The organism is Companilactobacillus sp. HBUAS56275 (assembly GCF_036913655.1).
GTDB lineage: Bacteria > Bacillota > Bacilli > Lactobacillales > Lactobacillaceae > Companilactobacillus > Companilactobacillus pullicola.
In genome coordinates, this window is record NZ_JAYKKK010000001.1 from 634,386 (window position 1) to 692,056 (window position 57,671).

Annotated in this window: 66 protein-coding genes, 2 tRNA genes and 1 other annotated feature (1 of these 69 only partly in view); of the genes, 9 read left to right on the forward strand and 59 right to left on the reverse strand. The window is 35.9% G+C overall.

Annotated features, from left to right (window positions below; all coding sequences use genetic code 11):
- Positions 1-741, forward strand: partial view of a hypothetical protein gene (locus tag U8526_RS02900; protein ID WP_334340473.1) — the 3' portion only. It extends 72 nt beyond the left edge of the window; only the last 741 of its 813 coding nucleotides appear in the window; its start codon lies beyond the left edge, outside the window; its stop codon occupies positions 739-741.
- Here U8526_RS02900 and U8526_RS02905 read toward each other — a convergent pair.
- From U8526_RS02905 to gmk, 11 genes are all read right to left on the reverse strand, one after another.
- Positions 738-1,883, reverse strand: a complete 1,146-nt coding sequence (locus tag U8526_RS02905; protein ID WP_334340474.1) for a trans-sulfuration enzyme family protein — start codon at positions 1,881-1,883, stop codon at positions 738-740. The genes U8526_RS02900 and U8526_RS02905 overlap by 4 nt on opposite strands.
- Positions 1,884-2,331: 448 nt before the next feature.
- A complete protein-coding gene (locus tag U8526_RS02910; protein ID WP_334340475.1) occupies positions 2,332-2,985 on the reverse strand; it encodes a thiamine diphosphokinase in 654 nt (217 codons plus the stop codon).
- Complete coding sequence (gene rpe / locus U8526_RS02915) at positions 2,982-3,653, reverse strand: ribulose-phosphate 3-epimerase (RefSeq protein ID WP_334340476.1); 672 nt, start codon at positions 3,651-3,653, stop codon at positions 2,982-2,984. The genes U8526_RS02910 and rpe overlap by 4 nt, the downstream gene beginning before the upstream one ends.
- A gap of 13 nt (positions 3,654-3,666) precedes the next feature.
- Positions 3,667-4,557, reverse strand: a complete 891-nt coding sequence (rsgA, locus tag U8526_RS02920; RefSeq protein WP_334340477.1) for a ribosome small subunit-dependent GTPase A — start codon at positions 4,555-4,557, stop codon at positions 3,667-3,669.
- A gap of 7 nt (positions 4,558-4,564) precedes the next feature.
- The gene (gene pknB, locus U8526_RS02925; RefSeq protein ID WP_334340478.1) at positions 4,565-6,532 is read right to left on the reverse strand and encodes a Stk1 family PASTA domain-containing Ser/Thr kinase; all 1,968 of its coding nucleotides are present in this window, start codon (positions 6,530-6,532) and stop codon (positions 4,565-4,567) included.
- A complete protein-coding gene (locus tag U8526_RS02930) occupies positions 6,533-7,279 on the reverse strand; it encodes a Stp1/IreP family PP2C-type Ser/Thr phosphatase (RefSeq protein ID WP_334340615.1) in 747 nt (248 codons plus the stop codon).
- A gap of 19 nt (positions 7,280-7,298) precedes the next feature.
- Complete coding sequence (gene rsmB, locus U8526_RS02935) at positions 7,299-8,621, reverse strand: 16S rRNA (cytosine(967)-C(5))-methyltransferase RsmB (protein WP_334340479.1); 1,323 nt, start codon at positions 8,619-8,621, stop codon at positions 7,299-7,301.
- Positions 8,611-9,561, reverse strand: coding sequence for a methionyl-tRNA formyltransferase (gene fmt / locus U8526_RS02940; protein ID WP_334340480.1), 951 nt, complete (start codon positions 9,559-9,561; stop codon positions 8,611-8,613). The genes rsmB and fmt overlap by 11 nt, the downstream gene beginning before the upstream one ends.
- 16 nt (positions 9,562-9,577) lie before the next feature.
- A complete protein-coding gene (gene priA, locus U8526_RS02945; RefSeq protein ID WP_334340481.1) occupies positions 9,578-11,986 on the reverse strand; it encodes a primosomal protein N' in 2,409 nt (802 codons plus the stop codon).
- A gap of 87 nt (positions 11,987-12,073) precedes the next feature.
- Positions 12,074-12,328 (reverse strand): DNA-directed RNA polymerase subunit omega, encoded by a 255-nt coding sequence (gene rpoZ, locus U8526_RS02950; RefSeq protein ID WP_334340482.1) that lies wholly within the window; start codon positions 12,326-12,328, stop codon positions 12,074-12,076.
- Between the two features lie 4 nt (positions 12,329-12,332).
- Entirely contained in the window at positions 12,333-12,944 is a 612-nt protein-coding gene (gene gmk, locus U8526_RS02955) for a guanylate kinase (RefSeq protein WP_025085469.1), read from the reverse strand.
- Between the two features lie 179 nt (positions 12,945-13,123).
- Here gmk and U8526_RS02960 point away from each other — a divergent pair, with 179 nt between their 5' ends.
- Positions 13,124-13,444, forward strand: a complete 321-nt coding sequence (locus U8526_RS02960; protein WP_334340483.1) for a hypothetical protein — start codon at positions 13,124-13,126, stop codon at positions 13,442-13,444.
- Here the strand turns inward: U8526_RS02960 and recN are convergent.
- From recN to U8526_RS03035, 15 genes are all read right to left on the reverse strand, one after another.
- Positions 13,436-15,133 (reverse strand): DNA repair protein RecN, encoded by a 1,698-nt coding sequence (gene recN, locus U8526_RS02965; RefSeq protein ID WP_334340484.1) that lies wholly within the window; start codon positions 15,131-15,133, stop codon positions 13,436-13,438. The genes U8526_RS02960 and recN overlap by 9 nt on opposite strands.
- An 8-nt stretch (positions 15,134-15,141) precedes the next feature.
- A complete protein-coding gene (locus U8526_RS02970) occupies positions 15,142-15,966 on the reverse strand; it encodes a TlyA family RNA methyltransferase (RefSeq protein ID WP_334340485.1) in 825 nt (274 codons plus the stop codon).
- Between the two features lie 10 nt (positions 15,967-15,976).
- A complete protein-coding gene (locus tag U8526_RS02975; RefSeq protein WP_334340486.1) occupies positions 15,977-16,825 on the reverse strand; it encodes a polyprenyl synthetase family protein in 849 nt (282 codons plus the stop codon).
- A gap of 2 nt (positions 16,826-16,827) precedes the next feature.
- Positions 16,828-17,067, reverse strand: coding sequence for an exodeoxyribonuclease VII small subunit (locus tag U8526_RS02980; protein ID WP_334340487.1), 240 nt, complete (start codon positions 17,065-17,067; stop codon positions 16,828-16,830).
- Entirely contained in the window at positions 17,060-18,409 is a 1,350-nt protein-coding gene (gene xseA, locus U8526_RS02985) for an exodeoxyribonuclease VII large subunit (RefSeq protein WP_334340489.1), read from the reverse strand. Before xseA ends, U8526_RS02980 begins: the two co-directional genes overlap by 8 nt.
- Positions 18,402-19,250, reverse strand: coding sequence for a bifunctional 5,10-methylenetetrahydrofolate dehydrogenase/5,10-methenyltetrahydrofolate cyclohydrolase (locus U8526_RS02990; RefSeq protein ID WP_442886184.1), 849 nt, complete (start codon positions 19,248-19,250; stop codon positions 18,402-18,404). The genes xseA and U8526_RS02990 overlap by 8 nt, the downstream gene beginning before the upstream one ends.
- A 39-nt stretch (positions 19,251-19,289) precedes the next feature.
- Positions 19,290-19,694 carry a transcription antitermination factor NusB gene (nusB, locus tag U8526_RS02995; protein ID WP_334340491.1) on the reverse strand — a complete coding sequence of 135 codons (405 nt, stop codon included), beginning with the start codon at positions 19,692-19,694 and terminating at the stop codon, positions 19,290-19,292.
- Positions 19,695-19,699: 5 nt separating this feature from the next.
- On the reverse strand, positions 19,700-20,119 hold the full coding sequence (locus U8526_RS03000) for an Asp23/Gls24 family envelope stress response protein (RefSeq protein WP_025085477.1): 420 nt from the start codon (positions 20,117-20,119) through the stop codon (positions 19,700-19,702).
- Between the two features lie 23 nt (positions 20,120-20,142).
- Positions 20,143-20,706: an elongation factor P gene (efp, locus tag U8526_RS03005; RefSeq protein ID WP_334340492.1), complete on the reverse strand. Its 564-nt coding sequence runs from the start codon at positions 20,704-20,706 to the stop codon at positions 20,143-20,145.
- A gap of 138 nt (positions 20,707-20,844) precedes the next feature.
- Positions 20,845-21,117 carry a 50S ribosomal protein L27 gene (gene rpmA, locus U8526_RS03010; protein WP_025085479.1) on the reverse strand — a complete coding sequence of 91 codons (273 nt, stop codon included), beginning with the start codon at positions 21,115-21,117 and terminating at the stop codon, positions 20,845-20,847.
- 12 nt (positions 21,118-21,129) lie between these two features.
- Positions 21,130-21,474 (reverse strand): ribosomal-processing cysteine protease Prp, encoded by a 345-nt coding sequence (locus U8526_RS03015; RefSeq protein WP_334340493.1) that lies wholly within the window; start codon positions 21,472-21,474, stop codon positions 21,130-21,132.
- 2 nt (positions 21,475-21,476) lie between these two features.
- Complete coding sequence (gene rplU, locus U8526_RS03020; protein WP_334340494.1) at positions 21,477-21,788, reverse strand: 50S ribosomal protein L21; 312 nt, start codon at positions 21,786-21,788, stop codon at positions 21,477-21,479.
- A 9-nt stretch (positions 21,789-21,797) separates the two neighbouring features.
- Positions 21,798-21,865 (reverse strand) — a sequence feature (ribosomal protein L21 leader region).
- A 44-nt stretch (positions 21,866-21,909) separates the two neighbouring features.
- Positions 21,910-23,478, reverse strand: coding sequence for a hypothetical protein (locus U8526_RS03025; protein ID WP_334340495.1), 1,569 nt, complete (start codon positions 23,476-23,478; stop codon positions 21,910-21,912).
- A gap of 93 nt (positions 23,479-23,571) precedes the next feature.
- Positions 23,572-23,823, reverse strand: a complete 252-nt coding sequence (locus U8526_RS03030) for a hypothetical protein (RefSeq protein ID WP_334340496.1) — start codon at positions 23,821-23,823, stop codon at positions 23,572-23,574.
- A 132-nt stretch (positions 23,824-23,955) separates the two neighbouring features.
- Positions 23,956-25,359: a carboxylesterase family protein gene (locus U8526_RS03035; protein WP_334340497.1), complete on the reverse strand. Its 1,404-nt coding sequence runs from the start codon at positions 25,357-25,359 to the stop codon at positions 23,956-23,958.
- Positions 25,360-25,544: 185 nt separating this feature from the next.
- Between U8526_RS03035 and U8526_RS03040 the strand changes: the two genes are divergently transcribed.
- The 4 genes from U8526_RS03040 to U8526_RS03055 all read left to right on the forward strand — a co-directional run bounded on the left by U8526_RS03040 (position 25,545) and on the right by U8526_RS03055 (position 26,566).
- A complete protein-coding gene (locus U8526_RS03040) occupies positions 25,545-25,745 on the forward strand; it encodes a hypothetical protein (RefSeq protein WP_334340498.1) in 201 nt (66 codons plus the stop codon).
- 141 nt (positions 25,746-25,886) lie between these two features.
- Positions 25,887-26,054, forward strand: coding sequence for a hypothetical protein (locus U8526_RS03045; RefSeq protein ID WP_334340499.1), 168 nt, complete (start codon positions 25,887-25,889; stop codon positions 26,052-26,054).
- Between the two features lie 134 nt (positions 26,055-26,188).
- Positions 26,189-26,262, forward strand: a tRNA-Arg gene (locus tag U8526_RS03050).
- Positions 26,263-26,492: 230 nt separating this feature from the next.
- A tRNA-Arg gene (locus U8526_RS03055) sits at positions 26,493-26,566 on the forward strand.
- Between the two features lie 166 nt (positions 26,567-26,732).
- On the opposite strand, the gene U8526_RS03060 is transcribed toward U8526_RS03055, so the two are convergent.
- From U8526_RS03060 to miaA, 4 genes are all read right to left on the reverse strand, one after another.
- Complete coding sequence (locus tag U8526_RS03060; protein ID WP_334340500.1) at positions 26,733-27,707, reverse strand: cation diffusion facilitator family transporter; 975 nt, start codon at positions 27,705-27,707, stop codon at positions 26,733-26,735.
- A 335-nt stretch (positions 27,708-28,042) separates the two neighbouring features.
- Positions 28,043-28,174, reverse strand: a complete 132-nt coding sequence (locus tag U8526_RS03065; RefSeq protein ID WP_256970471.1) for a hypothetical protein — start codon at positions 28,172-28,174, stop codon at positions 28,043-28,045.
- Positions 28,175-28,265: 91 nt separating this feature from the next.
- Positions 28,266-29,519: a methionine gamma-lyase family protein gene (locus U8526_RS03070; RefSeq protein ID WP_334340501.1), complete on the reverse strand. Its 1,254-nt coding sequence runs from the start codon at positions 29,517-29,519 to the stop codon at positions 28,266-28,268.
- The gene (miaA, locus tag U8526_RS03075; RefSeq protein WP_334340502.1) at positions 29,512-30,438 is read right to left on the reverse strand and encodes a tRNA (adenosine(37)-N6)-dimethylallyltransferase MiaA; all 927 of its coding nucleotides are present in this window, start codon (positions 30,436-30,438) and stop codon (positions 29,512-29,514) included. The genes U8526_RS03070 and miaA overlap by 8 nt, the downstream gene beginning before the upstream one ends.
- Positions 30,439-30,524: 86 nt before the next feature.
- Here miaA and U8526_RS03080 point away from each other — a divergent pair, with 86 nt between their 5' ends.
- On the forward strand, positions 30,525-30,719 hold the full coding sequence (locus tag U8526_RS03080) for a DUF3042 family protein (protein WP_334340503.1): 195 nt from the start codon (positions 30,525-30,527) through the stop codon (positions 30,717-30,719).
- A 57-nt stretch (positions 30,720-30,776) separates the two neighbouring features.
- On the opposite strand, the gene U8526_RS03085 is transcribed toward U8526_RS03080, so the two are convergent.
- The 13 genes from U8526_RS03085 to U8526_RS03145 form a co-directional block, all read right to left on the reverse strand.
- Positions 30,777-31,184, reverse strand: coding sequence for a rhodanese-like domain-containing protein (locus U8526_RS03085; protein WP_334340504.1), 408 nt, complete (start codon positions 31,182-31,184; stop codon positions 30,777-30,779).
- A 12-nt stretch (positions 31,185-31,196) separates the two neighbouring features.
- The gene (locus tag U8526_RS03090; protein WP_334340505.1) at positions 31,197-32,159 is read right to left on the reverse strand and encodes an ROK family glucokinase; all 963 of its coding nucleotides are present in this window, start codon (positions 32,157-32,159) and stop codon (positions 31,197-31,199) included.
- Entirely contained in the window at positions 32,156-32,386 is a 231-nt protein-coding gene (locus tag U8526_RS03095; RefSeq protein ID WP_334340506.1) for a YqgQ family protein, read from the reverse strand. The genes U8526_RS03090 and U8526_RS03095 overlap by 4 nt, the downstream gene beginning before the upstream one ends.
- On the reverse strand, positions 32,379-33,050 hold the full coding sequence (locus U8526_RS03100) for a rhomboid family intramembrane serine protease (RefSeq protein ID WP_334340507.1): 672 nt from the start codon (positions 33,048-33,050) through the stop codon (positions 32,379-32,381). The genes U8526_RS03095 and U8526_RS03100 overlap by 8 nt, the downstream gene beginning before the upstream one ends.
- Positions 33,043-33,615, reverse strand: coding sequence for a 5-formyltetrahydrofolate cyclo-ligase (locus U8526_RS03105; RefSeq protein ID WP_334340508.1), 573 nt, complete (start codon positions 33,613-33,615; stop codon positions 33,043-33,045). The genes U8526_RS03100 and U8526_RS03105 overlap by 8 nt, the downstream gene beginning before the upstream one ends.
- A 53-nt stretch (positions 33,616-33,668) precedes the next feature.
- Positions 33,669-33,818 (reverse strand): 50S ribosomal protein L33, encoded by a 150-nt coding sequence (rpmG, locus tag U8526_RS03110; RefSeq protein WP_010019383.1) that lies wholly within the window; start codon positions 33,816-33,818, stop codon positions 33,669-33,671.
- A 91-nt stretch (positions 33,819-33,909) separates the two neighbouring features.
- On the reverse strand, positions 33,910-36,018 hold the full coding sequence (locus U8526_RS03115; RefSeq protein WP_334340509.1) for a peptidoglycan D,D-transpeptidase FtsI family protein: 2,109 nt from the start codon (positions 36,016-36,018) through the stop codon (positions 33,910-33,912).
- 24 nt (positions 36,019-36,042) lie between these two features.
- On the reverse strand, positions 36,043-36,339 hold the full coding sequence (locus tag U8526_RS03120; RefSeq protein ID WP_334340510.1) for a HesB/YadR/YfhF family protein: 297 nt from the start codon (positions 36,337-36,339) through the stop codon (positions 36,043-36,045).
- A 50-nt stretch (positions 36,340-36,389) separates the two neighbouring features.
- Positions 36,390-36,866, reverse strand: coding sequence for a transcription elongation factor GreA (gene greA / locus U8526_RS03125; protein ID WP_334340511.1), 477 nt, complete (start codon positions 36,864-36,866; stop codon positions 36,390-36,392).
- 104 nt (positions 36,867-36,970) lie between these two features.
- The gene (gene mltG, locus U8526_RS03130) at positions 36,971-38,119 is read right to left on the reverse strand and encodes an endolytic transglycosylase MltG (protein WP_334340512.1); all 1,149 of its coding nucleotides are present in this window, start codon (positions 38,117-38,119) and stop codon (positions 36,971-36,973) included.
- 55 nt (positions 38,120-38,174) lie between these two features.
- Positions 38,175-40,580, reverse strand: coding sequence for a phenylalanine--tRNA ligase subunit beta (gene pheT / locus U8526_RS03135; protein WP_334340513.1), 2,406 nt, complete (start codon positions 40,578-40,580; stop codon positions 38,175-38,177).
- A 4-nt stretch (positions 40,581-40,584) separates the two neighbouring features.
- The gene (pheS, locus tag U8526_RS03140) at positions 40,585-41,631 is read right to left on the reverse strand and encodes a phenylalanine--tRNA ligase subunit alpha (protein WP_054641988.1); all 1,047 of its coding nucleotides are present in this window, start codon (positions 41,629-41,631) and stop codon (positions 40,585-40,587) included.
- Positions 41,632-41,947: 316 nt separating this feature from the next.
- Entirely contained in the window at positions 41,948-42,709 is a 762-nt protein-coding gene (locus U8526_RS03145; protein WP_334340514.1) for a TrmH family RNA methyltransferase, read from the reverse strand.
- A gap of 66 nt (positions 42,710-42,775) precedes the next feature.
- On the opposite strand from U8526_RS03145, the gene U8526_RS03150 reads away from it, so the two are divergent.
- Together U8526_RS03150 and yidC are read left to right on the forward strand one after the other, a co-directional pair.
- The gene (locus U8526_RS03150; RefSeq protein ID WP_334340515.1) at positions 42,776-43,051 is read left to right on the forward strand and encodes an acylphosphatase; all 276 of its coding nucleotides are present in this window, start codon (positions 42,776-42,778) and stop codon (positions 43,049-43,051) included.
- A 58-nt stretch (positions 43,052-43,109) separates the two neighbouring features.
- Positions 43,110-44,096, forward strand: coding sequence for a membrane protein insertase YidC (yidC, locus tag U8526_RS03155; RefSeq protein ID WP_334340516.1), 987 nt, complete (start codon positions 43,110-43,112; stop codon positions 44,094-44,096).
- Positions 44,097-44,140: 44 nt separating this feature from the next.
- On the opposite strand, the gene U8526_RS03160 is transcribed toward yidC, so the two are convergent.
- The 16 genes from U8526_RS03160 to rpmI all read right to left on the reverse strand — a co-directional run bounded on the left by U8526_RS03160 (position 44,141) and on the right by rpmI (position 57,670).
- Positions 44,141-45,067, reverse strand: coding sequence for a hypothetical protein (locus U8526_RS03160; RefSeq protein ID WP_334340517.1), 927 nt, complete (start codon positions 45,065-45,067; stop codon positions 44,141-44,143).
- Positions 45,068-45,420: 353 nt separating this feature from the next.
- Positions 45,421-46,500 (reverse strand): sensor histidine kinase, encoded by a 1,080-nt coding sequence (locus U8526_RS03165; protein WP_334340518.1) that lies wholly within the window; start codon positions 46,498-46,500, stop codon positions 45,421-45,423.
- On the reverse strand, positions 46,497-47,183 hold the full coding sequence (locus U8526_RS03170) for a response regulator transcription factor (RefSeq protein ID WP_054641994.1): 687 nt from the start codon (positions 47,181-47,183) through the stop codon (positions 46,497-46,499). The genes U8526_RS03165 and U8526_RS03170 overlap by 4 nt, the downstream gene beginning before the upstream one ends.
- Positions 47,184-47,376: 193 nt before the next feature.
- A complete protein-coding gene (locus U8526_RS03175; RefSeq protein WP_334340519.1) occupies positions 47,377-48,675 on the reverse strand; it encodes a PTS sugar transporter subunit IIC in 1,299 nt (432 codons plus the stop codon).
- Positions 48,676-48,840: 165 nt separating this feature from the next.
- Complete coding sequence (gene gndA / locus U8526_RS03180; protein WP_334340520.1) at positions 48,841-50,265, reverse strand: NADP-dependent phosphogluconate dehydrogenase; 1,425 nt, start codon at positions 50,263-50,265, stop codon at positions 48,841-48,843.
- A 775-nt stretch (positions 50,266-51,040) separates the two neighbouring features.
- A complete protein-coding gene (locus U8526_RS03185; RefSeq protein ID WP_334340521.1) occupies positions 51,041-51,592 on the reverse strand; it encodes a YceD family protein in 552 nt (183 codons plus the stop codon).
- Positions 51,592-52,692: a nucleotidyltransferase gene (locus U8526_RS03190; protein ID WP_334340522.1), complete on the reverse strand. Its 1,101-nt coding sequence runs from the start codon at positions 52,690-52,692 to the stop codon at positions 51,592-51,594. Before U8526_RS03190 ends, U8526_RS03185 begins: the two co-directional genes overlap by 1 nt.
- Positions 52,693-52,700: 8 nt before the next feature.
- Positions 52,701-53,432: a class I SAM-dependent methyltransferase gene (locus U8526_RS03195; RefSeq protein ID WP_334340523.1), complete on the reverse strand. Its 732-nt coding sequence runs from the start codon at positions 53,430-53,432 to the stop codon at positions 52,701-52,703.
- Positions 53,432-53,788: a ribosome silencing factor gene (gene rsfS / locus U8526_RS03200; protein ID WP_334340525.1), complete on the reverse strand. Its 357-nt coding sequence runs from the start codon at positions 53,786-53,788 to the stop codon at positions 53,432-53,434. Before rsfS ends, U8526_RS03195 begins: the two co-directional genes overlap by 1 nt.
- Before the next feature lies 1 nt (position 53,789).
- On the reverse strand, positions 53,790-54,392 hold the full coding sequence (gene yqeK / locus U8526_RS03205) for a bis(5'-nucleosyl)-tetraphosphatase (symmetrical) YqeK (protein WP_334340526.1): 603 nt from the start codon (positions 54,390-54,392) through the stop codon (positions 53,790-53,792).
- A complete protein-coding gene (locus U8526_RS03210; protein ID WP_334340527.1) occupies positions 54,385-55,023 on the reverse strand; it encodes a nicotinate-nucleotide adenylyltransferase in 639 nt (212 codons plus the stop codon). The genes yqeK and U8526_RS03210 overlap by 8 nt, the downstream gene beginning before the upstream one ends.
- 14 nt (positions 55,024-55,037) lie before the next feature.
- Positions 55,038-55,352 (reverse strand): YhbY family RNA-binding protein, encoded by a 315-nt coding sequence (locus U8526_RS03215; protein ID WP_334340528.1) that lies wholly within the window; start codon positions 55,350-55,352, stop codon positions 55,038-55,040.
- Positions 55,353-55,362: 10 nt separating this feature from the next.
- On the reverse strand, positions 55,363-56,478 hold the full coding sequence (gene yqeH / locus U8526_RS03220; RefSeq protein ID WP_334340529.1) for a ribosome biogenesis GTPase YqeH: 1,116 nt from the start codon (positions 56,476-56,478) through the stop codon (positions 55,363-55,365).
- A complete protein-coding gene (locus U8526_RS03225; protein WP_334340530.1) occupies positions 56,465-56,992 on the reverse strand; it encodes a YqeG family HAD IIIA-type phosphatase in 528 nt (175 codons plus the stop codon). Before U8526_RS03225 ends, yqeH begins: the two co-directional genes overlap by 14 nt.
- A gap of 73 nt (positions 56,993-57,065) precedes the next feature.
- Complete coding sequence (gene rplT, locus U8526_RS03230) at positions 57,066-57,422, reverse strand: 50S ribosomal protein L20 (protein ID WP_025084494.1); 357 nt, start codon at positions 57,420-57,422, stop codon at positions 57,066-57,068.
- A gap of 50 nt (positions 57,423-57,472) precedes the next feature.
- Positions 57,473-57,670, reverse strand: a complete 198-nt coding sequence (gene rpmI / locus U8526_RS03235) for a 50S ribosomal protein L35 (RefSeq protein WP_025084493.1) — start codon at positions 57,668-57,670, stop codon at positions 57,473-57,475.
- Position 57,671: the final 1 nt, after the last annotated feature.

Consider the following 57,671-nt stretch of genomic DNA (forward strand, 5'->3'; position numbering starts at 1 on the left):
GGCGATATTATTGAACTATTGCCTGGAACCTATTTTTCAAAAGACGATCCCTTTATTTGTACTATCAGACGAAACATCACCTTTATTGGCAAGACCAATAATAAATCTGATGTTGAATTATACTGTAGTTTCACCGTCGGTGCAAAGAATATACTCATCTTCAAAAATTTGACTATCAGTTATCCTGCTAATGACGAAAACACCCTCTCTGCTTACGATGGTGCCGAAGTTTATGGCGACAATGTCATCATTAACCGTCAAACTAGCGATGACTGGGATACGATCTATGGACAAAATTCGTTCTTTTCTTTTAAAAATTCCGAGATCTTAACAGGTAAAAAAACTAAAGCTATTGGTTTGTCTCTCGAAAACTGCCAATTATTTATGGATAAAACTAAGATTCAATTGCTTTTTCAAAAGAATTCTCAAGTTTACTTAAAAGATTCCATTATTTTACACAAATTAGAATTAAGAAAAAATTCTCACTTAAATTTTAGAAATCTAACTATCGATTCTACTAAAATCAATTCCAAAAATGATTTAGCTGTTAAAAGCAAATCAGAAATAAGTGGGCAAAAAATAACCTTTATAAAAAATGACCCCCAAATTAGAATTTTGGGAAGTCATTTTGATATCAAGGATTTCCATCCTCAAACCGATAAAATTAATTTCAAATTTGATGAAGATTCTAAAATTGTTGTCGACGGTAAACTACTATCTAAGCAAAAACCATCAAATTAGTGTAATTGATCTAAACTCTGCGCTAAATCAACAATTAAGTCTTTTGAATCCTCAATACCTACTGATAAACGAACTAATTGATGTGTAATACCCGCTTTAAGCTGTTCCTCAGGTGATAATTCAGCGTGTGTCATCTTATATGGCAATTCAATTAAACTCTCGACAGCGCCCAAACTAACAGCTAATTGGATCAATTTGGTCCCTTCAACGAATTTAGTTGAGTCTAAGCCATCTTTTAACTCAAAGGAAACAATTCCTCCGAAACCATCAGCCTCTTCTTGAGCAATCTCATGATCTTTGCTGCCAGCAATTCCCGGATAATAAATTCTGCTGATTTCAGGACGGTTTTGAAGAAATTCAACTATTTTTCCAGCATTACTCAAGTGACGATCCATTCTAACAGCTAATGTTTGAATTCCACGACGAACTAAATTGGAATCCATAGGTGAAAGTGTCGAACCAATACTATTTTGATTGAAATAAATTTTATCGGCAATTTCAGCATCTTTAGCGACTGCCATACCAGCAATTACATCCGAATGACCACTCAAATATTTAGTAGCTGAATGAATTACGATATCGGCTCCTAAATCCAATGGTCTTTGAAGATAAGGTGACAAGAATGTATTGTCAACAATCGTCAACAGATGATGTTTCTTGGCAACAGCTGCAGTTTTCTTAACACTAGTAACATGCAATAAGGGATTGGTAAAACTTTCAAAATAAATTGCTTTAGTGTTTGGTTTAATAGCTGCTTCAATCTCACTTGGGTTTTGTGTATCAACAGCTGTAAATTCAATTTCCCAACGTTTGAAAAATTGGTTAATAATTCTAAAAGTTCCACCATAGATTTCTTTTCCAATGATCAAGTGATCTCCGGGTTTAAAAATTGCTAAGACAGCATGGATAGCGGCTGAACCTGAAGAAAAAGCAAAACCACGGTAGCCATTCTCTAATTCGGCCACTTGATCCTCTAAACAGCAACGCGTTGGATTGCCAGAACGACCATAATCATATTTAACTTTTGCGTCAACTGATGGATAAATATAAGTCGACGAGTTATAGATTGGCATGTTCACAGCCCCCGTCACGTTGTCCTCTTGCGTTTTTCCGTGAACTAATTTGGTGTTGAATCCTGTCATAATTTCCCTCCAATATTGCTTAAACTGATAAAAACAAGCCTTATCGTATCACTTCAAAGGGAATCTTTTAACTAAAAGTACTTCAATTATTGAAATATTTATACAAAATAAAAAACGTTCATATCAACCATTGTTTGGTTGGTGTGAACGTTTTTTGTACTGTTCTGTTGTTTCATAACCATGGTTCTTTGCTGAATAGCGGAAACGAGTTCCACAAGCCAGATTCCTGTGCTTTGCCTGATTTCACGAACTGTCTGCTTCGCAGTCAATTCGTGAAATTCTGCAAATGCTCAGAATCTAAGCGGCTTGTTCCACTCTCTAGATCTAAACGAGCTACGCAGGGACAACCCATTGCGGTTTGCTACAGCATCGAAATCACACGCCAAGTACGCGTGTAATTCCGATACTTAGGCAAATCCTCGTGGGCTGACCGCCCCTGCTTCGCTCTCTAATCCTTGCTTTGAATAACTGCGACTATTCCACTTTCAAATCCAAAATCAATGGTTTCACCTAAAAATTCATTGCTTGCCCAACTGACTGGATGTCCAGCATTAAAATCTTTTAACTTATACTTGGCGTCATAGATGTTTAAATGCGTTACAGGGCCTAAATTAACGAACGCTATATACTTCATACCATTCTCATGATAAATCTTGTAGCGGCCTGGTTTGCAGAATCTAATCGTATTGGTAGCTGACTTATAGTACAACTTATCGTAAAAATCTAAGAATCTCGGATCGAACGGCAAGAATAAGTTAACTAAAAAGTGATCTATTCTACCACCGGTTGCTCCGTAAACATAATATTCCTGAGCATTATACTTTTCTCTAGCTGCTAAAAGACATAACTCTGAATCGGTATCATCCTTTTCAGGAGGAAATTTTTTAAAATCATGAATATTCTCTTTTAGTAGGCGTTGCTCCTTTTTACTGATGGAATCAAAGTCGCCTATAGCAATATCGGGAATAATACCCTGTTCTAACAAATATAAACTGCCACGGTCAGCTCCAACCCAGGGTCCAGAAATGGCCTTAATACTCTTAGTCAATTCATCCGGATACTCTGACTTGGGACCACCTAAAAGGATATTTACTCGTTTCATTTTTTAGCATCCACTGCCAATGACTTCAAACCGTCGATACGTTCTTTAATATTGTCATGACCGTAAAGATATGATCCAGCCACAAAAATATCAGCACCTGCATGGGCACATTTAGCGATGGTCTCATTATTGATACCGCCGTCAACTTCAATTTCAAAGTTATCATCGGCTGCCGTTTGGCGCAATTGATCCAAACGTTGAATTTTCTTAGTCATACCAGGGATAAAGCTTTGTCCACCAAAACCAGGGTTAACTGTCATAACCAAAATTTGATCAATAACTGGGAAAAGTTCTTTAACAGTTTCCAAAGGAGTTCCAGGATTAACTACAACTCCAGCTTTAATACCTAAACTCTTAATCAAATCAATTGAGCGGTATATATGTTTTGTGCTTTCGGCGTGGACCAAAATTGTATCGGCTCCAGCTTCTGCAATTGGCTTAATATAAGCATCAGGATTATCGATCATCATATGAACGTCCAATGGTTTATCAGTAACACGACGCATCCCCTCAACGATGCTAGGGCTAAAGGACATATTAGGGACAAAGTGACCGTCCATAATATCAATGTGGAATAAATCTGCCCCATCTTGTTCAGCTAATTTCACATCTCGTTCTAGATTCATAATGTCTGCAGACAAAATTGAAGGTGCAATTTTTACTGTCATTTAAATCAACTCCTCAATATCTTTTTTTGTATGAATTAATTTCATTTAGAAAATACAGATAATTGTCATAACGACTCTGCATTATATTACCCTCAGCTAATTCCGCTTTAACCTTACATCCCGGCTCGTTAACATGACGACAACCTCTGAATTGGCACTCAGGACTGAAAGCAACGAACTCTGGGAACAAAGTTGGCAATTCTTCTGGAGTAATATTCATCAAATCAATTGATGAGAACCCTGGTGTATCAGCTACTAAACCACTAGAAATATCGAACAATGATACTTGTCTTGTCGTATGCTTACCACGATTCAAAGTCTGAGAAATAGCTGCGGTAGCTAGTCCCAACTCTGTATCAATATGATTTAATAACGTTGACTTACCAGCACCTGATTGTCCGGTAAAGACTGTCACTTTATCAGCAAAGGTTGCTTCCAATTTAGCTACTTGCTGGTCATTATAACTATCACGATCATCAAAAACTAAATATCCAGCACTGTGGTAACCTTCCAAAGTAACTTTGAGTTCTTGATACTGTTCATCACTTAACAAATCAGCTTTAGTCAAATAAACAACTGGCTCAATTTCGTTATGTTCAATATTGATTAGAATTTTATCTAATAAGTTGCTTGAAAAATTAGGTTCCGCCGCTGAAGTAACTACGATAGCCTGATCAATATTAGCTATCGGTGGACGAACCAGACTATTTTCACGAGGTAATATCTCTAAGATATAGCCTAAATCACCAGTCGCATCAAAAGTAACCTTATCACCGACTAATGGTTTAATTTTACGCTTTCTAAAATTTCCTCGCGCACGAGTTCGGATTATTTCCTTACTCTCATCGTCAAAAACATCATAAAAACCACTGATTGATTTTATGATTCTTCCTGTTTTTTCCATAAATCACCTATTTAACTGAACCACCTAGAACGGTCTTATTATCTCGTTCAACTACATATGATCCAGTTTGTCCATCTTTCAAATTAAAGCTCAATGTTACTGGAGTATCCTGTGTAATCGTCATCGTCTTATAAGCTGTACCAATACTGTGCGTAGCATCAGAAATATAAATCGTTACACTATTGTTGCCATTGGTATCGTAAGGAATAGTTATATCCTTAGTGACAGTATTCGTTGACGACGAATTGCTACTATTATCACTGTCACTGCTCTCATTGTCATCCTTATCAGAACTCGTTGACTTGTCTGGGTCCTTGCCTTTGGAGATAACAACTGACAACGTACCACCTTGTTCAATTGTACTATTAGCATCTGGACTTTGACTAATCAAAAGGCCGCTATCGATGTCATCAGAATATTGGTAAGAGACATTCAGGCTCAAGCCTGTCTCGTTAGCGTAATCCTGAATACTCTTTAGATTGTAGCCCTCAAGGTCACGTACTTTTACCATCTTTGGCTTAACTGTCTTAATTTTGGCTAAGGTCAGAGTCAAAGATTTATTCTTCGTGACAACTTTTTTCCCTTTGGGAATGCTTTGTTTCAAAATCGTTCCAGCCGCATATTCATTTGTCGCCTTATATTCAACTTTGACTTTGAAACCACGTTTTTTCAGATTATCCGATACTTCTTCATATTGCTTGCCAACTAACTCTGGCATCTTATAATACGTGGCTCCTAAGCTAACAACTAAGTTGACTCGAGCTCCATTCTTTAATTTTAAGCTCTTAGCTGGAATAGACTTAATTACATGACCCGCTTCAACGTCATCGTCGTTTTCTCTCGACAAATCGCCAACCTGTAAATTAGAACTCTTCAACATTACAGTTGCTTGTTTGACAGTCAAATTATATAAATCGGGTACTGTTGTTTCTTGATTGCTCTTAATAATCATTGCAACGATGAAAAGAATCACAATTAACGGCACAATCGAGGCTAATAAGATAATTTTTCTCTTTTTGCTCATCTTTTTTGCCGGTCGTTTAGGAGCTGTAGATTCTTCATCATCATTATTTAAAGGCTCCATCACTCTTGTTTCTTCTAAATTATTGATTGGGGTCGGTATAAACTTTGGTTCTTCAGCACGTTCGGGCATCAGACAAGTATTGAGATCTTCACACATTTCCTTAACTGATTGATAGCGTTGATCTGGATCCTTGGCTGTAGCTTTTAAAACGGCGTTCTCCAGTGGTTGCGGAATATCAGGGTCAATCTTACGCAAGTCAGGCATATCTTCCTTAGAATGCTTCAGAGCGACCGTCACCGCTGTATCTCCTGTAAAGGGAACATGTTTAGTCAACAACTCAAACAAGATTATCCCTAAAGCATAAATATCGGACAAAACAGTGGCCGAACGACCTTTGATTTGTTCTGGTGACATGTAATGCACTGAACCCAATAGTGAATTTGTTCTTGTAATTGAACGCTCACTCAAAGCTAAAGCAATTCCAAAATCAGACACTTTAACTTGAATCGGATCTTTGGATTCATCGACTAAAATATTCTCTGGTTTTAAATCACGATGAATTATTCCATGTTCATGTGCATCAGACACTGCCATACAAATCTGTTTCATTATATCGACAACTTCATGATATGGAATTGGAAAATGCGTTCTGATATATTTCTTTAGATTCGGGCCATCGACATACTCAATAACGATATATTGAACACCCTGATCATTTCCGACATCTAAGACATTTACGATATTAGGATTGGAGAGTCCACTAGTTGCTTTAGCTTCGCGAGCAAATCTTCTCTTTACAGACTCATCATCTTGAAGATCATATCTTAAAGCTTTCACGGCAACCTTTCGATTTAAAAGCGTGTCGTTAACTAAGTAAACGTTAGCCATTCCACCTTCGCCAAGCGTACCTAGAATCTCATAACGACCATCTACTAGGTAACCCTTCTCCATTTAATGCTTACCTCCGTCTTCATTTGTAGAAAAGAGTAAGGCAGTAATATTATCTCTTCCCCCGGCGGTATTAGCTTTATCGATCAAAAGGTGGCATTTAGCATCTAAACTGAGATCTTGTGCCAAAATATCTTTAATTTCATTTTCAGGAACCATGTTAGTCAATCCATCTGTACACAACAAAATAATCGAATCAGGTACCAGATCAAAATCCTTTACACGTGGTTGCACAGTTTGAGAGACACCCAAAGTTTGAGTAATAATATTTTTTTGTGGATGATTCTCAGCTTCTTCAGGACTGATCTGTCCTGTTTCCAAGAGCTCGTGTACTAAGGAGTGATCCACACTCAATTGCTTTAATTCATCATTCGTATAAATATAGCAACGTGAATCGCCAACATTAACAACCATCATTTTCTTATCAATGAAAAAGACGCCAACCATAGTAGTTCCCATACCATTCAAATCATCAAACTGATTAGAAACAGAAACGATACGATCATTTTCCTTGCTCAATTCTCGAATGATCCATTCACGAAGTTCGGCAATATTGTTGACTTCGGACTCTTCAAAATTATGTCCCAAATGTGAGACTGCCATATCCGAAGCAACATCCCCGCCACGGTGACCGCCCATACCATCAGCTACGATACCAAAAACAATATTCTTTTTATTCTTAAAAACATTGACGTAATCTTGATTATTTTCTCTGAGTTTACCAACATCAGTTAATAACGCATACTTCATTAGTCTCAACCTTACCTCTTTAATTTTTTCTAACAAACGCTGCTATAAAGAATCCATCTGTGAAGTAATCACTTGGGAAGATTTTTAGCATTCCATGTGTCATCGATCCATCAAGAGCTGGATCATGTTTAACTGGAATCAAATCAAAGTTCAAATGTTTATCGAGGAATTTCTTTACGACTAATTCATTTTCTTCATCATCAAAAGTGCAAGTACTGAAAACTAATTTTCCATTAACTTCTAGTAGATCAACCATGCTATCAAGAATTTCTAATTGAACACGTTGCAAATTCTTTAGATCTTCTTCTTTACGGAAGTATCTCAATTCCGGTTTTCTACGAATCAAGCCCAATCCTGAACATGGTGCATCGACTAAAATACGATCAAACTTAGTATTTAAGACATCCTTGGCCTTACGAGCATCAACTGCCCCAGTACTAATTAGGTCACCATAACCCATTCTTTCGCCATTTTCACGAACCAACTTAGTCTTATGTTTGTGAATGTCTAAGGCAAAGACTTCGCCATCCTTCAAGTAACTAGCAATATGAGTCGTCTTACCACCAGGAGCTGAACAAGCATCCAAAACTTTACTATCAGGTTGAACATCTAGAGCTGGCGCAACTAACATTGAACTTTCATCTTGAATAGTATACAAACCATCACGGAATTCTTGTGTATTGACTAAATTACCACTCTTACAAATTAAACCAACTGAAGAAATCTTGCTGGGATGAACATCAAAACCTTGTTTGTCCAAAGCCTCTTGCAAGTCTTTAACAGTTGTCTTATTCGTATTCACACGAATCGAAACATGTGATGGCTGATTGATTGAACTGAGGATTTCCTTAGTCTTATCAAGTCCTTGTTGGTCGATAAAGAGATCAACTAACCAACGTGGGATACTGTTACGCAAACTAAGATCATAGACAGAATTACCCTTAGGCAATTCCTTATAACCGTGACGTTGATAATTTCTTAAAACAGCATTAACTAAGTTACCAGCTCCACGGCCAGCTTTTTGTTTAGCAATCTCTGTTGACTCATTTAAAACAGCATGATCCGGAATCTTATCTAAGAAGTGTAATTGATATACGGCACTCATCAATAATAAGTCCAACCACAATTCAACTTTTTTATCTTGAAGATATGGTTTTAATTGATATTCCAAAACATATTTGTTTTGAATCACACCATAGACAATATTTGTCATCAAGCGACTATCGGCATCCGACAAGTCAGAGTTCTTCAATAAATTGCTGATTTCGATATTTGAGTAGGCCTTATTTTGGAAAACCTTTGTTAAGGCGATCATTGCTAATTCACGTGGATTATTTTTCATCTATTACTTGTTGTCCTTTTTCTAGATCTTTGCCTAAACCATTCATATAGTTGGCAATATCCATAATTTTTTTACCGGCAGGTTGAATTTTTTTGATAGAAACTCCTTGTCCGTCGCCCGCTACAATAACCAAACGTTTCTTGCCTAAATCGTAAACGCTGCCTACGGGTAGATCAGAATTGATTTCCTCAACTTCTGTCTTATAAAGCTTTGTTCTTTGACCATTGAGCATCATCCAAGCACCTGGATCTGGACTTAAAGCTCTAATTTGGTTAAAGACTGTTTCTGCTGGTTGAGTGAAATCAATATGTTCTTGTTCTTTAGAAATATTTGGTGAAAAGACTACTTGATCAGGATCTTGTTGGATGGGATGAATATCGCCACTCAAAATCTTAGGAATAGTATCAAGTAACAATTCACGACCAACAATAGCCAATTTTTCAAACAAACTACCATTATCATCGTCTCGTTCAATTGGTAACTTCTCTTGACTGATGATATCACCAGCGTCCATACCTTTGACCATGTACATGATCGTAATTCCTGTCTCTTTGTCGCCATTAAGCAATGACCACTGGATAGGGGCTCCTCCACGGTACTTAGGTAATAAGGATCCATGAACATTAATGGCCGCTACTTTAGCTGAGTTCAAGAAAGAAGTTGGTAAGAATTGTCCATAGGCTGCCGTAATGATCAAATCAGCTTGTAAGGCTTTCAATTCCTCAACTTCAGGACTTCCTGGTAGTTTAACTGGTTGATAGAGTTTAATATTTTCCTCTTCAGCAATTAACTTAACTGGACTTTTTTGTAATTTCTGTTTGCGACCAACTGGCTTATCTGGTTGTGTCACTGCTGCGATTATATCGTAACCTTCTTTTAAAAGCCCTCTTAAAACGGTTGCGGAAAATTCTGGTGTTCCTAAAAATATAACTTTTGTCATTCAATCACCTTTAATCTTAATCTATATGTTGTGGTTCATTATCAATTGCAATTGTAAAACCCTTTTTTGCGTCAGCCTGAGTCTCATTTAAAATCTCTAATAACTTTTGATGCAATTTTGGTTCATGTTTATATTTTACAATAATTTGATAATAATATTTGTTTTGTTTACGTGAAATCATCGTTGGACTAGGTCCTAATAGGATAGCATCCTTTGATAGCGACGTTTCTAGCTGTTTTTTGAGCCAATAACTTTGTTTTAAAGTTTGTCCTTCATCTTTGTTAGCAACACTGATCAGAGTCGTAAAGTAGTACGGCGTGTAATTGGCTTGGTGTCTGATATACATCTCTTGTTTAAAGAAGGTCTCGTAATCCTGTTTAGCAGCATCTTTGATTGCGTAATGATCAGGATTATAAGTCTGAATCACAACATGCCCCGTCTTATCAGCACGACCAGCACGACCACTGACCTGTGTTAACAATTGAAAAGTTCGCTCACTAGCTCGAAAATCAGCCAAACTCAATGTTGTATCGGCATTGATCACTCCAACCAAAGTGACGTCTGGAAAATCCAATCCTTTGGCAATCATCTGTGTTCCCAGCAATATATCAGCCTGATGTTGTCCAAATTTTTGTAAAATCTTGGCATGCGATCCCTTACGGCGAGTTGTATCAACATCCATTCTCAAAACTCGTGCTTCGGGGAAAAGTGTATTCAATTGTTGTTCAATATTTTGAGTTCCGGTACCGTAAAAACCGATTTTCTTACTCTTACAATTGGGACAAACTCTAGGCACTGGTTCTTCGTGTCCACAATAGTGACATTTCATTTTGCCTAAATCCTTATGATATGTCAGTGAAACATCGCAGTTAGGACATTTCAACACAAATCCACACTCACGACACATCATGAATGAAGAATAACCTCTGCGGTTCAAGAGCACAATAGCCTGTTCATGTTTTTGGAGCGTTGTCTGTAAACTTTCTTGCAGTGCAGGTGAAAAATCACCCTTGGCAGCTGAATTTTCGGCATCCCGCATATCAACAATTTTTACATGCGGTAAATTCTGATTATTGATTCGTTTCTTCATTCGAATCAGTTTGTAGACACCCTTTTCAGCTCGTGCACGTGACTCTAGAGAAGGTGTCGCACTTCCTAAAACAACTGGACAATGATTCATTTTTGCTCGCCACAACGCCACATCACGTGCATTGTAACGGGGATTATCATCTTGTTTATAACTGGCCTCATGTTCCTCATCAATGATAATCAGACCAATTTTATCTAAAGGTGCAAAAACGGCACTTCTAGCACCGACGACTACTTTAACATCATGATTTTCAATTCTCGTCCATTCATCATAACGTTCACCACTTGACAAACCACTGTGTAAAACAGCTACTTGATTGCCAAAACGACCAACTACTCGATTAACCATTTGTGGTGTCAAAGAAATTTCTGGCACTAACATCAAAGCTGTTTTATCTTGTTGCAAAGCTTTCTCAATCGTCTGTAAATAAACTTCAGTTTTACCACTGCCAGTAACCCCCTCAACTAAAAAGGTTTGTGGCGTTTCGCTCTGGATAGCTGCTTCAATTTCAGATACAGCAACCTGTTGTTCTTCGGTCAACTTAAGCTTTGTAGTTTTTTCAGGATCAATTCCAACTGGTTTTCGTAATTTAGTAACTTCTATTATCTGCAACAATTGATTCTTTTCAGCAGTTTTAATTGCTGAACGTGAAATTCCAAATTCTTTTTGTAAAACATTCAGTTCCACTGGTAACTCTTGCAAATTATTAGCTAAGAACTCTAACAATTTAATCTGAGATTTGGCATTAGCACGTAACTTACTTTTAGCTTCATGTAACTGAATGACATTTAAATCCGTTGTTACTGCTTGACGCTTGATCTGCAAAGCCTGATTTTCAACCACATACTGAATATCAATTTTATTATTCTGACGTAACTTATTGATCAATCTAATCGTGGCATCATCTAGCTGATTAGTGATTTCCAGTGTTTCTTTCCCATCCAAAAGTGCTTGGACCTGGGAGTCTTCTTTATCTAAGGGAATAACATATTGCTTATATTTTGCTCTCATGACACTAGGAAGCATTGTTTGTAGACATGAGATTTGAAATGAATACGTTCGATCGGCCAACCAATAGGATAATTTCAACATCTCATCTGATAATACTGGCTTTAGATCGATAACTCTCGTGATTGGCTTTAACTTGCCTTGAAAGTCACTGGTTTCCTTAACTTGCATGACAAAACCTTGAATTTTTCTTTTCCCGCGACCAAAAGGTACCTCGACTCGTATCCCAGGTACAACTACCTCAGTTAACGAATCAGGTATTAAATATTCGAACGGTCGATTTGTTTGCATAGTAGGTACATCTACAATTATCTCTGCTACTGCCATAAAAACCACCCAGTAATAAATTTCGTAAAAAGATTCTATAAATAAAAAAGCCTTCACTAATTCAACAATCAGTGAAGGAATAATTTATTAGTTATCTTCTTTTTTCTCTTCTTCAATCTTTTCAGCTTCTTTTTCAAGAAGAATTGAATTAGGATCAATTTCGATTTTGTCGTCAGCAATTTCTTCAAGTGCACGGCCAACAGTTCTTGGTGATTCGTATTTGTTCAATAGTTCAATATCACCGTTCTCTAATTGGTGAGCACGCTTTGCGGCTAGAACTGCCAATGAGTATCGAGAATCAACTCGATCTAAAAGTTTATCAATTGATGGATAAATAATCATATTATCAATCTCCTATTATCTTTTTATATTTATCAATTACGCGTGGCACTCTCAAGTGTTCGGCTCTAATTATACCTTCAATTTTTTCGACTGCATTAGGTATTTTATCATTTACGACGGCATAGTCATAGCTTGTCATCATTTCAATTTCCTTTTTAGCCTGAACCATACGTTTGTCGATTGTCTTTTCATCGTCTGTACCACGATGAGTAATACGATCTCGTAAACTTGTTAAGTCAGGTGGTGTAAGGAAGATGAAGACACCATCAGGCATCTTTTCACGAACTTGCATAGCACCGTTTACTTCAATTTCCAACAAGACATCAATTCCAGCATCTAGCTTCTGATTAACGTACTTTAATGGTGTTCCGTAATAGTGATCGACATACTTAGCATATTCAAGCATACCGCCATTGTTTATTTCTTCTTCAAATTCTTCATTTGTTCGGAAATAGTAATCGACTCCATCGACTTCTCCAGGACGCATTTGACGAGTAGTCATCGAAACGGAATAATCAAATTTGATTGACGAATTCTTAAGCATAGCTTTTCTAACGGTTCCTTTACCTACTCCAGATGGACCTGATAAAACGATTAACATTCCCCTTGTTGACATAATTAAGTTATCCCTACTATCTATATAATATGGTATCTATCATGCAATAAAATCATCTAATTTTCAAGGTTTTCCGACTTGTCAATATAAAAATTAATAAAGAAATAAAAAAATAGAGTTGCTCTTTCGAACAAAGGTTCGTATAATGAAGACACAAACAAGTGTTCGGGGGCTTAAAAATGCAAGCAAAACAAGCATACAATCATTTCACTTCAAATCTAATCAACCACACCGCTAATTTTATTAATAATAACTTTGATTTTAATATTGAAAGCAATCAGAATCTTCAAATCAAACAAATGCCTTTAATGCAATTAGAACTTTTCGCAGAACAGAGTTTTCAAAGACATTATTCTGTCGTTATTACAATGTTAAACGATGAACAGTTCCAAGGCAAATTTATTTCACAAGTTAATAAAAATAAATATGTATTTAAGATCAACTCAGCCTTTTTTGAGATTGTTATGCTCGATCAAATTAAGTCGATCAACTTAATCTAATCGTTGCTGCTCACCTTGAGCTAGTTCCAACAATTCTTGAGCATGTTTTCTCGTCAAATCAGTCACCTTAGTACCTGCCAACATTAGAGAAATAGCTTCAATTCTTTGGAGATCGTTAAGTAAGGAAACTTTTGTTTCCGTTTTATCCTTAACGGTCTCTTTTTTGATTTCAAATTGAATATCGCTCATAGCGGCAACTTGTGGTAAATGAGTAATACAGAGAACTTGTAAAAATTGTGAAACCTTATATATCTTATCACCGATAGCTTGAGCAACCCGACCACTAACACCGGTATCAATTTCATCAAAAACAATTGTCTCAACATTCATTTTTTCGGCGATAATAGCTTCAAATGCCAAGATAACACGTGACAATTCACCACCAGAAGCAACTTTGACTAACGGTTTGTAATCTTCACCAATATTAGTCTTCAAATTAAATTGAATCTGATCGATTCCTTTTGGTGATAAGTTGTCATCATCCAATGATTTAAAGGCAACGCCGAATTTTGCATTAGGCATGTACAAGTCCTTTAATTGATGATTGATCGACTTTTCTAACATCGTCGCTGTCTTGTGACGTTGTTTAGATAGGTCTTTTCCTAAATTAAGTAAATTGTCTTGATATTGTTCGATCTCTGCTTCCAATTTGGATTCAGTGTCGTCATCTATATCAATTTTTGACAATTCATCGTGAGCATTTTTACCAAATTCAATTACTTCATCTAAGGTTGGACCATACTTTTTCTTTAAATTATCTAAAGTGATCAAACGTTTTTGAATCTCATCCAAGCGATTTTCATCAAAGTCGAGATTCTCCAACTGATCGGCAATCGTAGCAGCATTATCTTGCAATTGATAGTATGCACCATTAATGGAATCATAGAGTTCCTTATAAGAGGAATCATAATCCATGATTTCTTCTAAGTTATCGCGCACATTACCCAAAGTATCAACAACTCCAACGTTGTTTTCAGACAAACCACGATAGCTGTCCTGCAAGGAGGAACTGATTTTTTCAAAGTTAGAAAGCTGATTCTTCTCATCTTCTAACTTATCATCTTCCCCCGCACTTAATTGAGCACTGTCGATATCTTCAATTTGAAACTTCAACATATCAATTCTTTGAACCAAATTCTGAGAATTTTTTTGAATCGTTCTCAAACGACTACGTTTAGCCTGATATTCCTCAAAAAGTTTTGAATACTTTAACAAATCTTTTTGAAATTTATCATCCGCAAAACGATCCAAGATATTGATGTGATTGTCTTCGTCTAATAATTCTTGCTGTTGATTCTGGCCGTGGATCTCGACCAGAAATTTTCCAACTTGTCGTAAAACATTTGTTTTAACTAATTCATTATTGATTCGACAAACGTTCCGACCTTTTCGATTTATTTCTCGTTTGATAATAATCTGATTATCATCATGAGCAATTCCGTATTCAGCCAAGATAGCAAAAATAGGACTACTTGTTTTTACCTCAAATAGTCCCTGCACATTTAATTGCTCTTGACCTGTTCTAATAAAATCAATTGAAGATCTACTTCCAACTAATAAACCCAAAGCATCAATAATAATTGATTTACCAGCTCCGGTTTCACCAGTCAAAGCGGTCATTCCACTTCTAAAATCAACTTGTAGCTTATTAATAATCGCAAAGTTATTGATTATTAGCTTTTTTAGCATTCTCTCACCTATTTATTAAGATTTGCGTATGCGGCTTCCATTGTATCTTCAACAGAAACACTATCTAAGATTTCGCCAGGCTGTTCTTCTTGAGGTTTCTGAATGTGCATCAAGAATTCAATATTACCTTCTCCACCTTTAATAGGCGAGAAATCCAACCCAGAAACAATGAATCCTGCTTCCTTAGCAAAATTAGTGATCTTCTCTAAAACCATTTTGTGAACTTTATGATCACGCACAATTCCGTGTTTACCAACATTTTCAGGGCCAGCTTCAAATTGAGGTTTGATCAAGCAAACTGCGTCTGAACCAGGCAAAATAATGTTAAACATTGGTGGCAAAATTAATTCCAAAGAAATAAAGGAAACATCAGTCATCGCAAAACTAGGTAGGCCTTTATGAAAGTCTTCTGGTTTACTGTAACGGAAGTTAACACGTTCCATTACGACTACTCGTTCATCTGTTCTTAATTTCCAAGCCAATTGGTTATAGCCAACATCTAGGGCATACACCATTTGAGCACCGTTTTGTAGGGCTACGTCAGTGAAACCGCCAGTTGATGAACCAATATCAAGACAAATACGATCAGTTAGATCAATATCAAATGACTTCAAAGCTTTTTCTAACTTGTAGCCGCCACGGCTGACATATTTGCTATGAGCGTTCTTAGCCAAGTGAAAAATAGTATCAGGATCAACCTTTTCCCCTGGTTTATCGAAACGTAAATTGTCCTGATTATAAACTTCGCCAGCCATAACTGAACGTTTAGCTTGTTCTCTGGATTCAAATAAATTTTGTTCAACTAATAAAACATCAATTCTTTTTTTTGCCAATGTGTGTCACCTATTCTTTGAAATAATCTAAGAAGCTTACCAACAGATTCTTGTCAAACTCGTTTTCTTTTAAAACTGCATTCAAGGCGTCCTTCACCAAGTCTCTTAACTTAGCCTCAGTTGCCTCTTTACCGATCAAATTAGGGAAAGTATTCTTATCATTATCTTCACCATCATCGGCATCATTTAAATCATCTTTCAACTGAAAAGCTAGGCCAATGTCATTTGCGTATTGAACCAAGTTCTTAGAAAGCTCATGACCAGCACAAAAAGCTCCAGTTGTTACGGCAGCAGTAATTAGATCTGCCGTTTTTTCTTTATGCAAAGTTGTTAATTCTTCTTCGTTTAAAACTTTATCTTCCATAGTGATATCGGTCATTTGACCGGCTACCATTCCCATGGGACCAGCGTTATGAGCCAAAATTCTTACAGCTGCCATACGCTTATCAGTGCTTAAATTTGATTTAGCAATCCAGTAAAAGGCTTGGGTCAACAAACCATCGCCAGCCAAAACAGCTGGACCAACACCAAATTTTTTGTGATTCGACAACTTGCCACGACGATAATCGCTATCATCCATTTCTGGTAAGTCATCATGGATCAATGAATAAGTATGAACTAATTCAATCGCTCCAGCAATGTCATAAAACTGAGAAAGTTTGTCTAACTTGATACCGCTAGAATAAGCTACCGCTAAAAAAAGCATCGGGCGAACTCGTTTGCCACCGGCATCTAAAGAGTAAAGCATCGCATCCCTTAACGTAGTCTGCTTGATCTCAGCCTTTAATTTATCATCTAAAAACTTATTGAAATCGGGTAAGATTTGATCGCAAAAATCAGAGAATTTTTTTATTTCCATAATTATTTTTGATCCTTATCTTGATCTTGTTTGATGTTGATTTCTTCGCCATCTTTAGTCATGACCTTTGTTACAGTCTCTTCAGCATCGCTTAAAGTCTTTTCTAACTCCTTACTCAAAGTGACACCTTTTTTGAATTTTTCCATTGCCTCTTCTAGAGGAACGTTTCCTGCCTCAAGATTAGTTACAATTGCTTCTAAATCAGCAAGATTTTCTTCAAATGATTTTTTCTTTTCAGCCATTTCCGTCCTCGCTTACTTCTTTGGTTATTAACTTGACGTTACCATTTTTAACTTTTAGGTCAACCTCTTGATCAACTTGATAATCAGTTACATTCTTCAATACTTTACCTGATTTATCAGTTGGAATGGCATAACCACGGCTCAAAGTCTTCAAAGGACTCAATGAATCCAATGTAGCAACCTCACTATTAAATATATTACGATCCTTATTGATAATTTTGTTTACATTGTTAATCAAAATTTGATACAGACGATTGACTTGATTAGCATAACTATAAATTTGATCTCTTGGAGATGCTTGTACCAAACGATTAGCATACTGAATCAATTCTGTCTTTGATTGACTCAACGAATTAGAAAAATTCCGTTGCAATTTATCCTGCAAATAATCGACCTTTTGCAAATACACCTCGTAGATTCGCTCTGGATGTTGCAAAAAGACGTTCTGAGCTAAAGAATCCACTCGATCCTTGTAGTTACCTATAATCTTTGTTTGAGCATTATATAGCCTGGTATCAAGGTCTTGCAAGTGCAACAAAACATCCCTTAAAACAGGTGTTGCTAATTCTGCTGCAGCTGTTGGCGTGGCCGCACGTAAATCAGCTACCAAATCAGCAATCGTAGTATCAGTCTCATGTCCAACTGAACTGATCACTGGAATCTTACTTTGAACGATTGCCTGAGCAACTGTCTCCTCATTGAATGGCCATAGATCCTCAATCGATCCACCACCACGACCAATAATAATTGTATCGTAGTTACCATCTTCATTGATTCGTTTCAATTGCTTAACAATCGTTGGTGCAGCTTCTTGTCCCTGAACCTGAGCAGGATATAAGACTATTTGCACAATAGGATATCTTCTAGCAACTGTAGTCATAATATCATGAATAACTGCCCCTGATTGACTAGTTACCACTGCAATTCTTTTGGGAAACTGCGGTATTGGCTTCTTAGGCAAATCAAAGACACCTTGTGCTGCAAGCTTTTTCTTCAATTGCTCAAAAGCTAAGTACAAAGCTCCTAATCCGTCTGGTTCCATTGATTCAACATAAATCTGATAAGAACCACTAGGTTCATAAAGTGAAATTCGCCCTTTAACGAGGACTTTCATCCCCTCTTCTGGTTGAAATTTAACTTTACTAAAATTTGATTTAAACATGATAGCTGAAATCTTAGCCTTATCATCCTTCAAAGAAAAATATTGATGGGCATTGGGGCGCATTCTAAAGTTAGAAATTTCTCCCATCAAATAGACGTGTCCCAAATAAGGGTCCACGTCAAATTTTCTTTTCAGATATTGAGTTAAAGCCGTTACAGTTAAATATTGCTCATTATCCATTTGCCCTGCCTTCGGCTAATTCGATCACTTGATCTACTAGTGCTGTAATCGTCATTGGTCCAACTCCACCAGGTACTGGCGTGATCATTGAGACTTGATCTTTAACATCATCAAAATCAACGTCTCCGCAAAGTTTGCCATTCTCATCGCGATCCATACCGACATCAATGACAATAGCTTGATCTTTGACGTAATCTTTTTTAATAAATTTAGCTTGTCCAATGGCAACTACTAGCACATCAGCCTTACTTGTTATTTCTTTTAGGTTCTTAGTATGTGAATGCGTGATCGTTATAGTGGCATTACGATCTAACATCAAAGCAGCAGTAGGTTTACCTACAATATTGCTACGTCCTACAATAACAACATTTTTACCATCAAGGTCAACATTGTAATAATCCAACATCATTAAAATACCGGAAGCTGTGGCTGGCTTAGTTAGTGGCGTACCAATCCAAAGATTTCCGACACTAATTGGCGTAAAACCATCAACATCTTTAGCTGGATTAATGGCTTCGATAACCTTGTCCTCATCAATATGATCAGGAACTGGTAATTGTACAATAAATCCATCAATAGCTGGATCATTATTTAATTCATTAATTTTATTTAACAACTCTTGTTCCGTAACGGTGGCATCGAAATGGATGAGTTGAAAATCAATTCCTAATTTTTCAGCGCGACGTTTCTTGTTACGGACATAAACAGCACTGGCACTGTTGTCACCAACTAAGATAACTGCCAATCCCGGAGTTACACCCTTTTCCTTCAAAACTTGAACACGCTTCGTCATTGTTTCGTCTAATGCTGCTGCTACTTTTTTACCTTCTAATAATTCCACACTAATCACCATAAAAAGGCTGGCAAAAAATCACCAGCCTTACCCTTCTACAAAATTAGATAAAATACCATTTACGAAGGACTTTGAGTCCTTATCGCCAAAATCGCCAGCCATCTCGATTGCTTCGTCAATAGCTACTTTTCTGGGTACTTCTAAACTATTTTCCATTTCAAATAACCCCACACGTAAAATTGAGCGGTCAATTCTCGATAGACGTTGCACAGTCCATTTGTTCTTCAAATGTTCTGCAATTTCTTTATCAAGGTCATCTTGATGTTCCACAACACCTGCAACTAAAAACGTCAAATAATCCGGTACTGCTTCAGAGGCCAAATCGCATAATTGCATGGTAGAAGAAATGGCGTCTTCAGGAGTATCTTTAGTTGTTTCAATAGAAAATAGTGATTGAACTGCGAGTTCTCTGATCTTATGTCTACTTATCACTAGTTTTATTCCTTTTTATCCGTTGTTACACGTTCTATTTCACCGCTATCTTTTTTAGCGATCAAGCCTACAACATGCACGTTAATTTCACTTAAGTCTAAATCGGTCATGAATTCGAGTTGTTCAATGGCTGATTTTTGGATCTCCAAGGATACTTTTGGAATCGATACGCCATATTCCAAATATACATAAACATCCGCAGATATTTGATCATCATTGAACGATACATCAACACCCTTACCATGGTTGATTCTGCCAAACAATGAATCTATTCGACTAGAAATAGTGCCACGCATTTCGTAGACACCTTCAACTTGGTTTGTAGCAATCCCAAGAAGGATCTCAATAACTTGATGTGATATTTCAACATTACCGTTTATTTTTCCACTATCTTGTTGTAGAGAAACATATTTTTGTTCAGCCATAAACTTATCTCCATAATCAGTTATTAATTAGCACGTGAAATGTAAGTACCATCTTGTGTATTGACAGTTAGCATATCACCTTCGTTAACGAAGAATGGTACTTGCACAACTAAGCCTGTTTCCATAGTAGCTGGTTTTGAACCACCTGATTGAGTATCACCCTTGATTGAAGCTTCTGTTTCAACAACCTTAAGGTCAACTGTATTAGGTACATCAACACCAAGTGTTTCACCGTTATACATAACAACGCTGACTTCCATGTTTTCCTTCAAATATTTCAACTCATCTCTAATTTCATCACCTGGTAATGATAATTGTTCATAAGTTGTTGTATCCATGAAGACATAGTTGTCGCCTTCAGCATATAGATATTGCATCTTTTTGTTTTCGATGTTAGCTTTTTCAACTTTAGCAGTTGATCTGAATGTCATTTCTTGAACGGCACCAGTTCTTAAGTTCTTTAACTTTGAACGAACAAAGGCGCTACCCTTACCTGGCTTAACATGCTGGAATTCTACAACACGCCAGATACCATCTTTTACTTCAATTGTTAATCCATTTTTAAATTCATTTACTGAAATTGACATTTTTTTCTCCCTTGGTTCATAAATTTTGCCGATAAAACACTACACATTATCTTACCAATATTTCGGTGTTAATGGCAATAACTCATACTTATTATATAAAAAAAAGAGGAACATTGTCCTCTTTTTCATCAATATATATTAGTATACTGAAACTTTTCTCTTGTCTCTGCCAAGTCTTTCGAACTTAACAACGCCATCTTTAAGTGCGAACAATGTATCATCATTTCCACGGCCAACATTAGCACCTGGGTGAATCTTTGTTCCACGTTGTCTATAAATAATTGCACCAGCAGTGATAGCTTGACCATCAGCACGCTTTGCACCTAGTCTACGACCAGCTGAGTTACGGCCATTAGTTGTTGATCCACCACCCTTATGGTGAGAGAAAAATTGTAAATTCATCTTAAGCATGAAATTTACCTCCTAATCAAGATCTATATTATTTTTTTGCACTTGAACTTCAATATTTTTAGAATAACTACCCTCAATATCTTTCAATATCCAAAATAAGTTATCTAATAATAAGGCAGTGTCATGTGAAACTGCTTTATCAAATCGGCAGCCAAGATGACCACCATTAACTTCATCCATGACGACCTGAGGACTAGCCCCAGTAAGTTTTTCCAGATTATTGATTGTTCCAATTGTTACTGCTGAAACAGCAGCACAAACTAAATCTTGACCATAAGGTCCCGAATCAGCATGTCCTTTAATTAAAAAGGAATCAATCTGTTGATCTGAATTCTGGTGAAAACTCGCTCTTATCATGATTAAGCCTTGATACTATCGATAAGTACCTTTGTATATGGTTGACGGTGACCTGTCTTTGTATGTGAATGCTTCTTAGGTTTGTACTTGTAAGTAACAACTTTCTTTTCCTTACCTTGCTTTTCAACCTTACCAGAAACACTAGCGCCTTCGACTACTGGGCTACCAACTTTAACAGTTTTGCCATCAGAAACTAAGATTACATCATCAAATGTAACTGCGTCCCCTTCATTGACATCAAGCTTTTCAACATAAATTGAAGCATTTTCTTCAACTTTATATTGCTTACCACCAGTTTTAATAATTGCGTACATAAACGTACACTCCCTTCTAAGACTCGCCAACTAGGTGCACTAAGCTTAAACCTAGTTTTGAGCGGTTGTAGATGCAATAGTGATTGCAACTAATAAAATATAGCAAATTTCACATACTTTTTCAACTCTCTGCCATAATTTTTTTATTGGATCTCCATTTATTACTGAAATAAATATATCCAAATCCAATAAAACTAAATAGATTAATCAATAAGAAGACTGTTGCTAAGATTGTGTGATGGGAATGAATCTCGATAATATTTTTATTAGGATCAGTTTTCAATGATAAGGTGCCACGCTTTGACTTGTATAGTTTGACCGATTCGTTATTCACGGTCACCTTATTTCCTGAGTAGTTTTGAACCGGTATGTCCATCGTTACTGATTTGGGATTGTAATACTGCAACCAGTACTGATTATCTTTCGTGTTGAACTGGACCTGACTACTATGACCGTCTATTAAAAAGTGGTTTTTGCTATCTAACGACTGATCGTGATAGTTAACGACTAGGTTCTTATAATCAATTTTTTGTGAAAACTGAATTTTTCTCTGGGGCTGAAATTCATTTGCCTGATTATACGTCAAATATCCGAAACCACCGATAGTTACCAAAAGGATCAAGAGATGAATTACTGCCGATCTTTCTTGGAACAGCAATAAAATTACTCTGATTAAGATCATAATCGCAAAGAAATCTAAAACAGAAGTAATAGCGAAGATCAGCCGACTTGTATCTATTTGAAATTGAGGTCGAATAAGCAATAAAGCCGCTATAACTAAACTTTCCAAAATCAGAATTTTATAACTGAACGAACTCTTCAAAAAGATGAAGAATACGACTAGAGCTAATAAGGCTATCATAATAAAAAAGAGATATTGATTGTTCTGTGTTAAAAAGTTTTTATCAAACCAAGACCAATAGTCAAATTGGGGTCGGCTTTGTTGCAAGACTTTCTTAGGCCATTGGTTTTCTAACATTGGGCCCCAATAACCTATAGTTAATAGACAAGTGGTTAACGCGGCTTTTAATAAATTCAGTAAGGTTTTGCCCCAATACAGCCAATGATGTGACAGCCTGGAGAAAATCATCAGCGGCAAAACAGGAATCAGGGTTAAAACCACTGCCAAAGCCATGTAAGGACTTGTCCAAATTATCAAACTCATACCTAGAGTTAATGTCAGCCAATCTTGGAACTGACCGTTGAAGATTTGAAAAGCCCCATAATAAACCATTGGTAGGAATATCAACACTAAATAATTCTCGATCCTTTGTTCACCGAAGATCAACCAAAAACGATTAAAGGATAACGTATAAATCACAGCAAATAACAAGGACTCCAGAGTATCACCAGAAAATTTTTTCATGTAGTAATAGGAACTGACCAAAGTAGCATATGTAATTAAACTGATAATTATCAAAAAGCCGATAATAACGTTCTGATTCAAAAAAAGAATTCCTGGTAGAATCGTCAGCCAAGGACTATAAAGATTGATCAGACTTCCCGTATGGCCCCAATAATCAAAATTAATTGGCGATACAAATATACTAGATAAACTTTTGATATGTGCAATGTTAAAAATTAATTCATTTGTGACTGCTGCATGATTTAAAAATAGACTTGTATAAAAAATGGTTAGAATTAGAAAGATAACTCCGATAATTACCCTTCTCCATGAACGACTCGACATGATTGGCCCCTTCAAAAAATGACTTACTAAATAATTATACTAAAAAAGGACTGCAAAGACTTTATTCTTCGCAATCCTTTACAATATTCAAATTTACATTGGCAATGTTGTCATGACTACATGCCCGATGACCAAAAAGAAAAATAGTGTTGCCAAAACTAATTTGCCTCTACTAAGTTTCAATCTTCTGATCAAGCTTGTTATTAGTATTAGAGCAATGACTAGCCCTACACCAATTAAAATCCCCATTAAATTACTAATAATCGCCTGCTGCGTTAAAAATGCTGCAACAACATCAATTAAAATGAAAGCAATTGTAATAACAAATGAAAACTTTCTTTTCAAATCGCCCACCTCTAAAATCCTAAACACCGCAAAAAGGTGCTTAAACTTAAGCACAACATCTATAGTATAAAAGTGAGATATATTAATTGCAATATATTTTTTATAATGCAGATTATTATATTCATCAAAAAACTACAGTTTGTACGATTGCCAAGGCAAATCATCTGGACAACGGCGACTTATAACGGAGACACTTTTTAGATCATCAGGATCCAATTCCAGAACCAGACGATCATCATCATAAATCGGCCATTCAAATTTAATTGTTTCATCATAAGGCTTACCGTTATTAATAAATTCCCTCAATAAATGAATCATATAAAGTTGATTTTTACGATAATCAATCTTTAAGTCAGCATTTGGCGTATTTAAATAACGAACGATTCCACCATGTTTACCTTCATCAACTTTGGCATAATTACAATAAATTTCGGCATCACTGTTTTGAATCAATAGCTCAGCCATTCGTCTAGCAGGCAAAGCATACATGGCCGTACCCAACATTTCAATTAGGTCATTTTTGGAATAATTATCATTCAACAATTCTTGTTTCAACTGTTCAGTATTATGACCAAACAAATCTGGTAGGACATCATTTTCAATCTGCTTTAAATCCATGTCTTCAAAGAATTTTAATTCATTGCTGCCAGCAGAAATAATTGTTTTAAAATTAGTTCGTTTGACACGCTGAATCAATTTTTCCTGCCAGTCAGTAGAGATCAAATCATCGTCAATTACAGGGCCAAACCAATTGGTAGCAAAATGTCCCTTTAGCGCTGCTTGTTGAACTAGTTGCAACCCGTCATCGGTCAAATTGAATAAGTCTTTACTTGATTTGATCTTATTCACTCGACAAATATTATCGACAACTTTTTTAGCTGTCTTGAGATCACGGATCGTTTGAACTCCGCCTGAAAACATAATAACTTTCTTCACACGATCTAAGACCTTAGCATTTGATGACATCAAAGTAGCAATCGACTTGGCACCAGCGGAAAGTCCAATCAAATTAAGATTTTCGACATCCCCACCAAAACTGCTTGCATTATCAATCACCCACTGAATAGCCATTAATTGATCAGACAAGCCTACGTTGGTATCACCGCCGTCAACTTTTCCCCAACCAAATAATCCCAAACGATAATTAGGGACAACATGGACTACTTCTTGATGATCGAGCCAGGACATCTGTTTTTGAAAATTGCCTCCGGTAGTGAAACCACCACCGTAAAATTCGATCACAATAGGATAATGACCTTCTACGTCAGGTGTACAAATATCTAGATTTAAACAATTCTCACCAAAATTAACTTTATCCTCATTTTGTTCCAAAGCTTCATCTTGCATTGGCTGTGTACCGTTATGTACCGCATACTGGAGTTTATTGATTTCTTGCTTACCAAATTTAGTAATTGAGAACTCCTCAGCTCTTTTGAATCGGCGACCATAGCCAAAAGGAATTCCTAAAAAATCTATGTGTTGATGATCAGTAATCCCATGGAAAGTACCCGTTGTTGTTTTTATAATTTTTTTCATCAAATAAACCCCCAATGAACAAAATATCGGTTTAGTTAACATTCTAAACTAATAATATTAATGTACAAGAATTTCATGAAACCATTTTTACAAGAAAGTTATATAAATTTATTCATAATTTGTCTTGTTTAGTTAATAAAGCTTGTATATAATTTCAAGGATACGTTTTAAAGGGAGAGTAATTTATGGTATTAACAGATGCACAAAAACGTGCCAATGAAAAATGGCATAAGAATCATCGTGAACGTGCAAATTACATTGCTATGCGTTCATCTGCAAGAAGTTTTATTCGTAAAAAATCTACCTTGGAGGACTTAGAAGAGCTCCAGGACATCATTGAGGGTCGTCGTAAAGAATTAGCTCAATCCCTAAATAATCAAATTTAAAAAATGTATACCTTTTCATTTGAAAATCATAAATTAATTTTTTAAATTGGGACATAAATTTATGTTTATATTATTTTTTCTGATATAATTTGACTGTGAGTAAGGTTAAAGGAAGCCTTACTCCATAGGCGTTCTGTCCAGATGCTGATGACATTAAAAGCTGTGATTATTTCGGAGATGAGAATCATGAAATTGATAACTTGGATCAAATCATTATTAAAAGCCGAAAAAAATGAAATTACCACTCAAGATAGAGAGATACTCTCAGAACTAGAAGCTGAGAACAAACCTTTCTTGTCTGGGAAATAATGTGCTTCAGTAAATTATTATTAGGGATGGTTCACTTATTATTAAGTGGACCTTTTATTTTGCACTTTTTCAAATATTTAGCGAAAATTGCATTGACATCATGTCATCACTTTCTCTATAATAGTACGAGTGATGTCACAGTGGCTCAGTTGGATAGAGCAACGGTCTTCTAAACCGTAGGTCGTGAGTTCGAATCTCACCTGTGACATTTTTTTATACCTTAAAAGAGTTCATAATTGTTGTTATATCAACAGTCATGAGCTCTTTTTATTTTTAAACTTATGATTTTGTCCCACATTCTACACACAAAATCACACAAATGATGAAATCCCCTTCTATCGTCGTTTTGTATACCAAAATTATTTACAAATTCAAGTTAAAAAAATCAAATTAATTATTGCAACTCAAATAACTTTTCTCTATAATAGTACAAGTGATGTCACAGTGGCTCAGTTGGATAGAGCAACGGTCTTCTAAACCGTAGGTCGTGAGTTCGAATCTCACCTGTGACATTTTTTTATACCTTAAAAGAGTTCATAATTGTTGTTATATCAACAGTTATGAGCTCTTTTTATTTTTAAAACTTATGATTTTGTCCCACATTCTACACACAAAATCACACAACATAGAAAAAGGGCTGCTAACTCCACAATAGGTTAGCGGTCCCTTTTAACATTTCTATGCAGGTACGACCATCACGTCAGTATCAACGATACCGAACTGACGGCGCATTTGAGCTTCAATCTCCTCGCCTAAACGATAACTGTCTTTTACCTTCATATTTGCATCGACGGCAATGATTATATCCATAGTAACCATATTGCCACTATAATGAGCGTTAATATCTTCGACTTTCTTAACTTGCGGGTTATTCTCAATAGCCTTACGGAATTGCATCTCCGCTTTGGGATCGAAATAATCGGCCAAATTCAAACTGCTTTCTTTAAAAATCTTGATGCCGGCTACCAAAATGAAGATACCAACAACAATACTGGCCACTCCATCGAGCCAAGATACTTTGAATAATAAGGCTCCTCCAATAGCGACCATCGTTCCTAGACTCGTTAATGCGTCACTTAGGCTATCTTGAGAGGCTGCGGTTAATGCTGCATTTTGTAGCTTTAACCCAGCTGCACGATTCATCCACCAAACAATTACCATGATAATCATTGCAATACTTGCTCCCAACAGAGTTATTGGTTGCGGTACTTCTTGCAGTTCAGGGTGCATCAAGCTCTTAAAGCCGCCATAAATAACATTCAGCGAGATGGCAATCATAACTATTCCGGTAATTAGTGTAAAGACTGTTTCATAGTGGAACCTTGTCAATTGCAATCGTTGGCCATTATTTTGAATATCTTCTGGTAAGGGTTGCCCCATTAAATCATCATCATCAATATCTCTAGCAATAAAAATTCCTACTAGCAACAAAACTGCGGAGATAATACCAGCTAGATTATTCAACGCATCAGCTCTTAATGTCTGTGAATGCCCTACTTCGGCTAAATAAAATTCAATCACCGAAATTATTAAATAAGCGAAGACATTGAATAATAGATGATGTTGAGCACTTCGTAATTTACCAAGTTCTTGATGTTGAATCTTTTGCCATTCTTTAGTTTCTTTTTGAAGATGTAATTGTTTTTCTTGCATTATAAAAATTCCTTCATTCAATGGATCTTTTACTAGGCAATCCTAGCGCTTTAAACTCAAAATCACAAAAAAATGGGACTATAACCAGTTTTTGACTAAATTCACGATATAAAACAAAGGACCCAATAACTCAAAATTGAGTTATTGGGTCCTTATACTTGAGAGCTGAACATGTTTATTCCACTCTCTATTTATCGTTGAGGATAGAATTGCAACTTTCGTTGCTCATTTAATATATCATCTATCAACCAGAAATTCTCCATTTTAAAATTCCCGTAAAGAAATTGTATTGTTAATTACGAATTCTGTAATAAATGATTAATATTAAAACAAAACTATGCGCTCAATTTCAATAATTTGTTCATAGCTTCTTCAATTGACTTACCGCATGCAGAAACCCGAGTGTTTTTCTTATCAAATACGGTAAACAATTGATGCTTAGTATCTAAAGTAACTTTATATCTCATATTGCTTACCTCCAATTATTTGAATACTAATTATACACTCTCAGACAAAAAATACAATAAAATCAACTTAAAAAGTATAACTATAATTATTTTACTTGAAGAATAATTCTTTACATGCGTTAGCAATGGCAATCTTAACATGTTCAAATGTTAAGCCACCTTGAATATAAATAATGTAAGGTGCACGCATTGGTCCATCACATGAGAATTCGATACTTGCTCCAGAAACAAAGGTTCCAGCAGCCATAACGACTTTATCTTCGTAACCTGACATTTCACTAGGTACTGGCAAAACATTAGAATCGATTGGTGAGAACTTCTGAACCATTTCAGCAAACTTAACCATCTTGTCCGGGTCGTTAAATTCAATAGTCTGAATCAAATCTGTCCGGTCATCGTTCCACTTAGGTGAGACGTTCAGACCTAATTTTTCAAAAATACCAGCCTCAAAAATAGCACCCTTGATGGCATTACCAGTTACTCTTGGAGCTAAGAAGAAGCCTTGGAACATCTCTGATAGACGACCAATCGTAGGACCTTCAGAAGCACCAATTCCAGGGGCTGTGAGACGGTAACTTGCTAGTTCAACTAAATCTTTCTTACCAACAATGTAACCACCAACTTTAGCTAGTCCACCACCGGCATTCTTGATCAATGAGCCAGCCATAATATCAGCACCAACTTCAGTAGGTTCAACAGTTTCAGAGAACTCACCATAGCAGTTATCAACAAAAATAATGGCATCAGAAACTGTCTTGACTTGTTTGATAATTTCGGCAATTTCTTTGACTGTCAAACTCTTACGTACCGAATAGCCACGAGATCTTTGAATAGCAATGACCTTAGGATTTTGTTCTTTGATCTTCTTCTTCATCAAATCAAAGTTAACTTTGTCGCCATCCATTTCAACGTAATCAAAACCAATCTTATAATCGATCAATGAACCTTTCTTGTTACCAGCAGTTCCAATAACTTCTTGCATTGTGTCATATGGTTCGCCTGTAACGTAAAGTAAGTTGTCTCCTGGACGAAGCATACCAAAGAGTGCTGTTGCTAAAGTATGTGTACCTGAAACAAATTGTGGACGCACCAAAGCAGCCTCAGTCTTGAAAACGTCACAGTAAACAGCTTCTAGTTGATCACGACCACGATCGTCATCCCCGTAACCAGTAGTACCAAGCAAACTACTTTCGTCGATACTTTCTTTTCTAAAAGCATCCAAAACCTTACTTTGATTATCCAAAACTTGCTCATCGATTTCAGCCAATTTTGGAGCAATCATCTCATCAGTCTCTTTAATAACCTCTTTTAATTTATCTGGAAATGCTGCATTCCATTTAGTCATTGTGCCCTCCTACAAATTTTATAATATTTTCCTCGATTGTTTTTTGATAATTATTATCATCACTAATATTATACCAATCTACATCCATTTGATTACGGAAATATGTAAATTGACGTTTGGCAAAATGTCGGGAATTCTTCTTAATTTCATCTAAACAGCTTTCCAAGGAAGCTTGTTTTTCGAAATAGGGAAATAATTCCTTATAGCCGATTGCATTCTTAGCTTGGACAAATGTGTCTCGATGGTTAAAAACGTACTCTGCTTCGTCCAACAAGCCATTCTGAGCCATTTTATCTACACGCTGATTGATTCTTTCATATAGCTTAGGACGATCGTCAGTCAAACCAATTAAATAGAAATCTGCCCATTTATTGCCATTATCTTGATCAGTTATCGACTTGCCAGTTGTTCTAATTACTTCAATGGCCCTGATTACCCTTCGGGCATTTTCGACGTCTATTTTTTGATATGCCAAAGGATCTTCTTCTTTTAGAATAGCTTGAAGCTTATCAAGGCCCTCATTTTGTTCTATGGCAAGTAATTCCTGGCGAACCTTAGTGTCTCCAGTAGACTTACCACCAAGATTGAGATTATTTATCAATGAACTTAAATAAAATCCTGTTCCACCAACTACAAAGGGAACCTTTCCTTGTTCATTTAAATTTGTAATAATACTTTTTGCGCGTTCTTGAAAATTCTTAACTGTATACCTCTGGTCTGGATCACAAATATCAACTAAATGATGTGGAACAGCTTTTAATTCAGCTGGAGAGTCCTTTGCGGTGCCGACATCCAGATGACGATAAATTTGCATCGAATCTCCTGAAATTATTTCACTATTGAATTTCTGAGCTAATTTTAGGCCTAACGCACTTTTTCCAACTGCGGTTGGACCGACAATTGCTATAACTTTTTTCAAAAAATTACCCCACTTAATATAGTCTTTTATAGATATTTTAAAGGAAATAAGCCATAATGAGAACTAAAGACAGGAGGAATTATATTATGGCAAAAAATCAAAAACATTTTCGTTTTGTTAAAGGCTTCCTTGTTGGTTCATTAACAACAGCTACAGCCGTTTATGGTGCACTACATGCATTCAAGAAGAAGGTTATCGAACCTGAAAACCAAGAAAATGAACGAGTAGAAGAAAACCGCAGACGTGCTAACCGTAAGAGTCTTCAAGCACACCAAGGTTAATCAAAATTAAATACAAACAAAAAATGCTGTGTCAGATTTTTTCTGCACAGCATTTTTTTATAGCTTAGTAGTCTTTTTAGTTTGACCTTCCCAATCAGAAAAGCGATCCTCTAACCACTTTACATCAGTAAAGCCCCATTTTTTTGTTAACTTGATAGCAGCACGAACACAAATATTCTTACTATCTGCATATAAATATACAGGAAGATCTGGTCTCAATTCGCCCTCATTATATTTTAATTGCGTATAAGGAAGACTTCTAGCACCAAGGATATGTTTTGCATCGAATGCATTTTTCTCTCTCAAATCAACAATTTGAGCTTTTCTCATTGTCTTTTCAAAGGTTTTTTGATCAATTGCGCCACCCATTTGTCTACCCTTATACCAGAAGTAAAGCCATGAGCCAACCCAATAGATGATAAATCCTATTACAATAACGTACAAAACTGCATTTAATACTTGCATTAACACAAACCCCTAACCAACTTTAATCAATGAAGCAGCACCGATAACACCTGCACCATTACCAAGACTTGCAAGTCTTAGTTTGGTTGAATCTTTGATTGTAGCGAATTCATTGTTACGCATAGCCTTATCAACTTTGTTAAGAAGGAATTCACCAGCAGCAGAAACACCACCACCGATAACTACATACTTAGGATTCAATGTGTTAGCGATATTACCGAGAACGAAACCAAGTGAATCACAAACATAATCAGCAACGATCAATGCTAGATCATCATCTTTCTTAGCTAAATCGAAAACATCCTTAGCAGAAATATCTTGACCATCATCAAGCATAGCCTTCAATTCTGAGTTTCCAGCGTATTCTGAGGCACGGTCTCTAGCAACACGTACAATACCTGTGGCTGAAGCAATTGTTTCTAGACAACCCTTCTTACCACATGTACATAGGAATCCGTTAGGATCAACAGTTACGTGACCGATTTCTCCAGCTGCACCATTAGCACCTTGGATTAATTGACCGTTAGCGATGATACCACCACCAACACCAGTACCAAGAGTTACGAAGACAACATCGTCAGCGTTGTTACCAGCACCTTGCCATCTTTCACCAAGTGCAGCAACGTTAGCGTCATTTTCAATAGTTACAGGAAGACCTGTTCCTTTTTCAATGTCACGTACTGGATAAACTTCATTAGTCCAGTTAAGGTTGAATGCACCTTTGATTGTTCCCTTTTCATGGTCGATAGTACCAGGTGAACCTAAACCAATTCCATCGAATTGATCAGCGCTCATACCGTACATATCGATATGATGATTGATTGAATCAATAATATCAGGGATAATCAATTGTCCGTCAGATAGAATATTTGTTTCAATACTCCATTTTTGTTGAATCTCACCTTTTTCAGTAAGAATAGCAAATTTAATTGTTGTACCACCAAGGTCAACACCGATTAACTTTTTGTCTGTCACTTTGATCTGTCCTTTTCTTTCTCTTCTTCTATTCTATGCTCCCGTTTTAAGACCAATTGAGCATTGATAAAGGTCTTTTTGTCGATCATTTTACTCTCATATAGACGTTTCACTTCGATGAACATGAGCTCAATATCCCATTTTCTCTTACCGAGATGAACAAAAGTCCCATATCTTTTCAAAAGTTGCTGAACGTCATAAAGAGTTCTAAAACTCATCTCATCCATAAACTATCATACCTTTTGCATACATATAATAAGAAATTATAACGATAAGAACTAGAGATAATATTCTATAAATCATCTTTGGACGACGAATACCAGGTAATCCCAATGCATAGCCTAAGAAAAGTCCCCCAACGGCTCCACCAAGATGTCCCCAGATATTGATACTAGGCATCAATAGATCCAAAAGTAAGTTTACAACTATTAAACCTAGAAAACTCTTACCAATTTGTGTCATAAATTCATTTTCACGATATATAAATCCCAAAGCTAAGAAAGCTGCAAAGAGACCAAAAATCGACGTACTAGCACCCACTGAAATAGCATTATCGCTTCCAAAAGCAAAACTAGCTAAATTACCAGTGATACCACTCAAAAGATAAATGGTTAAAAAGCGCCAATGACCAATCATGGGCTCTAATATTTGACCAACATATAATAGTGTAAACCCATTCATGAAAATATGGAAGACACTTAAGTGTAAAAATATTGGTGTAATTAGCCGCCACCAGTCACCTGTTTGAATACTTTCGTTAGTCATAGCTCCCATAGTCATTAAGGTAGCAGTATTTTGCGAACCCCCGGCTAGGACTTCAACTATGTAAACACCAACAGTCAATATTAGAAGTATCCAAGTTGCGTATGCATTACTTTGCCTATTAAACATTTTGACTATCCTTATCCGATTCAGCCGAAATAACCTTATCAACAGGCCTGTCCAAAACATAAATTGGCCAAGGAGCCTCTTTGTAATATTGTTGTGATGATGCTAAAGAAATAGTTTTAGTTGGGAATTTGGCTAGATATCGATCAAAATATCCTGCACCAAATCCTAAACGATTATGCCTATCTTTTGAAAAGGCTAATCCTGGAACAATTAAAAGATCAGGAGGATCCATTAAATTATTTTCATAATTTTTTGGTTCACGAACTCCAAAAGGACTCTCTTCAATCTCTGTATCTTTTGTATATTTAACAAAAGTCATAGAATAATCTGCAAAAGTCTTTGGAATATAAACTTCCTTGCCCATTTCCCAACATTGGTTAATGATTGGGAAAGTCGGAATCTCATCGTTTCTACTCAAAGTAATTCCAACACTTGGTGCATTTTGAAAATCTAAATCATTAAAAAGCTGAAAATAAATATTATTGATTTCTTTTTGTGCTTTATCTGATTTCATAAATGCACTAACTAAATCAATCTGCTTTTTTCTAAAGCTTACTTTATCCAACTAATCACTCCCAATCCTAGTAAAAAAAAACAACAGGGATTTTAACCTGTTGTTTATTTTGTTTCACGATGCAATGTAACAGTACGTTCGCGTGGACAATATTTCTTTAGTTCAAGACGATCGGGATTGTTACGCTTGCTCTTGCTTGTTAGATATGTACGTTCATGACATGAAGTACATTCCATTGTTATGTTTACTCTCATCTTTTTGGAACATCCTTTCATAAATACTTAACTAAATTCAACTAATTAAATATATCATTTTTTACGGTATTTTAAAAGGTCAAATCAGGATTTATTTCTGTCCTGTCATCTTATAATAATCGGTATATATCTGTTTTGCAAGTAATTGAGGATATGAACCACTCTCACTAGTCAAATTAGGGAACACAATAGCCATCGCAATATTAGGATCACTATAAGGTCCAAAACTAACTAAACTAGTTGTAATAGTTTCAGGTGGATCACTGCTTGGATTATCAGGGTCATAGTAGAATGATTGGGCAGTACCAGTCTTAGCGGCCACAGCGGGCTTAATATCGGCTAATCTAGTAGCTGTTGTCCAATAACCACTACCATGAACGGCAGCATACATTCCTCGATGAACAACATCTAATTCATCATTTGTAAAACCAACTTTATTCAAAATCTTAGGTTGTGTAACAGATGTCAAAGCACCCTTTGTTCCATCATCCTTAGTTTTTTGAATTGATTGTACAATGTATGGTTTCATTCTATAACCACCATTAGCGATAGTCGAAATATATTGGGCCATTTCAATTAACGTATAGGCATCATAGTTTCCGTAAGATAAATCCAGTGCAGAACCGGTCTTCAATTGACCAGAACTATTCAGCGTGGCACCTTCGATACCAGTCGTTTCACCTGAAATATCGATACCAGTCTTCACACCTAGACCAAATTGATTGAAGTATCCTCTCAACTTAGAGAAGATATCGGAATCCATTTTAATATATGTACTTGGCGTGTACTTAGCGTTAGCCTCTTTCATTGCCAAGGCCATCATGTACTCATTAGATGAGAACTGAAGGGCTTGAACGGCACTTAAACTACTGAAAGTACCAATTGGGTAAACAGACTTCTTAACTGGTGTACCAGGCAAATAAATTGGTTCATCAGCTAAAGTATTATTAGAAGGTGAAATTACGCCATCCATCATGGCACCCAAAACAGTTGCACCCTTAACAGCAGAACCCATAACAAAGGTACGGTTGATAACACCTAGCGCATCTTCACTAGTTTTACCGGTCTTAGGATTGTTATGAACCCCAGCCATAGCCAAAATAGCACCCGTCTTAGGATTCATGGCAACAACATAAGCACCATCTGAATATTGAGTAATACCAGCAGATTTAGCAGCACTATATTGCTCATTTAAAGCATCCTGAACCTTCTTTTGGAAACTTGAATCAATTGTCAAATTAAGGTTGCCACCTTTTTGACCTTTGTAAACGACTTTACTCTTCTTGATCTGATTATTAGAACCAACTTGAACTTCACGTTTGCTCTTAGTACCAGAAAGAATTGATTCATAACTCTTTTCCAAATAACTAGTACCAACACGGTCATTACGAGAATAACCAGATGCTAACATGGTATTTAATTCGTCATCCGGAATACCTTGTTGCTCAGTCGAAACACCACCGATAATACTTTCGATAGATGTTCCCTGTGGATAGTCACGTTCCCAGTTACTACCGATACTTACACCGGGCAATTCAGTTAAATGTTCACTGACTTCCGCAATCTCTCTAGCAGATAAATCCTTATCCTTTAAAAAGACAGTTGAAAGTGAGTAAGCTGAACTCATTTTTTTAAATAAAGTGGCCCTTTGAAGGTCTTTATCATTCAAATGAATACCTTGTTGTTCAACATATTTAACCTCATTGGCATAAATTTTAGTAGATGTTAATGCATCACCACTTGAATTCACACGATATGACTTGGGCATCTGCTTAATAACTTTGGCGGATTTACCTGGTGCTGACAAAATATAATCAGCTTTGTCACGGCTAGTTAAATTAGTTTTTTCAACGGTTAAATATTTAGTCAAGCGATTAACGATTTGATAAATATCTGTTGACTTGACGCTACCACTCTTAGTATATGTAATAGCATTTTGTGTCGAGTTACCAACCAAAAGTCTACCCTTAGAATCATAGATCATTCCACGAGGTACGCTGCCTGTCATTACTGTCTTGTCTGTTCGGTCAACCTCAGCTTGAAATTTACCACCATAAACGATTTGTAAATATGCAAGTTGTCCGACTAACATGGCGAATAGCACAAAGACAATAAAAAAAAGCAGGTTTAGACGAAATGGAATAGTAGACTTCGCTTGACTACCTGTTCTTTTCTTTATTATATCAAGTATTCTTCTCATATTATCCTTCAAAAAAGCGAATAGTTATTCATTAGATTTAAAAATATATTTTGGTCCATCAAGTTTAGGATCATATTCAACTAATAAATCATATCTGGCAAAAAACCAAGTATCACTATCAGTAATAAAATATGTAATTCCATCAACGACGACACTGGATTCTGGATCAACTGGTTTTTCCTTTCGCATAGCAATTGAAAAACCGTCATGAACCATAGTCTTACCGTAAACCTTGCCGTAGAAATGGATCCCATCCCCAGGAACCAAACCTAGTTCCTCACGGAACCATTTAGAAGCTTCATCAGTTATCTCTATTTTCATTATTGTCACCTCAATATTTTATAAGGTTAACATAACAGAAAACGTATTCACTAAGCAACTTCTACGGACTTAACAGTTAAATCATAACTGCCAACGGGCGTATCAACTGTGACAACATCACCTGTGTGTTTACCTAATAACGCCTTAGCAATTGGTGAATCATTTGAGATCTTACCATTGTCTGGATCTGACTCAGCGGCACCAACGATTGTATAAACATCAGGTTCCTCGCCATCTTCTTGAACAGTAACTTTCTTACCGATTGAAACTTCATCGCTAGCAACTTCGTCAGTATCGATAACATTAGCGTATTGAAGCATTTCAATAATTTGTGAAATACGTGATTCAACAACACTTTGTTCATCTTTAGCAGAAGTGTATTCAGAATTTTCAGATAAATCACCAAAACTTCTAGCAATCTTAATTCTGTTAATTACTTCTGGACGTTTAACCTTTTTTAAATTTTCTAATTCTGCTTCAAGCTTTTTCTTACCTTCAGCTGTCATAGGATAACTTTTGTCTGCCATTTTATAACTTCCTCATTTCTAAAAAATCATTTATTAACATTCTAATTTTAAAATGTCATCTAATCAACCATGATTAGATGACATTTATTGATTCACTATAAATACTACTGGTTAAGAGCAGCAACTTTCTTTTCGTGCTCTGCAAGTGTACGTGAATAATATACCTTACCTGACTTCAAATCAGCAACAAAGTAGAGATAATTTTGATCTCTATCGGCTGGGTTCAAGACAGCTTCTATTGATTGGATACTTGGAGTATTGAATGGTCCAGGACCATAACCTGTATTCTTGTACAAGTTATATGGCGAGTTCACTCTAACATCCTTGTATGTAAGTTTAGTTTTATGAGTATTCAAAGCATACATAACAGAAATATCAGATTGGATCGGCATATTGACGTCCAAACGGTTAAAGAAGACACCAGAAATCTTACGACGATCTTCTTTAGTTACACCTTCACGTTCAACCAACGATGCTAATGTTAGAACCTCTTGAACATTATAACCTTTTTCCTTAATCGTTGAGAAGTATGGTTGCAACATATCATTATCCTTCTCAACCATCTGAGTAACTAATTGCTTCAAGCTTAATCCCTTATAAACACTATATGTAGCTGGGAAGAGATAACCTTCAAGGTGGTATCTAACATTCTTCTTAGCCATTGTGGAATTTAACAATTGTGGATATTTATTTTGAAGTTGTTTCATGAATTTCTTGTCTTTCATTAACTTCAAGAAATCCTTCTTCGTAAAGTCAGTGCTCTTTTGGATTTGGTCACCGATCTGATCAACTGTAACACCTTCACGAACTAAAACAGTATCCTTAGCCGTTCCAGTTGGTTGAGCACTTCCACCCTTTTGCAATTGCTTAACAATAGAATTCATATCCATCGACTGCTTGAAAGTATAGTATCCAGCTTGAAAATCATTGTAATTTTGAGCCTTTATATAAAAATTAAAGACTGTTGCACTCTTGATGATCTTGTCCTTTTCAAGCGTTTTAGCAATTTCCTTACTTGATGAACCGACAGGAATATTAACGACAACATCATCTTTATTATTTGCATTATATGGTTGCAATGAACTGTTTACATAATTGAAGCCAATAATAGCAACAACAACTGCTAAAACAGCAATCACACCAACAATCCAATAAGCAATATGATTAGCTACGGACCGTTCCTCAGCGCGAGTTTTCATTTTATCATTTGATTCTTGCTTTAATGCTTCTTTTTTTTCGTCCTTCTGGCTCAAGACACAGCCTCCCGAGTTAATTTATTAGAATTATACCATTACTTTCGAAATAATATTATCTAATTTCCACATTAAATTTTTCTACTAGACTATCTTTAACCAATGAAAATGCTTTTTCAACTTCTTCATCTGTCAAAGTATCATTAGGATTTAAGAATTCTAGATGATATGCCAACGACTTAAAGTCAGTCTTAATGTTCTTACCTTCATAAACATCAAAGATTGTTACATCGTTCAAATATTTACCACCATTTTCATAAATATCTGAAATGATTTGGGCATTTTCAATATCACTCTTAACTAGAATAGCCAAATCACGACTCACACTTGGATACTTCGGAGCACTTTGTGATTGAATACTCTTATCATTTAGATCAAAGAGTGCGTCGATGTTTAATTCAAAAACAAAAGTTTCATCAACATTGTGATCTTTTTGATACTTAGGATGTAACTTACCAATCAAACCGACTACTTGTCCGTTAGCTAAGATTTTAGCTGTTTGACCAGGGTGTAAATTAGGATAATCACTTGTAGCTTCATATTCAAATTTGGCATCGGCATTAGTGAATGATAATACTTCGTCAACGATTCCTTTAAGATAATAGAAATCAACTTTTTGAGCCTTAGTATTCCAGGAATCACTTACCACATTGCCACTGATAGCACCAGAAAGATATTCAATTTCATTAGGACGAGCTTGACCCTTTGGACGATTAAAAATACGAGCCTGTTCAAAAATGCTTAAATCATTGTTATTTCTGGCTTGGTTATAAGCAATATTACGTACTAATCCAGGAATTAAACTATTTCTCAAATATTCATGATCTTCAGTCATAGGATGCAATAACTTAGTGTATTCAGTCGTATTTGTATTAAAGTCATCAACTTCTTGTTTGCTCAACAATGAGAAATTAATAACTTCGTCCATACCTTCACCCAATAAAACGTCACGTAATTTATTACTGAATTCACGTTTTTGGCTATAGCCGCCTCGAGTTTCCATACCGGCAGGCAAAGTATCAGGTAAGTTTTCATATCCGTAGATACGGTTAACTTCCTCAACAAGATCTGCTTCAATTTCCATATCCCAACGACGTGTAGGGATAGTTACTGTAATGTGGTCGCCATCAACTTTAACATCAAACCCAAGACGATTCAAAATACCGACCATCTCATCTGTGGATAATTCCAAGCCCATCAAGTGATTGATATGTGAAACGCTACCTTCAATAACAGTTCGTTTAGCTTCAGTATAGTTACCAACGATTTCTTTAGAAATTTCATCAGCTGAACTGATTTCATCAACCAATTGTGTAACTCGCATCAAAGCTTCTGAAACAATGCCATTGTCGACACCTTTTTCAAAACGATTTGAGGCATCATCACGCAAGTCATGTCTTTGAGCTGTCTTACGAACACTTGCACCATCGAAAACTCCAGCCTCTAACAAAATATTCTTAGAGTTCTCATCAACTTGTGCAACTTTACCATTCACAATTCCGGCAACACCCAAAACATCGTTACCTGAAGTAATAACTAAGTCATTGTGGTTCAAAACCTTATCTTCATCAGCTAATTTTACTTTGTCACCATCGTGAGCCTTTTTAACAACTAATTTCTTTTCAGCCAATTTATCAAGATCATAAGCTTGAATAGGTTGACCATATTCGATCATCACGTAGTTAGCCGCATCAATTACGCTATTAACAGGACGAATGCCTTGATTCCAAAGTCTTCTTTGCATCCAAAGTGGACTCTTACCAACTTTGACTCCCTTTAGTTCACGCAATAAATAATCGGGTACTAAGGCCTTTTCTTCAACCTCAACATCGACATCATTCAAATCTTTAACCTTATCAGACTCTAATTCTGGCTTCTTAAAACTAGGTTTTTCATCATAAGTAGCACCGATTTCCCAAGCAGCACCACGCATCCCCAAAGTATCAGCACGATTTGGTGTAATATCAATATCAACCATTTGATCTTTCAAGCCTAATAGATCATATACAGGCATACCAGGCTTTTGAGGTTCATCAAAAACATAAATACCATTTTCAAATTCTTTTGGCATGTACTTAGCTGGTACCCCAACTTCGTCCAAACCACAAATCATTCCGTTTGATTCTTGACCACGTAATTTACCACGTTTTATTCTGACACCATTTGGCAAGTGGGCACCATGCTTAGCGACGATCACATATTGATCAACGGCAACATTAGGGGCACCACAAACAATTTGAACGTCCTCATCTTCACCAATATCAACCATACAAACCTTCAAATGATCAGAATCTGGATGTGGTTTAACACTAGTAATATGACCAACGACTAGACCTGTTAATTCCTCACCTAGTTCGACAGGACTTGACTCTATACCAGTTAGAGAAATTTTATCAGCCATTTCTTCAACAGTATGTGTGACAGGAATATATTCTTTTAACCAATTAGCAGAAATTTTCATTATCTTAATTTACTCCTTTGAATTGTTCTAGGAATCTAACATCATTTAAGTAGAAATCACGAATATCGTTGATTCCGTATTTAAGCATGGCAAAACGTTCAGGTCCAAGACCAAAGGCCATACCACTGTATTCATTAGGATCAATTCCTGACATCTTCAACACATTAGGATGTGTTAAACCAGCACCTAAAACTTCGATCCAACCAGTGTACTTACAAATACGACAACCTTTACCATCACAGTTGAAACATGAAACATCAACTTCAACTGATGGTTCGGTAAATGGGAAGTAACTTGGACGGAAACGAATTTCACGTTGTGCACCGAAGACGTGGCGGCATAGAGCTTCCAAAGTCCCCTTTAAATCAGCCATACTGATATTCTTATCGACAACTAAACCTTCAATTTGATGGAATTGATGTGAATGAGTAGCATCATCATCATCACGACGATAAACAACACCTGGAGAGATCATCTTCAATGGACCCTTAGTAAAGTCATGTGCTTCCATGTCACGACCTTCTTGAGCTGAAGTTTGTGTTCTCATTAACAACTCATCTGATAAATAGAAAGTATCTTGCATATCACGAGCTGGGTGATCCTTAGGGATATTCAATCTTTCGAAATTATAGTGATCTTCTTCAACTTCATAACCAGGAGCAACTTCATAACCTAAACCAATGAAGAATTGTTCAATATCCTCAATTGTTTGATTCAAAATATGTTTTGTACCTTGAACTTGTTTAGCAGCTGGTAAAGTAACATCAATCTTTTCTTCTTCAAGTTGGTGAGCCACTAACTTTTCATTCAATTCAGTCATTTTTTCTTCAATGGCTTGTTGAATATCTTTTTTAACATTATTAGCTAAAGTTCCAATCTCTGGACGTTGTTCTGCAGGAACATCTTTCATTCCACGCAAAGCCTTCGTGATTGGACCTTTCTTACCTAATAGGTTAACTCTTAAGTCATTTAATTCTTGAAGTCGTTGTGCACGCTTGGCTTCATCAATACCATTTTCTCTTAAGCTTTTAAGCTTATCATCTAATGACATAGTTCCCTCCTGCATTACCGTTTAATATTATTTTTAAATGTTTTACCTTTAACGAACTCTCTGCATATAAAAAGTCCTCATCCCAAATAAGGGACGAGGACTCGCGGTACCACCCTAGTTCATGTCAAATACATGCACTCAAAAGGTTGTAAAGTAACCGACTTATAAACTCAGAAAGTGAATTCACCATTTCATTCATTAAGTCTTCTCAGTTACCGACTCTTCCTGTCATGAAATCCATAGTTACTATTTTTCATCAAAGTTTAACTTATTTTCATATGACTAATTATACAAAAACCAAAAAGTTTCGCAAGTTTTAAAGTGTCTGTAATCCGTACATCAATACTCCAGCGGCTACAGCTACGTTCAATGATTCGGCTTTTCCCAAAATTGGAATATAAATATTTTCGTCACTAGCATTTAAAACATCTTGTGTAACCCCATGAGCTTCATTACCCATGATCAAAGCAAATTTATCGTTTCTTTCTAATTGGTTGTAAGGCTTAGCTTCATCATTAACTTCAGAACTGTAAACTGTTAAACCAGACTCCTTAGCCAAATCAATTGCTTTATGAATGTCCATACGGTAAATTGGCAAATGAAATTGACTACCTTGCATTGAACGTTGAACTTTTGGTTGATAAAAGTCAGCTGAATCAAGACTAGTGATAATTCCATCATAACCAGCGGCATCAGCGGTTCTGACAATAGTTCCTACATTACCAGGATCTTGAACATCATCCAACATGACCCATTTTCCTGAAAGATCTGCTAAAGCTTCGGTATTGTTAACTTTAATTACAGCAAAGATTCCTTGAGGCGTCTTTGTTTCTGACAATTCTTTAGCGACGTCCTCTGAAACGGTCACGGCAATATCGTGATATTTCTTAACTAGACGATCTTCAGAATATTTTTCAGTAACCAATAGTTGAACAAAATCTTGTCCATATTGATCGGCCTCTCGTACTAAATGGAAGCCTTCCACCATGTAAGTACCAGTCTTTCTAATATACTTAGTTGATGCTAATTTCTTAAGTTGCTTGATTTCATCATTCTTTTTAGATTCAATATATTTCATATGAATTGACCCCTCTTGTTCTATAATATAAATATTAACACATAAGATGATGCGAGGTGATCAGTTGTGAAACATCTTTCCATTAATGTTGATGGTTTAGTTCAAGGTGTGGGCTTTCGTTATTCAACTTTGCAAGTTGCAGTTGAATTAGGAGTAACTGGGACTGTTCGAAATGAAATTGACGGTTCTGTCTCCATCGAGGCCGAAGCACCGCAAAAGGAACTATATATTTTTTTAAATCGAATTAAATCTTCACCATCACCCTTTGGAAAAGTCAACAAATTGGACTATACTTTTTCTGACGACTTACAACATTACAAAAAATTTACTGTGATTGGTTGAAACGTCAAATGAGTTAACGTATATTACAGTATATACGACTAAAAGGGTGGTTTATTAATTGAATAAAAAATATGTCAAATATCTATCAGTACTTTCGTTAGTTTTAGTACTGACACTAGTTTTGACTGGGTGTGCACAACAAAATGCTGCAAACTTGCACGCCCCTACTAGTGGCCCCTACGGTATTGTTTACAAGTGGATTGGAACTCCATTCCAAAATTTGATCCTAAAAACGGCTCAAACTATTGGTGGTAAGAATGCCTATGCATGGGGTATCGTTATCATTTCCTTTATTGTTCGTCTAGTATTGGTTCCTTTATCATTAAATCAACAATACAAGTCAACAACTCAACAGGAAAAGATGCGTGCCGTGCAGCCACAACTAAAGATGGTTCAGGCTGCACAAAAGAAAGCTAAAGATCCAACTGCACAACAAAAAATTAGTGCTTTAATGATGGATGTTTATAAACAAAACAATCTTAGTTTAACTGGTGGTATGGGTTGTTTACCACTATTGCTTCAAATGCCTATCTTGATGGGTATTTATCAAGCCGTACAATATTCTAAGGAAATTGCTTCTGCTACTTTCTTAAATATTCCACTTGGTAAGCCAAGTATCGTCATTGCCATTATTGCCACTTTGTTCTATGTCATTCAAAGTTGGATGTCATTACAGATCGTTCCTCCAGAACAAAGAAAACAAATGCAATCAATGATTATGATCAGTCCATTGATGACTTTCTTCTTCTCAATCTTTCTATCTGCCGCACTTGCTCTTTACTTCTTGGTTGGTGGTGTTGTTATCGTTATTCAACAATTGATTACTAACTACATCGTAACTCCAAGAATTAGAAAACAAACTGATGAAGACTTAGCTAAGCATCCGGTTAAAGTTGTGGTTACCCAAGAAATGCTTGATAGTATCTTAAATGGTGGAGCTGCTCCTAGTTCCCCTGAAGGTAGTGCTAAAAAAGCTGAAGAAAAAGAACTTCACAAAAATATCCGTGAGTTAAATAAGGGTAAACAAAATCGTAATAAGAAATAGCAAAAGAGCTTATAAATTCGTCGAATTTATAAGCTCTTTTTGTTTTACAGATTTGGTTTAGAATGTGACACGGTTCCATTTTGATAAACTGTCCAATCATCCCCCGATGAACCATCTTTATCACTCGAATGGACCCAATAAACTTTTTGACCGTCATTATCGGTATACGTTTGTGCTGAACCACCAGTTTGATCAATAACGACTGAATATTTTTTATCAGCATTACTATCATGGTTTTTAATTATATTCATTGCCTGATCGGCGTTAACTTTACCAACCGTCGAAGAATCACTTGTCGAATTGTCGTTACTATTGTTATCGACACTATTTGTATCAGTACTTGCAGAATCATTTGAATTCGTATCCGCCGTAGAATTAGTATTAGTGTCGCTTGATGAATTATTTTCTTCGACTGTAGCAGTTTTCTTTGCTTTTTTGGCTGCTTTTGCTGACTTGATAGCCTGTTTGTACGAACTCTTTAAAGAACTATTAGTTAAGTTCGACGAACGAGACGTTAATTTTGAAGTTTCACTATAAGCTAATTCATTATCATCATTTTTATAAATGAACAGTCCAACTGTTTGGAACTCACTTAGATCAACATCCTCAAACAAATTCTTTACTGTCTTAGTGCTATTAGAATCAATCGTGGTATTACCATTCTTATCAGCTCTTACTTTATCACTCTTTGTATGGAGCAATTGAAAATCATAATTGATGAAACTTATTTTTTTATTAGTTCGATTAACAATCTTCAAATCCACAGATACTGGATCTTGACTGCTTCTAGTAAATAAAAATGTTAATTCATTTTTTTCTGATTGAGATAAGCTCGTGTAGTCTACTGTCTTTTCGGTAGTTTCCGTAGCCTTGGCATCAGAAGATGATTGATCTGCGTTGGCCTTACTTGCACAACCGGCACTAATTAGTAGTAAACACATCACGCCAATTAATAGTGCTTTCTTACTCAAAATATTTCCCTCCCTTGGATGGTATCTTAATAATATACTTTTGGGACAAACTTGGGAAATCGTCTGCAAAAAAGAAAGAACTCAAAAACAGTTTTTACCATGATTTGCCTTAAAATGTGCTTAAATTCCCGTCCTCCGCAACAAGTTCGATTGGTCTGGAACGCTGTGGACACTGATTTGAGCCAATTGAACTTGTCACTCCGGACCAATGTTGTGTTCTATATATTTGTATGCTTTACCTATTAATTTGACGAACGGTCAAAATCAAAAAGTCACTCATAACAACCTATATCGGTTATATATGAGTGACTTCTTAGCATTGATAAACTTAAATGTTTAAATAAGTTTATATTTTATTCACCTTTAGACGTTTCATCATCGGTGGTCTCTTCTTGAATAAGTGGCAACTCGATCTTGAAAACAGTTCCCGATCCGACGACACTTTCAACTTCCAAACTACCGTGATAGATCTCAATCAGTCTTTTAGCGATAGAAAGTCCTAATCCGTTCCCTCCACGCTTTCTAGAACGAGCCTTGTCAACTCTATAAAATCTATTAAAAATACGTTTAAGGTCCTTTTTAGCGATTCCTAGGCCATAATCTTGCACAACAACTTCCAACAAAGCGGAGTTAGTCGAAGCCGCAAAATTAATTTCTTTCCGATCAGCGGAATACTTGAAAGCATTATCCAATAAGATAACCAGTACTTGCTCCAAGTGATTACGATAAATTTTAACCTTGCTTCCCTGACGAATATCATCATCAAAGTTAATGACAAAATCAGGATGCAACATTTTAAAATCATTATAAACTTGTGTAAATAAAGGTTTAACCTCTGTTGTCTGTTCCAAATAAGCACTGTCGATTTGTTCAACTCGAGTTAAATCAAGCATTTCTTGAATTAATGATTGCATTCGTTTCAACTCTTGCAATGAAGAATTGATCGAGTCGTTTAAAACTTGAGGATCATCTTTTCCCCAACGTTGCAACATACTCAAGTGACCCTCCAAAACAGCCACTGGCGTTCTTAATTCATGCGAAACATCCTCCACGAATTCCTTCTGTTGATTCGTGTAGGCTTGCATTCGATCTAACATTTTATTGATATTAACAGTTAAATCATAAACTTCATCATTTCTTTTACGTAATTTAATTCTGGAGTCTGAATCAGGCTTCTTATTTAAATCATCGATTGTTTTATTGATTCGTTTCAAATCGTTTAAAACCATAGTTACTGCAAAATAACTTAAAAGTACTCCGATAATGAAAACAACAACTCCACCGATAACCAGTTTATTAGTAAAAGAATTAATTTCATTTACTGATGCAACATTTTGGACAGTTCTCATAGCTAAAACACCTACAAAAATGTAGGCCATCAATATAACTATCGAAATCAATGCTGTCCACTTGAATCTAATGGAAATCCTCATCGTCTCATCACATATCCTTTACCACGAACGGTTGAAATATAACTTGGTGCACCTGAACGATCGATTTTATTACGTAAATATTTAATATAAACATCTACTACGTTAGTTTCAGTTGAAGATCCTGTTCCCCAAACGCGCTCTAACAAGTCATCACGACTTAAAACGGTTCCAACATTTTCCATCAAAACACTTAACAAGTCATATTCGCGACGTGTTAAATCAATCACTTCACCATTACGCTTCAATGTTTGAGTTGTCTTATCAATTACCAAATTCTTATACTTAAGAACTTGATCATTATTTCTAGTTACATCGATATCTAAATCAATACGTCTTAACAACGCACGAATTCTTGCTAATAATTCCTCAATTGCAAATGGTTTAACAATATAATCATCAGCACCGTGATCTAACCCTGATACACGATCAATGATTGAATCTCTTGCTGTCATCATAATGATTGGTGTGTTCTTTTCTTGACGAATACGACGGCAAACTTCAATACCGTTTAATTCAGGCAACATTAAATCCAATAAGATCAAATCCCAGTCTTCGGATAATGCTGCTTCAAGGCCAGTTCTACCATCACGTTCGACAGTTACTTCATAGTTTTCATGTTGAAGTTCAAGTTGAACAAATTTTGCCATGTTCTCTTCGTCTTCAATAACAAGTATTTTAGCCATATACTTCTCCCATACATAAATATTAAATTATCTTTAATTATAGCTTAATCATTAATTTGGATATGCCATGTTCTTGGCAATGCACTAATGATTTTAACATATAGCAAAAATTAAAAGAAGACAAGCTTTTATTTTTATTTTTTTAGAAAAGTAAAAATGAACGAATAATTTGTCTTAACCTTAATTATTTAATCTAATTTTTCCTTACTTTTAATCTTCCCATTTCTTCCAATAAATATTGACGATCAAGTATTTTTACAAAAGGATAATAAATAATCATTCCCAAAATAATTTCAAAGAATTGTAAAAATGACCCTCGCCAACTACCAGTCGTCAACCAACCAGATATCAACGGTGGCGTAGTCCACGGCAACATAACTCCATTAGTATATGGTACTAAATGGAATGAAAAAGAAAAACTTGAGATCAACACGTTGACAATTGGAGTTATAACAAAAGGAATCATTATTATTGGATTCAAAACTACTGGCAATCCATAAATAAATGGCTCTCCGATTCCAAATAGGCTTGGTACGATTGTTAACCTGCTTAATCCCTTGATTCTTTTCGACTTACCAACGATCAACATCACAATAATCAATGATAAAATACTTCCACCGCCACCATATGTAGCAAAATCCTCAATGAACTGTTCAGTATAAATGTGTGGTAACGGATGACCACTTTGAAAGGCTTTCAAATTATCCTGTGTCAAAACAAAGAAGATTGGTGACCAGACACTATTTACTACCGATGGTCCGTTGATACCAAGACACCACAGGATTGATGCCAAAAAGATATATAGTAGAACCGAAAAAATTGAGTTTCCAACATTCTTAAGTGGCAACTGCAATAATGAATAGAAGAAATTATAAGCTGTTCCTAAACTGGTTAAACTAAAAATAACCCGAATAATAAAGAAACATAGAATCACGAAGCCACTCGGTAAAAGCGACTCAAACGATTGATTAACCATTTCTGGAACACCATGTGGCATCTTGATGGTCCAGTTACGACTCTGGGCAAACTTAAATAGTTCCACACTGATAAGAGCTGTAAACATCCCCAAAAAGATTCCGTTTGGCCCTAAATAGAGCGTTCTGACAGCACCAATTGAGGTAGTAGCATTAATCTTAACTGTCATCGGTGTCAAAATCAGAAAGGATACCAAACTTACCATGCCTGCATGAATTGGGATCAATTCGCGGTTCTTACTGTAGGCATACGATATTCCTAAACACGACAGTAATCCTGTAAAGTTAAAAACTGAACCGGTCGCGGCATTAAACCAGTTGGTCCATTGTGAACCAAATATCTTGATCCAAAAACTTGTCCACCCTGGTATTGGAAAATTTCCAAATAACAAAAATAAAGATGTAATTAGAATTAACGGTGTTACAATCAAAAATCCATCTCGTAATGATTTTAAAACGACATTATTTGACAGTTTATCAGCCAACGACATCAATTTGGTCTCTAATTTTTCTTGCACAGAATCCTCTCCCCTTTAAAAATCCCCATTTTTAAAGTATAAGCAAGTATCCAAATTCAGACAAGTTCCAGTTTTATTTAACTTTTTTGACATAAAAAAACCTTAGGCAAACTATCACTAAAGTGATAGTTAAGTCTAAGGTTATTTGTGAATAAACTAAACTAATTATTGTTCTTCATACCATGTGTAATGGAAGATTCCTGGCTTGTCATTTCTCTCATAAGTATGAGCACCAAAGTAATCTCTTTGAGCTTGAATCAAGTTAGCAGGAAGTACTTCTGAACGATATTGATCGTAGTATGAAATTGCAGCCATAAATCCAGGAACAGGAATTCCAGCTTGGACAGCAAAGCTAACAACATCACGAACATCTGATTGATATTCTTCAACGATATCCTTGAAGTAGTCATCCAATAATAAGTTATCTAGTTTTGCATCTTTATCATAAGCATCTGTGATCTTTTGTAGGAATTGTGCACGAATGATACATCCAGCACGCCAGATTTGAGCAATCTTACCATATTGTAGATCCCAGTCGTAATGATCTGAAGCTGTCTTCATTTGAGAAAATCCTTGAGCATAACTAACTAGCTTACTGAAGTACAAAGCTTTACGGATCTTTTCAACTAATTCATCAACATCTTTAACGATTGGCTTCGTAGAAGGTGCAGGAAGAACCTTGCTTGCTTTAACACGTTCGTCTTTGTAAGCAGAAACGTAACGTGAGTAAACTGATTCAGTGATCAATGATTGTGGAACACCAAGTTCTAGGGCACTTTGTGAACTCCACTTACCAGTACCCTTGTTACCAGCCTTATCCATGATCTTGTTGACGATGTAGTCATCTGAGCCTTCATCATCTTTTCTTGTCAAAATCTTTGATGTGATATCGATCAAGTAACTTGAAAGTTCACCCTTGTTCCAATCCTTGAAGATATCAGCCATCTTGTTAACGTCATTGTTAAACAAGTGCTTCAACAAGTTGTAACTTTCTGAAATTAATTCCATATCACCATATTCAATACCATTGTGAACCATCTTTACATAGTGACCGGCACCATTAGGTCCGATATATGTAACACATGGAGCACCATCTTCATCAGCTTTGGCTGAAATTTGTTCCAAAATAGGAGCAACTAAATCATAAGCTTCTTTTTGACCACCGGGCATCAATGAAGGACCTTGCAAGGCACCTAATTCACCACCGGAAACACCCATTCCGATGAAGTTGATTCCTGATTTATCTAGAAGTTCATTACGTTTCATAGTATCTTCGAAGAATGTGTTACCACCATCGATCAATACATCGCCTTTGTCTAGTAAAGGTAACAATTGATTGATAACAGCATCAGTACCAGCACCAGCTTTAACCATCATCAAAATACGACGAGGTTTTTCTAGTGAGTTTACAAAGTCCTCAATTGTATAACTTGGTACCAATTTCTTTTCAGGATGTTCTTCAACAACTGCTTTTGTCTTTGAACCAGTACGGTTGTAGATAGCCACTTCATATCCGCGACTTTCAATGTTAAGGGCAAGATTCTTACCCATAACAGCCATACCAATAACACCAATTTGTGGTTTTGCCATTATAATAATTACCTCCGATTTTTGTTAACATATTAATCTTAACAAAAAAACAAAAAAGGAGTGCATAAAAGAACTTTTTTAGTGATATTTTTGTAAAAAAGATTTATTGAATTGATATGTTTTATTCTTGTTCCAGCTAGATTGTGACTATATATCAACTAACGCAGTGTAAGTATGCCCGTCGGTAGTAGAAAATCTGTGGGCCACTGGAACGTGGCGGACACGACTTGAAGCTAATAATTTTTTGCTTTGCAAAAAATCATGGATCTCCAAGCTCGGTCTTCTACTAACCTTGCTTCGCAAGCTAAGTAGAATTTCGCCACTTAGGGCCCACAGATTTTCTACTACCGACTATATTTCTGATTCTATTATTATTGATCAAAACGATAGTTTACAGACATTTTTTGGTTCTCTACGCTTAAATATACTTCAGTTCAAAGAAAAACTTAACTCTAAAAAGATTCATATCCAAAAATAACGTCTACTTAAGATTCCACAGTGTAAACAATGGAATTCTAAATAGACGTTATATTTTTAAAAATTTAGAAAGCAAAATTTAAACAGATCAACTATTTAACCCGGAACAATAATTGGGAATGCGTTCAGCTATGAAATTATTGTTATCGGCTATGCCGATTACAATAAGGCCGACTTCGAAGATCCATTATTTTGCACGAAGTGTAAAATAATTAGCTCCGAATCGTGCCCATAGCGTTCCAACAGCATTACCAATTATTGTGGAGGGTGGCATATTTAACTCCCCAAAATAAATAAGTTATTTCTTCTTATCATCATTAAATAAGTTTTTAAGTTTAGCAAACTCCGGATTAACATGTTCTTCCTCATGTTGCTTCTTATACTCTTCTTCGGAAATAACACTCCAGTTCTTGCCTGAAGGCATAATATTTTCTTTTTCTTCCTTTTTAGTCAAAACCTTTGAAGGAATACTCAACAAAATATTATCTATTATTGATTCGTAAACATTGATGGTTGGATTGTCGTCGTCGATTGGAATCACAACGTTGTAATCTTCCAAATCCTCATCATCTACATTATCAATGTTATAAGCCTCGTTAATACGAATATTTATAGGTAACTCAACCGGCAATAAACTTCTCGTTGAAGGTACTGTCAATGTTGTTTCAACCTTAACATCCGAAATAACTAAACCATGATCGTTGAATAATTGACCATCTACTTTTACTGGAGTGATTGATAGCACGTCTTCTGAACGTGTCTTCATCTCCTTAGTTAAATCGAGTGTTTCTTTAAATGTAAAAGGCTTGTCTTTATAACGACGAACCTCTTGTACATCCCAATTTAGCATTAATTTACCCCTTTCATATAAGGTATTCTTCCAAAATTTTGTTCCTGCTCAGTGATAAGTTGACGAATATCGTCTACCTGTATCTCTAAGTTTAATTTCTTTTGTTCTTTTTTTCCAACTTTAGTAATCAAATCAACATCAGATTTTTTTAAGCTATTTAAATATTTTTTTCCAACATCATCAAATCCTAATATTCTCAAATAAGGATTATCATAAACATTATTAATATCTGACTCTTTAACGTTTAAAAGTGTATACACCATTAATCTTCTGATTCGAGCCATAGTATACCGTTTCGATTTTACATGTTCAACCAATTCAGTAAAATTATGACTCTGTTCGATCTCTTTTTTCAGCTTAAATTCTAATCCCTCAACCATTTGGTAGTTAGTTTGTAATTCCCCTACTGAGTGGCTGAGAATCTGAAATTTCAAGTATGGAAAGTAATCGTCCCAAGTAACAATTCTCTGAGTTTCAAAAGCATTATATGTAGCCTCAGGTACTAAATCCGTAAATGAAATATTTTGAGCTCGTCGTCTTCTAATCTCAGTGGCACTAAAATCACTTTCTAAACGTTGAATCGTATTAACATTCATTCGATAATTCTGCTCAGCAATTTGGGTAACATAATTTAAACCCAATAACTGATTAGGCAATTTAGAGATATCGATTCCTAAAGCTTGATAATGTTGCGTTAAATTATCAGCTGAACTCAGTCGATAATCTTGCTGAAATTCGACGTCAGCCTGCATTATTTTTTGCGCTAGATCATCAAAGTCCAACTTTTGCTCTGTGCCAAACACTAATTCATTAACACCTAGCAAGTGTAATAATTTGATCGCACCTTGAGCAAAATATTGAGCCGGTTCTACTGCATATGCAAATGGTAATTCAATAACTAAATCAACACCATTTTCTACAGCAATTTTTGCTCGACTCCATTTATCTAGAATAGCAAAATCACCCCGTTGGACGAAATTACCGGACATTACGGCAATCAACACATCAGGGTGATATTCTTGTTTGATTTTATCTATAAATAATTTATGACCATTGTGAAACGGATTAAACTCCGCCACGAAACCATAGACTTTTGTCATAGAATCCTCTATTTTTCTGCAGCAAAGAACCAACGAGTTGAGTCGTCTTTAATATCTGATTGACCAAACTCAGCTGTCACTTCAATATTCTTAAAACCAATATCCTTAAGAATCATCTTGAAGGTCTCAACTGGATAAGTTCTTTCCTTATGAAGTTCAGTGTTAACTGAATAACCTTGAATTTTTTCATTCCAATTAAAGAAAGTCAACTCATGCTCGATACTGTGAGGATACTCGCCCTCAAAACTATTCCACATGAAAGCTGAATCTTCCGTACGATGGTTAAACATATAGCCTGGGAAGACCTCATCCATTTGGTACAGTGAATGTGCATCAAACAAGTACTTTCCACCCTCATTTAGATGTTCAAAAGCTTGATTGAAAGCAATAGCCAATTCATCTTCATCTTTCAAATAACAAATTGAATCGTCAAAACATGTGATGACATCAAATCTATCAAAATCAAATAGATCCATCATATTGCTTTGTACAAACGGAATATTTTTCTTGGCTTTAGCTGCTTTTTCTGCTGCAATTTTTAACATTTCATCGGATAAATCAGTTCCGGTAACTTGAAAACGATCAGCTAGTTGAATTGTTAAATCACCTGTACCACAGGCAACATCTAACAAAGTTTTAGCACTATCTGATGTTTGTTGTTCAACATATTGTGCCCACTTAGCATAGAGTGAATCATCCATTAATTCACTATATACACGTGCAAATGAGTTATAAATCATTATTCAGTTACCAAATTAGAAATATCTACTTCGGGAGCATCTGACCAAAGTTTTTCTAGGTTATAGAATTCACGTTGTTCAGCGGTAAAGACGTGAATAATAACATCATGAAGATCAATCAAAACCCATTGAGAGTTACGATTTCCTTCTACATGGCTTACATCAATATCATTTTCGCCGGCCTTGTCCAAAACTGATTGAACGATTGAGTCAACTTGACGTTGAGAACTGGCATCCATAATAACAAAGTAGTCTGCCATAATACTTACACCGCTAATATTTAAAACTTTAATATCATTAGCGTGCTTTTCATCGGCTGCTTTCACAGCAATTTCCATTATATTCTTTGAGTCCAAACTATAATTCTCCTTTTGTGATCCAATAATTATAATTAACAAATGTTTCTGGGTATACTTCCTTATTACGATCAATCAAATAGGCTAAGGAATGCTTCAATTCAAAAGTAACTCCAGAGTCTAGTGACTTCTCTGCGTAATCTCTAGCTTCATCAATGCCAGGAAAGTTTCTTCCAGGTTCAATGAAATCACCAACGAAGACACACTTATCGACCGTAGTCATAGTCGTATGACCAACAGTATGTCTTCTAATAGCATTCAAGACATCTTCATCATAAATACCCAATTCATCTTTAACAATTTCAGCTCCGACAATACCGTGCCAAATTGCATTATTATATTTCAATAATTCAGGATCCATGTTCTTTTCTTTAATAACACTAATAAATCCTTCATCACTGCGCTCCTTGGCATAGTCATGCAATAAACCAGCCAAACCAGCACGTTCGACGTCGCCACTATTCTCAGCAGCTAAACCTCGACTAACTTTTTCTACTCGTAAACAATGGTTATAGCGAAAATCACTTAATGTATCATGCATTCGCTCCAGGATTTCATCACGATTAATTCCTGGCATAACTTCATCATAATTAAATTCAGTCATTATAAAGCCCCCTGTCATTTATATACCAAGCAACATCATCGGGTACCAAATATTTTATCGTTTGGCCCTTTCTGACACGCTCACGTATCATACTTGAACTAATTTCTAATTCAGGCGTATTTACCCAAAGTATAGGGTACTTCGACTTTTTCTCAAAGCCTTTGCGACAGACTCCAACAAAATTCACCATTTGTCTTAATTCTTCAATATGAGACCACTTAGGCAAATTCTCGACCATATCGCCACCAATAATAAAGTAATACTCCGTATTAGGATTGTATTGCTTCAATAATTTAATAGTTTCGTAAGTATAACTTATTCCACCACGATGAATGTCGGTCAAATCTAGATCAAAGTGCATATTATCTCTAATAGCCAATTTAATCATGTTGATTCGATCATCACTGCTAATACTGGGAATAGTCTTCTCTACGCCACGATGAGGTGGAACTTTGTCAGGTAAAAATAACACTTTATCCAAACACAATTGTTCATAAACCTGTTCGGCAATAACTAAATGTCCCAAATGAATGGGATTAAAAGTTCCACCTAAGATTCCAACATGCTTTTTGGGCATATTACTATGAAATTCTAATTTTGCTTTAGTTAATAATTGTTTTTGAGTATCCATTTTCATCACTTAAATTACATATTTTCTAATTCTATAGAATATTTACGGTTTTTAATTTTAGGTGCTTTCTTATAAAAGACCATCTTAGAACCAATTGTTTGAACATGAACAATTTTTTCATCAAAATCACTCAAGGCATCAATCAAATCTTCTGGTTCTACCATTGTATTCTGTAGTAATGAAACTTTGATTATTTCATCTTTATTAATCAAAAGTTCTAATTGATTTAAAAGGTTTTCACTGATACCATCACGACCAACCTGGATAGCTGGCTTCATAGTAGCGGCTTGACTTCTTAAATAACGATTCTTTTTTCCTTTAATTATCATATCTTTCTCCTTAAATAATTGCCTTTCGAATTGAGACACGAACACCATCTGGAACGTAAGCCTTAACTTTGCTACCAGCTGGAATTGTAACCCATCCTAAACCATAGATAACAATATCAGATTTCTCATGTGCAGAGAAAATTTGTTGCTTCATTTTAGGGAAAGATTCAATCTCAGTTGGTGGAGCCAAGATGTCTCCTAAATGCTTTTGATAAAATTCATCTGCATTAATAGTCTTAGTTCTGTGAAGTGGCAATCCTTGATTAACATAGAAAGTGACATTTGTCTTATAATCCAAGAAATCAAATCTAGCCAAGCCGGCCACAAAAATAGTTTGTCCATCACGAAGTTGGAAAGTGACTGGGCGTAATGGCTTCTTAGGTGTAATAGTTTTTAAATCTTTAGCATTCAAATAATGTGCTAATTGATAGTTGTGGATAATACCTGGTGTATCAACTAAATTATGTCCATCATCCAAAGGAATATCGATTCTATCAAGCGTTGTTCCAGGGAATCTTGAAGTCGTGATCAAGTTCTTGACGTCAGAGTTAGAACTGATAATACGGTTGATCAAAGTTGATTTACCAGTATTAGTTGTTCCAACAACGTATACATCCTTGCCATCACGATATTTTTCAATCATATCCATTAATTCATCGATATTAGTTCCCTTTACAGCTGAAACTAGAATTTGATCAGTTGATTTAATTCCGTTTTCCTTACTCTTTTGTTGCAACCAGTTCAAAAGACGATTCTTGTTAACTGAATTAGGCAACAAATCGACCTTATTACCAACGACCAAGATCTTCTTATCGCCGACAAATCTTTGTAAGCCCGGAATAACACTACCTTCATAGTCAAAGACATCAACTACGTTTACTACTAGGGCATCTTTTTCAGAAATGGAATCCAACAACTTCAAAAAATCATCATCAGAAACGTCGACGTCCATAATTTCATTATAATTACGTAATCTAAAACATCTCTTACACAATAATTCTTTTGAATCATCTTCCATATACTTCTTTAAAGTTGATTCCTGAACATAGCCAGGCTTATCCTTGTCCTCGGTCTGAAGTCTAGCTCCACAACCTATACAATACAACTTATCATCAATTTCTGTCATTTAATGAATCCTTCCAGTATAAATTCTTATCACGCTTTTGCATAGCTTTTAAAATTGGACGTTCAAAAAATCTATTCACGCGGGTTTTCTTAGCATCAGTTTCTATTAAAGGCTTTACCAAAACTGTTTTCAACCCAGCCATATTTCCTGCCAAAACATCCGTCATAACTTGATCGCCAACGAACAAGACACTTGCAGGATCAATTTTTTCACTTTTAATATGATTAATGATTACGAATGGCAATGGTTTAACTGCTCGAGCAACGATACTAACAGGTAACTCATGAACAGCTTTTTCAACACGTTCATAGCTATTGTTCGAGACAATCATAACCTCAATATTATTCTTAGCCATTAAATTGAGCCATTTTCTTAAAGAGAGGTCATATTTATTACTATTCCATGGCAGAAGTGTATTATCAAGGTCCGTCATAATCGTAGTAATTCCTAATTGTTTAAGATCATCAATCTCAATATCGGTAATTTTATCAAGCATAATATATGGTTTAAACATTTTTAATCCTCATTATCTGCTAATTAGTAAAAAAACGTAATTTGGGTTATCCAAATTACGTTTGTTTTAACAATTAAGCTAAAGCTTTCTTAGCTGTATCTACTAAACTTGTGAATGCCTTTGGATCTTCAATAGCAACTTGAGCCAACATCTTACGGTTGATGTCGACATTAGCTAACTTCAAACCATGCATTAATTTGCTGTAGCTGATTTCATTCATTCTTGCAGCAGCATTGATTCTAGCAATCCATAGCTTACGGAAGTCGCGTTTAACTTGGCGACGATCACGGAATGCATAACGGTATGAAACCATGATTTGAGTATGAGCTGCTTTAAAAGTGATATGTTTTGAACCACGATATCCCTTAGCTAATTTTAAAACCTTTTTACGACGTTTGCGAGTTACTGTTCCACCTTTTACACGTGGCATAATGACTCCTCCTTTAATTTACCAAAATAAATATTTAAGTGATTAGCTAATTAATATGTAGCTAACATTTGTTTGATACGTTTCATATCACTTGAACTAACCATACCTGGCTTAGCCAATTGGCGACGTTGCTTCTTTGTCTTACCGTGGAAACGGTGACTTGTATAAGCATGCATTCTCTTCCAACCACCATTAGCAGTTTTCTTAAATCTCTTTGCTGATGCGCGGTGTGTCTTTTGTTTAGGCATT

What these genes read in the sequence shown, in the direction of transcription:
- U8526_RS02905 (WP_334340474.1), bottom strand. Translation starts at nt 1,883, where the DNA reads ATGACAGGATTCAACACCAAATTAGTTCACGGAAAAACGCAAGAGGAC.
- U8526_RS02910 (WP_334340475.1), bottom strand. Translation starts at nt 2,985, where the DNA reads ATGAAACGAGTAAATATCCTTTTAGGTGGTCCCAAGTCAGAGTATCCG.
- rpe (WP_334340476.1), bottom strand. Translation starts at nt 3,653, where the DNA reads ATGACAGTAAAAATTGCACCTTCAATTTTGTCTGCAGACATTATGAAT.
- rsgA (WP_334340477.1), bottom strand. Translation starts at nt 4,557, where the DNA reads ATGGAAAAAACAGGAAGAATCATAAAATCAATCAGTGGTTTTTATGAT.
- pknB (WP_334340478.1), bottom strand. Translation starts at nt 6,532, where the DNA reads ATGGAGAAGGGTTACCTAGTAGATGGTCGTTATGAGATTCTAGGTACG.
- U8526_RS02930 (WP_334340615.1), bottom strand. Translation starts at nt 7,279, where the DNA reads ATGAAGTATGCGTTATTAACTGATGTTGGTAAACTCAGAGAAAATAAT.
- rsmB (WP_334340479.1), bottom strand. Translation starts at nt 8,621, where the DNA reads ATGAAAAATAATCCACGTGAATTAGCAATGATCGCCTTAACAAAGGTT.
- fmt (WP_334340480.1), bottom strand. Translation starts at nt 9,561, where the DNA reads ATGACAAAAGTTATATTTTTAGGAACACCAGAATTTTCCGCAACCGTT.
- priA (WP_334340481.1), bottom strand. Translation starts at nt 11,986, where the DNA reads ATGGCAGTAGCAGAGATAATTGTAGATGTACCTACTATGCAAACAAAT.
- rpoZ (WP_334340482.1), bottom strand. Translation starts at nt 12,328, where the DNA reads ATGATTATTTATCCATCAATTGATAAACTTTTAGATCGAGTTGATTCT.
- gmk (WP_025085469.1), bottom strand. Translation starts at nt 12,944, where the DNA reads ATGTCAACAAGGGGAATGTTAATCGTTTTATCAGGTCCATCTGGAGTA.
- U8526_RS02960 (WP_334340483.1), top strand. Translation starts at nt 13,124, where the DNA reads ATGCAAGCAAAACAAGCATACAATCATTTCACTTCAAATCTAATCAAC.
- recN (WP_334340484.1), bottom strand. Translation starts at nt 15,133, where the DNA reads ATGCTAAAAAAGCTAATAATCAATAACTTTGCGATTATTAATAAGCTA.
- U8526_RS02975 (WP_334340486.1), bottom strand. Translation starts at nt 16,825, where the DNA reads ATGGAAATAAAAAAATTCTCTGATTTTTGCGATCAAATCTTACCCGAT.
- U8526_RS02980 (WP_334340487.1), bottom strand. Translation starts at nt 17,067, where the DNA reads ATGGCTGAAAAGAAAAAATCATTTGAAGAAAATCTTGCTGATTTAGAA.
- xseA (WP_334340489.1), bottom strand. Translation starts at nt 18,409, where the DNA reads ATGGATAATGAGCAATATTTAACTGTAACGGCTTTAACTCAATATCTG.
- U8526_RS03000 (WP_025085477.1), bottom strand. Translation starts at nt 20,119, where the DNA reads ATGGCTGAACAAAAATATGTTTCTCTACAACAAGATAGTGGAAAAATA.
- efp (WP_334340492.1), bottom strand. Translation starts at nt 20,706, where the DNA reads ATGTCAATTTCAGTAAATGAATTTAAAAATGGATTAACAATTGAAGTA.
- rpmA (WP_025085479.1), bottom strand. Translation starts at nt 21,117, where the DNA reads ATGCTTAAGATGAATTTACAATTTTTCTCTCACCATAAGGGTGGTGGA.
- U8526_RS03015 (WP_334340493.1), bottom strand. Translation starts at nt 21,474, where the DNA reads ATGATAAGAGCGAGTTTTCACCAGAATTCAGATCAACAGATTGATTCC.
- rplU (WP_334340494.1), bottom strand. Translation starts at nt 21,788, where the DNA reads ATGTACGCAATTATTAAAACTGGTGGTAAGCAATATAAAGTTGAAGAA.
- U8526_RS03025 (WP_334340495.1), bottom strand. Translation starts at nt 23,478, where the DNA reads ATGTCGAGTCGTTCATGGAGAAGGGTAATTATCGGAGTTATCTTTCTA.
- U8526_RS03035 (WP_334340497.1), bottom strand. Translation starts at nt 25,359, where the DNA reads ATGAAAAAAATTATAAAAACAACAACGGGTACTTTCCATGGGATTACT.
- U8526_RS03040 (WP_334340498.1), top strand. Translation starts at nt 25,545, where the DNA reads ATGGTATTAACAGATGCACAAAAACGTGCCAATGAAAAATGGCATAAG.
- U8526_RS03045 (WP_334340499.1), top strand. Translation starts at nt 25,887, where the DNA reads ATGCTGATGACATTAAAAGCTGTGATTATTTCGGAGATGAGAATCATG.
- U8526_RS03060 (WP_334340500.1), bottom strand. Translation starts at nt 27,707, where the DNA reads ATGCAAGAAAAACAATTACATCTTCAAAAAGAAACTAAAGAATGGCAA.
- U8526_RS03065 (WP_256970471.1), bottom strand. Translation starts at nt 28,174, where the DNA reads ATGAGATATAAAGTTACTTTAGATACTAAGCATCAATTGTTTACCGTA.
- U8526_RS03070 (WP_334340501.1), bottom strand. Translation starts at nt 29,519, where the DNA reads ATGACTAAATGGAATGCAGCATTTCCAGATAAATTAAAAGAGGTTATT.
- U8526_RS03080 (WP_334340503.1), top strand. Translation starts at nt 30,525, where the DNA reads ATGGCAAAAAATCAAAAACATTTTCGTTTTGTTAAAGGCTTCCTTGTT.
- U8526_RS03085 (WP_334340504.1), bottom strand. Translation starts at nt 31,184, where the DNA reads ATGCAAGTATTAAATGCAGTTTTGTACGTTATTGTAATAGGATTTATC.
- U8526_RS03095 (WP_334340506.1), bottom strand. Translation starts at nt 32,386, where the DNA reads ATGGATGAGATGAGTTTTAGAACTCTTTATGACGTTCAGCAACTTTTG.
- U8526_RS03100 (WP_334340507.1), bottom strand. Translation starts at nt 33,050, where the DNA reads ATGTTTAATAGGCAAAGTAATGCATACGCAACTTGGATACTTCTAATA.
- rpmG (WP_010019383.1), bottom strand. Translation starts at nt 33,818, where the DNA reads ATGAGAGTAAACATAACAATGGAATGTACTTCATGTCATGAACGTACA.
- U8526_RS03115 (WP_334340509.1), bottom strand. Translation starts at nt 36,018, where the DNA reads ATGAGAAGAATACTTGATATAATAAAGAAAAGAACAGGTAGTCAAGCG.
- U8526_RS03120 (WP_334340510.1), bottom strand. Translation starts at nt 36,339, where the DNA reads ATGAAAATAGAGATAACTGATGAAGCTTCTAAATGGTTCCGTGAGGAA.
- greA (WP_334340511.1), bottom strand. Translation starts at nt 36,866, where the DNA reads ATGGCAGACAAAAGTTATCCTATGACAGCTGAAGGTAAGAAAAAGCTT.
- pheT (WP_334340513.1), bottom strand. Translation starts at nt 40,580, where the DNA reads ATGAAAATTTCTGCTAATTGGTTAAAAGAATATATTCCTGTCACACAT.
- pheS (WP_054641988.1), bottom strand. Translation starts at nt 41,631, where the DNA reads ATGTCATTAGATGATAAGCTTAAAAGCTTAAGAGAAAATGGTATTGAT.
- U8526_RS03145 (WP_334340514.1), bottom strand. Translation starts at nt 42,709, where the DNA reads ATGAAATATATTGAATCTAAAAAGAATGATGAAATCAAGCAACTTAAG.
- U8526_RS03165 (WP_334340518.1), bottom strand. Translation starts at nt 46,500, where the DNA reads ATGAGGATTTCCATTAGATTCAAGTGGACAGCATTGATTTCGATAGTT.
- U8526_RS03170 (WP_054641994.1), bottom strand. Translation starts at nt 47,183, where the DNA reads ATGGCTAAAATACTTGTTATTGAAGACGAAGAGAACATGGCAAAATTT.
- gndA (WP_334340520.1), bottom strand. Translation starts at nt 50,265, where the DNA reads ATGGCAAAACCACAAATTGGTGTTATTGGTATGGCTGTTATGGGTAAG.
- U8526_RS03185 (WP_334340521.1), bottom strand. Translation starts at nt 51,592, where the DNA reads ATGCTAAATTGGGATGTACAAGAGGTTCGTCGTTATAAAGACAAGCCT.
- U8526_RS03190 (WP_334340522.1), bottom strand. Translation starts at nt 52,692, where the DNA reads ATGACAAAAGTCTATGGTTTCGTGGCGGAGTTTAATCCGTTTCACAAT.
- U8526_RS03195 (WP_334340523.1), bottom strand. Translation starts at nt 53,432, where the DNA reads ATGATTTATAACTCATTTGCACGTGTATATAGTGAATTAATGGATGAT.
- yqeK (WP_334340526.1), bottom strand. Translation starts at nt 54,392, where the DNA reads ATGACTGAATTTAATTATGATGAAGTTATGCCAGGAATTAATCGTGAT.
- U8526_RS03210 (WP_334340527.1), bottom strand. Translation starts at nt 55,023, where the DNA reads ATGGATACTCAAAAACAATTATTAACTAAAGCAAAATTAGAATTTCAT.
- U8526_RS03215 (WP_334340528.1), bottom strand. Translation starts at nt 55,352, where the DNA reads ATGATAATTAAAGGAAAAAAGAATCGTTATTTAAGAAGTCAAGCCGCT.
- yqeH (WP_334340529.1), bottom strand. Translation starts at nt 56,478, where the DNA reads ATGACAGAAATTGATGATAAGTTGTATTGTATAGGTTGTGGAGCTAGA.
- U8526_RS03225 (WP_334340530.1), bottom strand. Translation starts at nt 56,992, where the DNA reads ATGTTTAAACCATATATTATGCTTGATAAAATTACCGATATTGAGATT.
- rplT (WP_025084494.1), bottom strand. Translation starts at nt 57,422, where the DNA reads ATGCCACGTGTAAAAGGTGGAACAGTAACTCGCAAACGTCGTAAAAAG.
- rpmI (WP_025084493.1), bottom strand. Translation starts at nt 57,670, where the DNA reads ATGCCTAAACAAAAGACACACCGCGCATCAGCAAAGAGATTTAAGAAA.